47 protein-coding genes (1 of these 47 running past the window's edge) are annotated in these 57671 nt (G+C 67.2%); 15 read left to right on the top strand and 32 right to left on the bottom strand.

Annotated elements, in window-relative coordinates; all coding sequences use genetic code 11:
• The coding region (locus tag CHRYSEO8AT_RS00005; RefSeq protein ID WP_236547368.1) for a TonB family protein at positions 1-430 on the top strand (430 nt) is incomplete at its 5' end.
• 79 nt (positions 431-509) lie between these two features.
• Here the strand turns inward: CHRYSEO8AT_RS00005 and CHRYSEO8AT_RS00010 are convergent.
• A complete protein-coding gene (locus CHRYSEO8AT_RS00010) occupies positions 510-1832 on the bottom strand; it encodes an MFS transporter (protein WP_236547369.1) in 1323 nt (440 codons plus the stop codon).
• A 151-nt stretch (positions 1833-1983) separates the two neighbouring features.
• Positions 1984-14082, bottom strand: a complete 12099-nt coding sequence (locus tag CHRYSEO8AT_RS00015; protein WP_159844509.1) for an autotransporter outer membrane beta-barrel domain-containing protein — start codon at positions 14080-14082, stop codon at positions 1984-1986.
• A 187-nt stretch (positions 14083-14269) separates the two neighbouring features.
• Here CHRYSEO8AT_RS00015 and CHRYSEO8AT_RS00020 point away from each other — a divergent pair, with 187 nt between their 5' ends.
• Entirely contained in the window at positions 14270-14923 is a 654-nt protein-coding gene (locus tag CHRYSEO8AT_RS00020) for a response regulator transcription factor (protein WP_255451331.1), read from the top strand.
• Between the two features lie 89 nt (positions 14924-15012).
• The gene (locus CHRYSEO8AT_RS00025; protein ID WP_159844515.1) at positions 15013-16218 is read left to right on the top strand and encodes a sensor histidine kinase KdpD; all 1206 of its coding nucleotides are present in this window, start codon (positions 15013-15015) and stop codon (positions 16216-16218) included.
• A gap of 92 nt (positions 16219-16310) precedes the next feature.
• On the opposite strand, the gene CHRYSEO8AT_RS00030 is transcribed toward CHRYSEO8AT_RS00025, so the two are convergent.
• The 5 genes from CHRYSEO8AT_RS00030 to CHRYSEO8AT_RS00050 all read right to left on the bottom strand — a co-directional run bounded on the left by CHRYSEO8AT_RS00030 (position 16311) and on the right by CHRYSEO8AT_RS00050 (position 19257).
• Positions 16311-16655 carry a helix-turn-helix domain-containing protein gene (locus CHRYSEO8AT_RS00030; protein WP_159844518.1) on the bottom strand — a complete coding sequence of 115 codons (345 nt, stop codon included), beginning with the start codon at positions 16653-16655 and terminating at the stop codon, positions 16311-16313.
• 8 nt (positions 16656-16663) lie between these two features.
• Positions 16664-16840 carry a hypothetical protein gene (locus CHRYSEO8AT_RS00035; RefSeq protein WP_159844521.1) on the bottom strand — a complete coding sequence of 59 codons (177 nt, stop codon included), beginning with the start codon at positions 16838-16840 and terminating at the stop codon, positions 16664-16666.
• Positions 16837-17196 carry a helix-turn-helix transcriptional regulator gene (locus CHRYSEO8AT_RS00040; RefSeq protein ID WP_159844524.1) on the bottom strand — a complete coding sequence of 120 codons (360 nt, stop codon included), beginning with the start codon at positions 17194-17196 and terminating at the stop codon, positions 16837-16839. Before CHRYSEO8AT_RS00040 ends, CHRYSEO8AT_RS00035 begins: the two co-directional genes overlap by 4 nt.
• Complete coding sequence (locus CHRYSEO8AT_RS00045; RefSeq protein ID WP_159844528.1) at positions 17166-18359, bottom strand: site-specific integrase; 1194 nt, start codon at positions 18357-18359, stop codon at positions 17166-17168. Before CHRYSEO8AT_RS00045 ends, CHRYSEO8AT_RS00040 begins: the two co-directional genes overlap by 31 nt.
• A 268-nt stretch (positions 18360-18627) precedes the next feature.
• Positions 18628-19257, bottom strand: coding sequence for a response regulator transcription factor (locus tag CHRYSEO8AT_RS00050; RefSeq protein WP_159844532.1), 630 nt, complete (start codon positions 19255-19257; stop codon positions 18628-18630).
• 255 nt (positions 19258-19512) lie between these two features.
• On the opposite strand from CHRYSEO8AT_RS00050, the gene CHRYSEO8AT_RS00055 reads away from it, so the two are divergent.
• The 5 genes from CHRYSEO8AT_RS00055 (at position 19513) to CHRYSEO8AT_RS00075 (ending at position 24667) form a co-directional block, all read left to right on the top strand.
• A complete protein-coding gene (locus CHRYSEO8AT_RS00055) occupies positions 19513-20037 on the top strand; it encodes a DUF4402 domain-containing protein (RefSeq protein ID WP_159844535.1) in 525 nt (174 codons plus the stop codon).
• A 112-nt stretch (positions 20038-20149) separates the two neighbouring features.
• A complete protein-coding gene (locus tag CHRYSEO8AT_RS00060; protein WP_159844538.1) occupies positions 20150-20962 on the top strand; it encodes a molecular chaperone in 813 nt (270 codons plus the stop codon).
• Positions 20959-23676: a hypothetical protein gene (locus tag CHRYSEO8AT_RS00065; RefSeq protein ID WP_159844541.1), complete on the top strand. Its 2718-nt coding sequence runs from the start codon at positions 20959-20961 to the stop codon at positions 23674-23676. Before CHRYSEO8AT_RS00060 ends, CHRYSEO8AT_RS00065 begins: the two co-directional genes overlap by 4 nt.
• A complete protein-coding gene (locus CHRYSEO8AT_RS00070; protein ID WP_159844544.1) occupies positions 23673-24215 on the top strand; it encodes a hypothetical protein in 543 nt (180 codons plus the stop codon). Before CHRYSEO8AT_RS00065 ends, CHRYSEO8AT_RS00070 begins: the two co-directional genes overlap by 4 nt.
• Positions 24212-24667: a hypothetical protein gene (locus tag CHRYSEO8AT_RS00075; protein ID WP_159844547.1), complete on the top strand. Its 456-nt coding sequence runs from the start codon at positions 24212-24214 to the stop codon at positions 24665-24667. Before CHRYSEO8AT_RS00070 ends, CHRYSEO8AT_RS00075 begins: the two co-directional genes overlap by 4 nt.
• Before the next feature lies 1 nt (position 24668).
• On the opposite strand, the gene CHRYSEO8AT_RS00080 is transcribed toward CHRYSEO8AT_RS00075, so the two are convergent.
• The 3 genes from CHRYSEO8AT_RS00080 to CHRYSEO8AT_RS00090 are packed head-to-tail and all read right to left on the bottom strand — an operon-like array spanning position 24669 to position 27804.
• Complete coding sequence (locus CHRYSEO8AT_RS00080; protein ID WP_159844550.1) at positions 24669-24944, bottom strand: Hpt domain-containing protein; 276 nt, start codon at positions 24942-24944, stop codon at positions 24669-24671.
• Positions 24941-25324, bottom strand: coding sequence for a response regulator (locus CHRYSEO8AT_RS00085; RefSeq protein ID WP_159844553.1), 384 nt, complete (start codon positions 25322-25324; stop codon positions 24941-24943). The genes CHRYSEO8AT_RS00080 and CHRYSEO8AT_RS00085 overlap by 4 nt, the downstream gene beginning before the upstream one ends.
• A gap of 11 nt (positions 25325-25335) precedes the next feature.
• Positions 25336-27804 (bottom strand): response regulator, encoded by a 2469-nt coding sequence (locus tag CHRYSEO8AT_RS00090; protein ID WP_159844556.1) that lies wholly within the window; start codon positions 27802-27804, stop codon positions 25336-25338.
• Positions 27805-28350: 546 nt separating this feature from the next.
• On the opposite strand from CHRYSEO8AT_RS00090, the gene CHRYSEO8AT_RS00095 reads away from it, so the two are divergent.
• Positions 28351-29670, top strand: coding sequence for an Hsp70 family protein (locus CHRYSEO8AT_RS00095; RefSeq protein WP_159844560.1), 1320 nt, complete (start codon positions 28351-28353; stop codon positions 29668-29670).
• On the opposite strand, the gene CHRYSEO8AT_RS00100 is transcribed toward CHRYSEO8AT_RS00095, so the two are convergent.
• From CHRYSEO8AT_RS00100 to CHRYSEO8AT_RS00140, 9 genes are all read right to left on the bottom strand, one after another.
• Entirely contained in the window at positions 29667-30785 is a 1119-nt protein-coding gene (locus CHRYSEO8AT_RS00100; protein WP_159844563.1) for an acyl-CoA dehydrogenase family protein, read from the bottom strand. The genes CHRYSEO8AT_RS00095 and CHRYSEO8AT_RS00100 overlap by 4 nt on opposite strands.
• A gap of 4 nt (positions 30786-30789) precedes the next feature.
• Entirely contained in the window at positions 30790-31971 is a 1182-nt protein-coding gene (locus CHRYSEO8AT_RS00105; protein WP_159844566.1) for an acyl-CoA dehydrogenase family protein, read from the bottom strand.
• Between the two features lie 131 nt (positions 31972-32102).
• A complete protein-coding gene (rodA, locus tag CHRYSEO8AT_RS00110) occupies positions 32103-33257 on the bottom strand; it encodes a rod shape-determining protein RodA (protein WP_159844569.1) in 1155 nt (384 codons plus the stop codon).
• Positions 33254-35284 carry a penicillin-binding protein 2 gene (gene mrdA, locus CHRYSEO8AT_RS00115; protein ID WP_159844572.1) on the bottom strand — a complete coding sequence of 677 codons (2031 nt, stop codon included), beginning with the start codon at positions 35282-35284 and terminating at the stop codon, positions 33254-33256. Before mrdA ends, rodA begins: the two co-directional genes overlap by 4 nt.
• Entirely contained in the window at positions 35281-35799 is a 519-nt protein-coding gene (locus CHRYSEO8AT_RS00120; protein ID WP_159844575.1) for a hypothetical protein, read from the bottom strand. Before CHRYSEO8AT_RS00120 ends, mrdA begins: the two co-directional genes overlap by 4 nt.
• On the bottom strand, positions 35796-36950 hold the full coding sequence (gene mreC / locus CHRYSEO8AT_RS00125) for a rod shape-determining protein MreC (RefSeq protein ID WP_159844578.1): 1155 nt from the start codon (positions 36948-36950) through the stop codon (positions 35796-35798). The genes CHRYSEO8AT_RS00120 and mreC overlap by 4 nt, the downstream gene beginning before the upstream one ends.
• A 150-nt stretch (positions 36951-37100) precedes the next feature.
• Positions 37101-38141, bottom strand: coding sequence for a rod shape-determining protein (locus CHRYSEO8AT_RS00130; RefSeq protein ID WP_017504801.1), 1041 nt, complete (start codon positions 38139-38141; stop codon positions 37101-37103).
• Positions 38142-38364: 223 nt separating this feature from the next.
• Complete coding sequence (locus tag CHRYSEO8AT_RS00135; RefSeq protein WP_159844581.1) at positions 38365-38820, bottom strand: hemerythrin domain-containing protein; 456 nt, start codon at positions 38818-38820, stop codon at positions 38365-38367.
• A 74-nt stretch (positions 38821-38894) separates the two neighbouring features.
• On the bottom strand, positions 38895-39608 hold the full coding sequence (locus CHRYSEO8AT_RS00140) for a TVP38/TMEM64 family protein (protein WP_159844584.1): 714 nt from the start codon (positions 39606-39608) through the stop codon (positions 38895-38897).
• 125 nt (positions 39609-39733) lie between these two features.
• On the opposite strand from CHRYSEO8AT_RS00140, the gene CHRYSEO8AT_RS00145 reads away from it, so the two are divergent.
• Positions 39734-40939: a pyridoxal phosphate-dependent aminotransferase gene (locus CHRYSEO8AT_RS00145; RefSeq protein WP_159844587.1), complete on the top strand. Its 1206-nt coding sequence runs from the start codon at positions 39734-39736 to the stop codon at positions 40937-40939.
• Positions 40940-40976: 37 nt separating this feature from the next.
• Here CHRYSEO8AT_RS00145 and CHRYSEO8AT_RS00150 read toward each other — a convergent pair whose 3' ends face one another.
• The 10 genes from CHRYSEO8AT_RS00150 to gatB form a co-directional block, all read right to left on the bottom strand.
• Complete coding sequence (locus tag CHRYSEO8AT_RS00150) at positions 40977-41975, bottom strand: hypothetical protein (RefSeq protein WP_159844590.1); 999 nt, start codon at positions 41973-41975, stop codon at positions 40977-40979.
• 71 nt (positions 41976-42046) lie between these two features.
• Positions 42047-42322, bottom strand: a complete 276-nt coding sequence (locus tag CHRYSEO8AT_RS00155; RefSeq protein ID WP_159844593.1) for a hypothetical protein — start codon at positions 42320-42322, stop codon at positions 42047-42049.
• Between the two features lie 87 nt (positions 42323-42409).
• On the bottom strand, positions 42410-43399 hold the full coding sequence (gene secF / locus CHRYSEO8AT_RS00160) for a protein translocase subunit SecF (RefSeq protein WP_159844596.1): 990 nt from the start codon (positions 43397-43399) through the stop codon (positions 42410-42412).
• Positions 43399-44991: a protein translocase subunit SecD gene (gene secD / locus CHRYSEO8AT_RS00165; RefSeq protein ID WP_159844599.1), complete on the bottom strand. Its 1593-nt coding sequence runs from the start codon at positions 44989-44991 to the stop codon at positions 43399-43401. The genes secF and secD overlap by 1 nt, the downstream gene beginning before the upstream one ends.
• A gap of 34 nt (positions 44992-45025) precedes the next feature.
• Positions 45026-45343, bottom strand: a complete 318-nt coding sequence (gene yajC, locus CHRYSEO8AT_RS00170; protein ID WP_159844602.1) for a preprotein translocase subunit YajC — start codon at positions 45341-45343, stop codon at positions 45026-45028.
• Between the two features lie 104 nt (positions 45344-45447).
• A complete protein-coding gene (locus CHRYSEO8AT_RS00175) occupies positions 45448-46542 on the bottom strand; it encodes a M23 family metallopeptidase (protein WP_236547370.1) in 1095 nt (364 codons plus the stop codon).
• A gap of 305 nt (positions 46543-46847) precedes the next feature.
• Positions 46848-47492 carry a protein-L-isoaspartate(D-aspartate) O-methyltransferase gene (locus tag CHRYSEO8AT_RS00180; protein WP_159844605.1) on the bottom strand — a complete coding sequence of 215 codons (645 nt, stop codon included), beginning with the start codon at positions 47490-47492 and terminating at the stop codon, positions 46848-46850.
• Positions 47489-48283, bottom strand: coding sequence for a 5'/3'-nucleotidase SurE (gene surE, locus CHRYSEO8AT_RS00185; RefSeq protein WP_159844608.1), 795 nt, complete (start codon positions 48281-48283; stop codon positions 47489-47491). The genes CHRYSEO8AT_RS00180 and surE overlap by 4 nt, the downstream gene beginning before the upstream one ends.
• 138 nt (positions 48284-48421) lie before the next feature.
• On the bottom strand, positions 48422-49867 hold the full coding sequence (serS, locus tag CHRYSEO8AT_RS00190) for a serine--tRNA ligase (RefSeq protein WP_159844611.1): 1446 nt from the start codon (positions 49865-49867) through the stop codon (positions 48422-48424).
• Between the two features lie 440 nt (positions 49868-50307).
• Positions 50308-51810, bottom strand: coding sequence for an Asp-tRNA(Asn)/Glu-tRNA(Gln) amidotransferase subunit GatB (gene gatB, locus CHRYSEO8AT_RS00195; protein WP_159844614.1), 1503 nt, complete (start codon positions 51808-51810; stop codon positions 50308-50310).
• Between the two features lie 96 nt (positions 51811-51906).
• Here gatB and CHRYSEO8AT_RS00200 point away from each other — a divergent pair, with 96 nt between their 5' ends.
• Positions 51907-52236 (top strand): hypothetical protein, encoded by a 330-nt coding sequence (locus CHRYSEO8AT_RS00200; protein WP_159844617.1) that lies wholly within the window; start codon positions 51907-51909, stop codon positions 52234-52236.
• 59 nt (positions 52237-52295) lie between these two features.
• Here the strand turns inward: CHRYSEO8AT_RS00200 and gatA are convergent, their stop codons facing one another.
• From gatA to CHRYSEO8AT_RS00215, 3 genes are all read right to left on the bottom strand, one after another.
• A complete protein-coding gene (gene gatA / locus CHRYSEO8AT_RS00205) occupies positions 52296-53774 on the bottom strand; it encodes an Asp-tRNA(Asn)/Glu-tRNA(Gln) amidotransferase subunit GatA (protein ID WP_159844620.1) in 1479 nt (492 codons plus the stop codon).
• Between the two features lie 2 nt (positions 53775-53776).
• A complete protein-coding gene (gene gatC, locus CHRYSEO8AT_RS00210; RefSeq protein WP_135195387.1) occupies positions 53777-54064 on the bottom strand; it encodes an Asp-tRNA(Asn)/Glu-tRNA(Gln) amidotransferase subunit GatC in 288 nt (95 codons plus the stop codon).
• A 94-nt stretch (positions 54065-54158) separates the two neighbouring features.
• Positions 54159-54677, bottom strand: a complete 519-nt coding sequence (locus tag CHRYSEO8AT_RS00215) for a hypothetical protein (protein ID WP_159844623.1) — start codon at positions 54675-54677, stop codon at positions 54159-54161.
• A gap of 73 nt (positions 54678-54750) precedes the next feature.
• On the opposite strand from CHRYSEO8AT_RS00215, the gene ruvX reads away from it, so the two are divergent.
• The 4 genes in view from ruvX to pyrC are tightly spaced (at most 52 nt apart) and all read left to right on the top strand, a layout consistent with a single transcriptional unit that may run on beyond the window.
• Positions 54751-55230, top strand: coding sequence for a Holliday junction resolvase RuvX (ruvX, locus tag CHRYSEO8AT_RS00220; RefSeq protein WP_159844626.1), 480 nt, complete (start codon positions 54751-54753; stop codon positions 55228-55230).
• Positions 55227-56150 carry an AEC family transporter gene (locus CHRYSEO8AT_RS00225; protein ID WP_159844629.1) on the top strand — a complete coding sequence of 308 codons (924 nt, stop codon included), beginning with the start codon at positions 55227-55229 and terminating at the stop codon, positions 56148-56150. Before ruvX ends, CHRYSEO8AT_RS00225 begins: the two co-directional genes overlap by 4 nt.
• A 52-nt stretch (positions 56151-56202) precedes the next feature.
• A complete protein-coding gene (locus CHRYSEO8AT_RS00230; RefSeq protein WP_159844632.1) occupies positions 56203-57186 on the top strand; it encodes an aspartate carbamoyltransferase catalytic subunit in 984 nt (327 codons plus the stop codon).
• A protein-coding gene (gene pyrC, locus CHRYSEO8AT_RS00235) for a dihydroorotase (protein WP_159844635.1) crosses the window boundary here: on the top strand, positions 57183-57671 show its 5' portion. Its footprint extends 783 nt past the window's final position; only the first 489 of its 1272 coding nucleotides appear in the window; the start codon lies at positions 57183-57185; its stop codon lies off the right edge, out of view. Before CHRYSEO8AT_RS00230 ends, pyrC begins: the two co-directional genes overlap by 4 nt.

Consider the following 57671-nt stretch of genomic DNA (forward strand, 5'->3'; position numbering starts at 1 on the left):
CCCCCCGACCCCGCGTCCCTCCACCCCGCTGGCTGTGAGCATCGATAACTTGGCCACGAAGGCCGACCCGACTGATCCTTCGCCGCCTTCGACACGACGGTCTGAGCGCGGCGGCGGTCGTGTCGGGCGGCTCAGCCCGGCCTCCGAGCCCGGCCTGACCGCAGGCGGCGGCGCCCCCGTCATCGGGGCGGCGGCGGTCTCCACCGCTGACGCCTATGAGGCCGCCGTCCTCGCCTGGATCGAACGCCACAAGCGACACCCTGGCGGCGGCGCCTGCATTGTCACCGTGCGCTTTACGCTCGATCGTCGCGGCGGCGTCAGAGCCAGCGAAGTCGTGGCGAGCAGCGGCGTCCGGACGATGGACCAAGCCGCCCTGTCACAACTGAAAGAGCCCGCGCCGTTCCCCAGGCCGCCCGCCACCGCGGCCTGACGCACGCACGACTTCACCGTCCGCCTCGGTTTTCGGGCGCTTTGACCAGCGGCCTAGCGGGGAAGTCGGCCTCCGGCGGTTATCGCCTCGCCGCCGATCCTCTGCCGGGCGCGGTCTCGGGCGCCAGCATCAAAATAGGAAGAACACATAGGGCGACCACCGCAATCATGACGCCCGGGGTCATCGCTGATCCTGTCACGTCGATGATGCGCTGAGCCACCCAAGGCGCAAATCCGCCGAACACCGCAGTCGCTCCTGTCGCCCCCAGGGCAAGCCCGGTCAATCGCGCCTCACCCGGAAACTGTTCTGCGGTTGCAACAGCGCCGACAGCACTGACGCCGCCGGCGACGCAAGCCAGGCTCACCGCGCCGAAGAGGGCCTGGAGGGTAGAGCCGTTCGCCATAAGGATGAAGAGCGTCGTCGGCAGAACAGCCGCGAGGATAGCCAGTACGATGAGCACAGGCTTTCGTCCGATCCGATCTGAGAGGATTCCGGTTAACGGCGTCACCAGGATGACCGCGAGCGCTGCAATCGTGGCCAACCAAAGCGACAGCCCTTCGTCCATGGTCCCGGTCGTCGTCAGGAAAGCAGGGACATAGGTTATTCCGACGTAATAGGTGATCGATCCGAGCGCCGAGATCGCGAAACCTCGTATGATGCCCACGCGGTGGTGCGCGAGGGCGTGGCGAAGGGGGCGACGCGGCACGGTGCCCTCCGCCACTTGCCGCTGGAAGTCTGGCGACTCCTGCATCGTGGCGCGCGCGAGCCAGACCACGCCCGCCAAAGCTGCACCGATGAAAAAGGGTATGCGCCATCCCCAACCGTCCAGCGCGACATCGCTCAGCGAGTGGACACAGGCCGCCGAGACACCGACCGCAAGAAGCGCGCCGATCTCGCTCGCTGCAGAGGCTGATGATGCGACCAGACCGCGCCGTTCCGGGCGCGCGCCTTCCAACAGGTAGGCGACGACCCCTGTATATTCGCCGCCGACGGCAAACCCCATCACACAGCGCAGCGCCAGCAGCAGCCATCCGGCAAGGGGTCCGATTTGCGCCTGGGTCGGGAGCACAGCCGTTGCGAACATGGCGGCGGTCATGAGGGCCACTGACAGCAACATCATGCGCCGACGCCCAAACCGATCGCCGATGTGGCCAAAGACGATCGCGCCCAACGGGCGCACGAGATAGGCGACGGCGAACCCACCGAGGACGGCGGCCAGCGCGCCCGAGCCTCCGCCGAAAAACACCCGTGACATCACGGTCGCCAGGTAGAGATAAAGCGTGAAATCGTACCACTCAACGACTGTGGAGAAGGCCGCAATCGCCATCGACCGTTTGGAGATCGGTCGGTGGGGCATCTCGGCTGATGCATCGGGCGTCGCCGCTGGATTAGCCTGGATCATGCCGGTCTCCCTATCAGCCAGCGCGCCGGGTAGGCGGCGCATGCTTCTGCTCGCGCCGCGTGTGATGACTATCCCCTATAAGGCACCGCTCCGATACGCAGTCTACTTCCCAGGCTGCCTAGCCTGCCGGCGACACCGTAAGCTTGGCTCATCAGAACCGAGCCTTCAGCGTGAAGCCCGCGCTGTGAGCTTCAGTTTGGCTGCCGAACTCGCCTTCGTAGGAAAGGCTGAACGCGAGGCCGCGTGTGCTCTCGACGTTCAATCCCAGTCCGACCCTTAAGGCGTTGCGATCGATCGCAACGCCGATCAGGGCGGGATCGGCGTCCGGATTGCCGCCCAACAGCCTGACAGGCGCAGTGATGCGGTCGTCGGAACGGAACACGCCTCCAACGTTCAAACCCACCGAAGCCTTGGTGTCAGGCCTGTCCGTCACCAGAACGCCGAGCCCCAGTTGCGGCGTAACCTCGCCGTAGACCTGGGTCTCCGACAAGGTCTCTGCTCCGAGCCCGCCCAGACCGCTTTCGGCTTGGGCCATCTGGTGCAGTGCGATGGCGGAAACGCCCAGCGAAGGTCGTGCGAACAGGCGGCCTGCCACGAACGATTTCCCGACTTCGGCTCCGAGCTTCACATAGGTGCTCTCGGGCGCCGACCGTCCCACCTGAGGCTCGAACACCGAGACCTTCCGTTCGAGATCGATCGCCTGCCAACCGCCGGTGATATAGACGCCGAGGTCGCCGATCCGGGTGTCCGACCGCCGCAGTCCGAGGCCCAACTGGACCGCGTCGCCTTGGCCGTGAGCCCGGAACGTATCGACGTTGAAGCGATCGATATTGTCGTAGCCGACAGCCACGGCCACGGACCAGTCGCTATCGAGCCGCCTCTCAAACCCGCCGCGGAAGCGAGCGCCTTCGCTGCGGACGGAAAGGGTGTCCGGCCCGCCCGCATGGTTTAGTTCGGCCCTGTCAGCCGTGACCCAAACGCAGCCGTCTTTGTCCGACGATCGGACCGGGCATCCAAACAGCCCGTTCGAGAAGGAACCGGCCGACAGCAGCTGCTGATGAAGCGGCGCCACAAGCGGCTCGGGGTTCAGTGCGTTGAAGATCGTGGAATAGGTTTCTTCCTGGCCGACACGAAGATTTCCGACCAGGGCCGCCAGCCGCCCGATCCCTCCAGACCCTCCGGTGATGAGCGCCGAGTCGATGTGCGCGCCCAGGGCCCGTCCGTTTGCGTTCAGGAAGTCCTGCCCGAAGTCGCTGACGAACGAGAGGTGGATCCCGTCCGTGTCCGCCTTGACGGAATAGTCCAGCGCGATCGTGTCGGTGATGGTCAGGCCTTGATCGAACCCGTCCCCGCCGGTGGCGAACAGGGTCACCGCCTTGGCGTCCTCCAGCCAGGTCAGGGTGATGTCTCCTGTCCCCGCCACCCTGGCATCCCCCGTCACATCGACGCGATCGGAGGCATAGGGGCCGAAGGCGACGTCAAAAGCGAAGTCGCCGGTCGCCGTCTGGACGAAATCGCCGTCCAGCGCGACCTGATTGATGACCCGCGCGCCATACAGCAGGTTGAGCGCCGGATCCCTGTCGCCGTCCTGATCGCTGAAGGCGTCGCCCTTCGCCAAGTCCAGCGGAAGCAGCGAAGCGCTCAAGCCCATCCTGAAATGACCGGCGTTTTCGAACAGGCCATTCGCTGACGTCGAGTCTCGCAAGTCGATGGTGTCGAAGGCGATGAAGGTCCCGTTCGTCAGGTTGCGGAACACGTTCTGGCCGGCTCCGAGGTTGATATCGCCGATCACGACGCCGCTGTTGCGAACTGTGTCGTCACCCGCGCCTGCCTCGATGGCGAGACCCGACACAGCCGAGAGCGAGCCGGACGTGGTTATCGTATTGGCGGCTCCGCCCTCGAAACGAACGCCGGCGCCGGTTCCGGCGCCGCCCCGAACCAGGCCGTTGATCGCCAGGTTCATGGCCGAGCCGCCCTGGCTTCCCAGGCTTTGTGCGAACACGGCGACGCCGTCGTCGCCGATGGCCATCACGGCTCCGCTAAGCGCCAGATCGATGGCGCCGCCCCGGCCCTCCCCGCCCGCCGTTCCGGTGAAGACGCCGTCGATCCAGCCGCCGCCGCCGCCCAGACTCTGGGCCACGACCCCGGTTGAGCCTTGGCCTGCGACCACGACATCGCCCGTTTGAGTGAAGCGGATCGCGCCGCCGTCGCCGCTATTGTCGGCGCTGAGCAAGGGCGTCGCCGTGCTCAGACCGAACACCGCGCCACCCCCGCCACCGATCGACTGAAGCATCGCGCCATGCGAACGCACGCCCGTCGTGGTGATCACGCCTGTGTTGCCGATGTTGATCGCGCCGCCAGCGCCCGAGGCGCCGGAGACGCCGCCCAGACGGACTTCGGCTTCGTCGACCCCGGCCAATCGCACCTCGCCGCCGCCGGCGCCGATCGACTGGGCCAACAGCCCAAGGGCGTGATCGCCATAGGTCCGTGTCGCGCCGGACAGGACGCCTGAGACATCGCCCCCGTCGAGATCGGCTCCGCCGGTCGATCCCAGTCCGATCCGGACAACCGCGTCGGATACGACCTGACGGTTGAGCGCTGATGCGTACATTGTTGTCAGTCTGGAAGGGACCGCGACAGTTGAGGCGACCACGCCGTCCAGAAGGACGCCGGTCGAGCCGCCGCCGCCGCCGATGCTTTGCAGCAATGCTGCCGTCGACAGGGCTCCGACTGTAGTGATCCCGCCCTGCTGCGTCCGGACGATGTCGCCGCCCTTTTCGCCCACGCCATTGTCGCCGCCGAGGGTGACGGTGATCGGGCCCAGCAGGCCGTCGTCAGCGCTGGCGATCTGTAGCAGGCCCAGCCCGCCGCCGCCGCCGACTGACTGGATCAAGGAGCCGGTGCTGTTCAGCCCCGTCGTGAAGACATCGCCCTTGTGAACATTGGCGATGTCGCCACCCAGGTTCGCAACGCCGCTTGCGCCGCCCAGGGTGAAGACGAACGGAATGGCCGCCGTTGAAGTGGGCGTCGTCGGCGAAACGATTTTCGCCCGCAGGATCAGGGATCCGCCCCCGCCGCCCACGGACTGCAGGAACTCACCCACGCCATTGGCGCCGAGCACGCGATAAGTGCCTGTGTCGCTGATCGTCACCTTGCCGGCGTTCATGTGCGAGGCGCCCACACCCCCGGCCCGCGCTTCGATCAGAGGGGTCGGCGTGACGGCCGGTCCGGTCGCCGGCACGAAGGACTGGCCTGTCACACCGGTGATGCCGTCGAAATCGAATGTCAGGGATCCGCCGCCGCCATTGATGCTCTGGGCCACGATCGCCTTGGAGCCCGAGCCCAGGACGGCGATATCCCCGCTGTTGTTGACGGTCACGTTCCCGCCCACACCGCCCGAACCGCCGCCGAGGTTGCCGATTAGGGCCGACACGCCCGTGGACAGGATCATGGTCCCGACGTCGGGGGTCAGGCCAAAGCCCATCTGGGCGTTGCCGCCGCCGCCGCCGATCGACTGCGCCACGACGCCGTGAGCCAGATCGCCCCGCGTGACGAGACTGCCGGTGTTGGTGACGACCACGTCGCCGCCGTCGCCGCCGTCGCCGCCGAAGCCGCCGACCGTCACAAGGGGCGCGCGCGTCAGGACGTTGGTCGAGGCCGCCAGCAGCAGGTTGCCGGCGAAGGCGATGCCGCCATTGCCGCCGCCGCCGCCGATCGACTGGGCCAGAACGCCGTGTGCGCCGGCGCCAGTGGTATCGATGATACCGGCGTTGGCGACGGTGACGGCCCCGCCCGTGTTCCCTGTGCCGCCCCAACCGCCCGTGTTCAGGCTGATCAGAACGCTCTCGCCGGTCGTGGCTAGGCCTGTCAGGGAGATGACTGACGAGCCGTTGCCGCCGCCGCCGCCCAGGCTTTGGGCGAAGATCCCATAGGCGCGCTCGCCCCGGGTTACGATCTCGCCGCTGTGGTCGGCGCTGGTCAGCGTGTTGGTCACCGTAATGTCGCCGCCTCGGCCGCCGTCGCCGCCTGAGCCACCGATATTGGTCACGAAGCGGTGGCTATTCTTGCCGGACGTCGATCCGCCAAGGACGGTGTCGAGCACGAGGCCGGCGTCGCCGCCGCCCCCGCCGATGCTGTTGGCGCTGATGCCCGCCGCATCACGGCCCTCGGTGTAGATCAGACCGCGGTTAGCGACCGTGACTGCGCCGCCGTAGCCGCCGTCCCCACCGAAGCCGCCGATGTTCACATCGACCGAATCGCTGGCGCCGTACTGGATCCGACCGTTCATGGTCAGTCCACCGATGCCGCCGCCGCCGCCGATCGACTGGGCCCGAACACCATAGGCCCCTACGCCATAGGTGGCGATGGTCCCGGTGTTCAGCAGGTCGAGGTCGCCGCCGATGGCGCCTGTGCCGCCGACGCCGCCCACGTTCACCGAGGCCGTCCGACTTGTGCCGCTAGGCGGCGACTTGACCTGGATCGCCGCGCCATAGGCCATGCCGCCCATGCCGCCGCCGCCGCCGACGGCTTGGGCCAGAATGCCGTCAGACCGGACGCCGCGAGTGACGATCACCCCGGTGTTCGTCACCGCGACATCGCCGGAGATCGCGCCGACGCCGCCGGCGCCGCCGACCGCAGAGGTCACGGCCACGGTGGCGTTTATGACCGTGGTGCTGGCGGAACCGCCGCGCCCGCCGCCGCCGCCGATCGACTGCGCAAGCACGCCGCGCGACTCGTCGCCGGTCGTCATGATCTGGCTGGCGGTCTCGACGCGCACGTCTCCCCCCTCGCCGCCGACGCCGCCCTTCAGGCCGATCGACATGGCGGCCGTATAGGAATTGGCCGCCGTTCCTGTCCCAGTCCCCAGGGTTCCGCCGCCGCTTATCGCGCTACTGTCGCCGCCCCCGCCGCCGATGCTCTGGGCGACGATGGCGTCGGACGTCGTCCCCGATGTCCTGATCACCCCCGCGGTCTTGACGGCTACGCCGCCGGCCGAGCCGCCGACGCCGCCAACGCGTCCGATCGTGATGTCGATTGAGCTCTTGGCGAGGGCGCCTATGGCCATGTCGGTGGAGGTGTCGCCCCCTCCGCCGCCGATCGATTGCGCATGTATCCCCGTCGACAGGTCGCCCGTCGTGACAAGGGTTCCGACGTGATCGACGCTGACGTCTCCGCCCGTTCCGGCCGCGCCCGTCGCGCCGCCGACCGCCAAATTCAACGCCTTCGCGTCGTTCAACGCGCCCAGGCCGATGTTGAAATTGGCGTTCCCGCCGCCGCCGCCGATCGATTGGGCGATCAGGCCGTCGCTGTCGCGGCCCGAGGTCCAGATGTCGCCGTTGTGGCGCACCGACACCGCGTCGCCGCTGCCCGCGCCGGCGCCGCCGCCGCCGACCGAGATCAGCGCAGCCACAGGATCATTTGCGCCCGCGCCGACCGTCATGGCGAAGGTCGCATTCACGCCCGCCCGTCCTCCGCCTCCGCCGAGCGACTGGGCGATGAGACCATCCGAATTGTCTCCGAAGGTGCGGATGACGCCCGGCGCGGCCGTCGCACCGTCGTAGCCGCGAACGACGGTGACCGAGCCGCCATCGCCGCCTGATCCGCCCGAGCCGCCGACGCCGATAGCGACGGGCTGCCCAAGAGGCGCCACCACGCCGGTCGCACTGACCCCGCCGACCCCGCCGCCGCCGCCGATCGACTGGACCAGCACCCCGACCGAGTCGCCGCTGAACGTTGCAGCGCTCAGCGTGCCGTCTGGACCAGCCACGGCGTTGACGAAAATATCGCCACGACTGTTCAGCACCACGGCGCCGGCGTCGGCCCCCGTTCCGCCCGTTCCGCCGACGCCCAAGCCGATGGCGACCCCGCGGCTGCGCAGACCTTTGACGGCCGAACCCGCCTGGGCGTTGGCGGTGACATTCAGGCCACCGTCGCCCCCGCCCCCGGCCACCGACTGAACCACGACCGCATGGGCGTTGACGCCGTCCACGACAATCTGGCCGATCTGGCTGGCGGCGACATCGCCCGAGCGGTTGCCCGCGCCGCCTAACCCGCCGACGCCGAAGGACATCGACGGCTCCTCATTGGCCGGACTGGCGCTGACCCCGCCGGTGATGTTTATGCCGCCCGCGCCGCCGCCGCCGCCGACCGACTGGACCAGGAAGGCTCTCGCGCCGTTGCCTGAGGCGAACAGATCGGCGTCGACCGCGGCCGTGACGGCCTTGCCCAGACCGCCTGCGCCGCCGAAACCCCCGATACCCGCTGTCAGCGACCCATCGGTGGCGATGCCGCCCGAGACATTGAGCGCGCCCGCGCCGCCGCCGCCGCCGATGGATTGAACCGCCACGGCGTAACGGTTGTCGCCGACGGACTGGACCTGCACGCGATCCGCTGTCGGCGCCGCGAGCGTCAGATGCGCCTCGCCGGCGTCTCCGCCCGCTCCCCCGAAGCCGCCTATGCCCAGGGTGACCGCACGCCCCTGCTGCAGACTGATCGCCAGCCCGCCCGTCACATTCACCCCGCCTGAGCCGCCTCCGCCGCCGACGGATTGAACCAGGACCCCGTTCGAGCCATCCGCCCGAACACGATAGGCCGGGATCGCATAGGCCTGAGCCGAGCCCGACGGCGCCGTCTCAACCGGCGCTGTGAAGTCGGCGCCAAGGCCGCGCGCCCAGACATTGCCTGTCACCGTCGCGGACACGTTGCCCGCATCCCCGCCGTCGCCGCCGAACCCCCCCAGGCCGAAGCCGAAGCCGTTGCCCTTGCCGCTGACGGTGGCCGACAGACCGCCCGAGATGTTGATTGCGCCGGTCCCACCGCCGCCCGCGACGCTTTGGGCGATGACGCCGTCCGAGTTCGCCCCGCGGGTGGAGGTGTCGCCCGTGCGGACCAGGTTCACCGATCCCGCATTGCCGCCTGACCCGCCGAAACCGCCGATGCCGACCGAGGCCGTACCTGTCGCTCCCGCAGACAATGCGACCGCGCCCGATAGGTTGATGCCGCCATTGCCCCCGCCGCCGCCCAGACTTTGGGCGATGACGCCGTCGGCATTGGAACCTGATGTCTCATATCGTCCGGTGACGACGCCGCGAACCGCGTCAGCCGATCCGCCGCCGCCCGCGAACCCGCCAACCCCCAGGGCGAGCGTGGTCGCGGCGTTATTGCCCGCCGAAAGCGACAAGCCGCCCGTGACGTTCAGTCCGCCATTGCCGCCGGCGCCACCCAGGCTCTGCAGCAGGGCGCCGAACGCCTCATCGCCAGACGTCCTGACCGAGCCATCCAGCGCGCCATAGACGTGACCCGCATCCCCGCCGCCGCCGCCGAAACCGCCCAGGCCGAACCCGAGCGTGCCGGTCCCCGTGCTGGCCAGGGTGATCCCGCCGGTGACATTCAGTCCGCCATTGCCGCCGCCGCCGCCCACACTCTGCAACAGGGCCGCGTACGATCGGTCGCCGTTGGTGGTGATACGGCCTGTGATGACGCCGTCCACGTCCGCCCCGTCGCCGCCGTCGCCGCCGAAACCGCCCACGCCGATCCCGATATTGCCCGCAGGTCCGTCCAGCGACAGGCTGACGCCGCCTGTGATGTTGAAGGCGCCGTTACCGCCGCCGCCGCCAAGGCTTTGAAAGGTCGAGCCGAAAGCGTCGTCGCCCTGGGTTTGTGTGTCGCCCGTCAGTCCCGCCTTGACCGATCCGGCGTTTCCGCCGTCGCCGCCGTAGCCGCCGACCCCGACCAGAATGTTGCCGGAGCCGGTCTTGGCGCCCGCGACGCCGCCGCTGATATTGAAGCCGCCGTTGCCACCGCCTCCGCCGACCGATTGCACCAGCATACCCGATGCGCCGTCACCGGTTGTCGCGATCAGGCCCAGGACATTCGCCTCGACTGCCGCGGCGTCCCCGCCGTCCCCGCCGCCGCCGCCCACCCCGACGCCCAGATTGCCGGCGCCGGCCTTCGACGCCGCGATGCCGCCCGTCAGGTTGAAGCCGCCATTGCCGCCGCCGCCGCCGACGCTCTGGGCCACGATCGCGCGCGCGAGCACGCCTTGGGTGACGGCCGCGACCTGCACGCCATTGGTGTCGAAACCACCGGTCGCGCTTAGGATCACCGCCCCGCCGTCTCCGCCGCCGCCGCCGGAACCGCCGAGACCGACGCCGATCGTCCCCCCCGATCCGCCGGACACGGCGAGGTTGCCGGCGAAGTTGAAGCCGCCGCTTCCGCCGCCGCCGCCGATCGATTGAGCGACCATCCCGTCGCTGCCAGCGCCACCCGTGGCCGCGATGCCGACGACGTCAAGCTTGACCGCGCCCGACCCGCCGCCGTCGCCGCCCGATCCGCCCAGGCCGACGCTGACTGAGGCCGCACCCGATCCACCGCCCGAGACCGCTCCGGCGATGTTGAGTCCGCCCGATCCACCCCCGCCGCCGATCGACTGGGCCACGATGGCGTCGGCGTCCGCCCCTGATGTCATCACATTACCGACCACCGACGCGCCGACCTGCGCGCCCGTTCCGCCGCCGCCGCCAGAGCCGCCCAGGCCGATCGAAATCCCCGCCCCGACCTTGCTCGATGCGCCCAGTGCGCCAGCGATACTGAAGCCACCCGCGCCGCCGCCGCCGCCGACCGACTGGGCCAGGAAGCCGCCGGATTGGTCGCCGACGGTCGTGATCGAAACCGACGAAGCGTCCACCTCGCCGCCCGATCCGCCCAGGCCGCCCGCACCGCCGAGCCCGACCGACAGGCCGACCCCGCCCTGTCCTGCGCCGCCGATGGAGCCGCTGACGTTGAAGGCTCCAGCGCCGCCGCCGCCGCCCACGCTTTGCACGATCATACCGCTGGATTGGTTGCCGGACGTGCGGATGGCGCCGCTGGCCGCGCCCTTCGCTGCGCCGCCGTCCCCGCCAGATCCGCCTGCTCCGCCCAGGCCGACCGCCACTCCAACGCCGACCGTCCCGCCGATTCCGATAGAGCCCGCGACGTTGAAGGCGCCCGCCCCGCCGCCGCCGCCTACGCTCTGGACTAGGAAACCGTCCGACTGATCGCCACGGGTTTCTATCGCGCCGCCGGTCAGACCGGTCGCCGATCCGCCCGCGCCGCCGCCGCCGCCGGCGCCGCCCAGGCCCACGGCTACGCCCCCGCCGAACACGCCGGCCCCGCCGACCGCGCCGCTGACATTGAAGCCGCCCGCGCCGCCCCCGCCGCCCACGCTCTGGACCGTGACCGCTGTGGCCCGATCGCCCTGGGTCAAGACGTCCCCGCCGATCGCGCCGTAAGCCGTCCCGCCTACGCCTCCCAGGCCTCCGGTTCCGCCGACCCCGACCCCGACCCCAGCTGACGCCTTGCCGGACAGAGCCACCGCGCCTGTGACGTTCCATCCGCCGGAGCCGCCGCCTCCGCCGACCGACTGGATCAGCGCCCCGCGCGCATCGTCGGCGTCCGTCTGGATCGCGCCGTCGAAGATCACATCGGTCGCGCCGCCGCTCCCTCCGTTCCCGCCTGACCCTCCCAGTCCCACCGCAAAGGCGGCGGACGCCACGCCCGCAGCCGACCCCGCGACCGAAACGGTATAGCCGCCAACGCCGCCGCCCCCGCCGACCGACTGGGCGAACAGGCCGCGAGACCGGTCGCCGCTGGTCACGATCAGGGGATTGATTTGTTGGTTAACGCCGCCGACTAGGGCGGTGACCTGCGTCAGGTTGATATCGACGTCGCCGCCTGCGCCGCCGGATCCGCCTATTCCGCCTATCGCCGCCCCGACAAAGGCGCCGATGGTGGTCGCCGACCCGGCATTGCCCCCGCCGCCGCCGACCGATTGTGCGAACAGACCACTGGCGTCGTCGCCGGATGTGAACAGGGCTCCGCCATGGTTCACGGTGACCAGGCCAGAGCCTCCGCCTGACGTCCCGCTGCCGCCGATGGCCAGGAAGGCGGCTCCGCTCGTGCCGCCGTCGCCCCCACCACCGCCGATCGACTGGGCCTGTATGGCGTTGGCCTGGGCGCCGGCCGTCGTGATCGCGCCGGTATTGGTGACGGTGACTAGGCCGCCTGTGCTGCCGGGGCCTGCCGATGCGCCAAGCGCGGCCAGGCCGTAGGCCGAGCCGCCCGATCCGCCGCCGCCTCCGACGGATTGAGCAAAGACGCCACGGGCGTTGACGCCCTCGGTCTGAATGGTACCACTATTGGAGACGTTGACCGTAGCGCCGTCGCCGCCGCCGCCGCCGGACCCGCCCATCGCGAACACCCCGCCCGATGTCGAGCCCGAACCGCCTCCGCCGCCCACCGACTGAGCGAACACGCCGTCGCCGCCAATGCCGCGCGTGTGGATCTGGCTTGCGCTGGTCGTCGTGACGGCGACTGCGCCGGCGTCACCACCGACCGATCCGCTCCCGCCCAAAGATACGATACCGCCGGTTCCCGCCGCAGACCCGCCGCCCCCGCCGACAGACTGTGCAAAGACGCCGCGCGCCTCCGCGCCCGTGACGGACACCGACGAACCGGATTTGACCGTCACATCTCCGGCAGAGCCGCCGCTGGCGCCCCTGGCGCCGAAGGTTACGACGCCGATGCCCAATCCGCCGTTTCCGCCGCCGCCGCCGATCGACTGGGCGAACAGGCCATGAGCCGAGACCCCGCTGGTGGTGACGCTAGACCCATCGTCTGCGACGATCTGCGCCTGCCCCCCAACGCCGCCCGTGCCACCGCCCGAGCCGAGGGAAACCAGGGCGACGCTTGTGCCGCCGCTGCCGCCGCCGCCGCCGATCGACTGGGAGAACAGACCGTAGGACGCCGTCCCCTGTGTCGTCACGGAGGAGGTGGAGGCGGCCCGCACCCTCGCCTGCCCTCCGTTGCCGCCGGCAGCCCCGTCGGAGGTGAAGGTGACCAGGCCGACCGCCGTGCCGGCGTCCCCGCCAATGCCGCCAACGCTCTGTGCGCTGACCCCGTATGACGCCGCGCCGAGGGTGGTGACAGCGCCGTGGTTTTCGGCCTCAGCCAAGCCCCCGGATCCGCCACGATTACCGCTGCCGCCGTCGCCGGTCAGGCCATAGCTGCCGCCGCCGGATCCCGCGCCGCCCCCCAGGCTTTGGGCGAACACGCCATGCGCCGCCGTTCCGCGCGTAGTGATGTTGCTGTAGTTGACTGCTGTCGCCGAGCCGGCGTTCGCGCCTGCGCCGCCGCTGCCGCCGCGCGGAGACAGATATCCCGACCCGCCGGCGCCGCCGACGCCCGATCGGCTCTGGGCCACGACGCCGTGCGCCCGGTCGCCCGTCGTCGAAATCTGCGCGAAGCGCGAGATCAGGGTGACGTCCCCGCCGGCGCCGCCTGAACCGCCCGATGCGCCCGATGCGCCGGCATAGCCGTTGCCGCCGGTTCCGCCATCGCCCCCGATGCTCGCCGCAATGACGCCGGGAAGGCCGGCCGTGACCGTGGTTACGTTCGTCGTCGGGTCGCCGACGTCGCTGGTGAACGTCGGCCCCTTGGCCCCGCCGCCGCCGGAACCGGCAGAGACGAACAAGACCCCGGTGCTCCCGCCGGACCCGCCGTTTCCTCGGCGAACGTCCGACCTCGCATTCAGGTCGCTCGCCCCGGCGGGCAGGGTCAGGGCGCCGCCCGCCGGGGCGTCAGGCGCGGCGGCGATGGGGCTGACAACGTCAATGTCCGATGTGACGCCCGCGTCGTTCTCTACGGTCAAACCGATGACCCGCCCGGCGCCGTCCTTGACGACCGCCGTTACGGTGAAGTCGCCGCCCGCCGGATTGGCGAACACGTCGTTGACCGCGTTGGCTATCAGGATGACATTGTTCAGGCTGGTCCGGACAGCGCCGGTCGCCAGCACCTCGACCACCGTTTCATTTGCATTCGTCTCGGGATTGAGCACCGTTGCGCCCACCGCAGGGGTGGTGACCGCCGCTGCGGCCGCCATAGGAACCGCCGCCAGAACCGCACTGGCCGCGATCATCATCGCGATACGCCGGAACGACCGGGTCAGCCGGCCTTCCACCCGCCGCGACGACGGCGTCTGACGCCGACCCTGGGCCGAGGCCAGACATGCCGACAGCCGTCCGAGGGCGCGGGCCAAAAGCAGAGCGTCGCCATCCGAAGGGCGCGCCAGCATCTCGACCATACTGTCGATGTCGACCCGCAGGGCGGCGGCGCGCCTCGCATGGATGGCGCTGAAGTCCGTCGTGGCTACCAGTTGATCCACCAGCCGAGCGATCTGAACGAACTTTGCCGGCTCGATACGCGGGGTGACCATTGTTAGCGCTCCTCGACCTGCGGAGCTCAGCCGATTGATCGGCTCAGCCAACATTTTGAGGTCGTTTGACCTCTCTCAGGTGCAGGCGCAGCTACAGCCAACCGTCGGATTGGATGTAGGTCGATGACCTACATCAGTTATAAAAATCCCCGCTATCAATCCGTTAACCAACTTTAACGAGCCGGACTTGTCCCTTTTTCGATTACTGCTTGCGGATGATCACCCGGTGGTTTTGACCGGGCTGCGCCTGTTCTTCAGGGGCGACGCCTGTTTTGAGGTGGTTGGTGAAGCGACGTCGGCTCAAGCCGCGCGGATCGACGCTGAAACCCTGAGGCCGGACGCTGTCATCACCGACATGGTCATGGGCGATGGCGACGGCATCGCCCTGATCGAAGACCTGAGGACGATCCTGCCGAGCGCGCGCATACTCGTCTATTCCAGCCGTGACGAGGCCGTCTGGGCGCCGCGCGCGATCAGCGCCGGAGCGCAGGGCTATGTCGCCAAATCCGAGCCGCTAGACGCTGTCGCGGCGGCGCTGAACTACGTCATGGGGGGCTCCATCCATGTCAGCGAAGCGGTCCAGCAGAGCCTGATGGGCGATCTGGCCCGGCAGCGGGATCGTCGGACCGAGATTGACGACATGTCGGGGCGCGAACTGCAGGTCCTGCGGCTGATCGGGCGCGGCGAAACTCTCCAATCGCTGGCCAAGCAACTGCAGCTTAGCGTCAAAACTGTCGGCACCTACCGCGAGCGACTGAAGACCAAGCTGGGACTGGACAGCGTGCGGATGCTCGAACGCTATGCGGCCGACTATGTGGCCGGCCGGATCGATCCGTCATGAAATCCTTGCTAGCGCGGTGGGACGTAACCGCCGACGAACAGGCCCGCCTATCGTTCGGTCAGGTCCTCACGACGGTCAATCTTCGCCGCGTGGAGATCGCCTGTATCGTCGGTCTGTTCACCAGACTGATCGAGATGGCTTCGGGCTTTCGGTCCCCCTCGGCAGGGTTCGAAATCCCCTTCCTCATCCTTATGCTGATTGCATCCGAAGGTCTGCGACGGCGCAATGTCAGCCCCTGGTTGGCGCGGGGTTTCGTGGCTGTGTTCCTGGTCGTCGCCTTGTTGGGCACGCAGTGGTCTGTCGCAGCCATGGGCGCCTACGGAAGACTGACCAGCGCCTATCCGCTCATGCTGCTGTCGCTGGCCCTGCTGTTCGTCCTGCCGCCCCGGATCGTCGCGGTCGCCTTGGGTCTTCTCTACGGCGTCTACTGCCTGATCGTGCTGAGTACGCCGACCCAAGCCAACGAGCAGACGGTCGCCATGGTCAACACCGCGATCGTCTCGGTGATCGCTGTCGTCGCCGCAGCCTTGATCTATGCGGGCCGTCGCAGCGATCATCAGCAAAAGCTGGAGATCCGAAAACAGAACGACGCGCTGCTGGATCGAAGCATCGAACTCGACTCCCTTATGGCGATCACGGTCCATGATCTGCGCAGCCCCCTCCACGGCATGCGCAACCTGTTCGACCTGGCCGTCCAGCGCGCGCCACAGGAGCCGGACTTGCCGCTCGTCGCCGTGCAGGCCGCGATCCCCAGCATCGACGCCATGCTGGCTCTTGCCACGCGTTTGATGGACGCTCACGCCGCTGAACATCGCGTCCTGGCGGACATCGGCGAACATGACGTCCGTGGCCATGTATTGGCTGCGGTCGACCGCGCTGGGCCACTGGCGCAGTCGGGAGGGATAGACATCGTTGTCGATCTTCCCAACCATCCCTTGATCGCCTTCCTGGATGTCAACGCGCTGGGCCAGATTCTCGACAACCTGTTGAGCAATGGGGTTCGGTTCAGCCCGGCTGGCGGCGCGGTCACGATTTCGGCGGGATCCGAAGCTGCCGGGGTCGCCATACGAATTCTGGATCAGGGGCCAGGCGTGGCCCCCGCTCGACTGAGCGCCCTGTTTAAAAAATTCCAAGTAGAAGGACATACGGGCATCGGGTCGGGGCCTGGGATGGGAATGGGATTGTTCATCGTGAGCACCCTTGCCCAGCGAATAGCCGCCAACGTCCGCCACGAACGGCCCAACGACGGTGGGGCGTGTTTCATTGTCACGCTGGCGACGCGGGACAGGTCCTGAGAGAACGGACTTGGGCTGGGGCTTGGCCCGAGAGGACACAAACTAACGACAGGATTCGGAGAATGGCGCTTAGGCGCACGGCGCACTGCCTTTCAGCACGAGCCAGCTTCTGTGCGACGAAACGCTTCCACTAGTGCTGTCACGGCCTCTCGCTGTTCAGGTCCCAGCGCGCTCCAGGCGCGGACAAGTCGCGCCGTTCCCGGCGTCTCTTCAGGCTTTTGCCCAAGCAGGTCTCCGACTTCGCATTTGAGGAACTCAGCGGCCATCAGCAGCTTGGCGACCCGAACGCTGTTTCGCCCTTGCTCATACTTCTGCACCTGTTGGAAGGTGACGGCCATGGCCTTGCCGAGCTGCGCCTGCGTGAAGCCAAGGGCTTCTCGACGCAAACGCAAGGCCTCGCCGATCTGAGCATCTTGTCGCTTTTCGTAGGTATTCATGGCGGAAGTCATGATCCCATCAGATCAGCGGTCAAGCGGCAAAACCCCCGGTCGTTCAACTCTGGGAAGACATCCGCCCGCGCCTTGCCGATGAGCCCTCGGTCGCCGAAGGCCTCGCGATGCGCGGCATTGACTAACTCGAAGATGTGGTCCGGACCGCGAAGCACCGCGATGAAACTTTTCATGCTCGCCGCCGCTCCGCAATTTCTGCGTCGCACAAAGCTCGCCTCGACTTTGGGGACCAGTCGCGACAGTTCGATCGCGGACCGGGTCGTCTTGGTCGTGTGCTCGAATGCGGCAGCCTGATCCTCGGTACACCCCCTGCATCTTGCGCGAAATCCTCGAAGAAGTGACTGATATCGACGGCCAGAAATCGGGAGATGTCCCAGAGTTTGGACGCGGATATTCGGTTCGTCCCCTTCTCGTACTTCTGCACCTGCTGGAAGGTCAGCCCTATGGCGCGACCGAGGTCTGACTGGCTGAAGCCGCGGTGCAGGCGCAGCGCCCGGCCTAGCCACCCAGACCGCAAAACGCAGCCCAATCATTCATCAACGCGACCCGCCGCTTGAACAGGTCGCCCCGGCGATAGGCGGCTTCGACCTTGCTTCCCACCGCGTGAGCGAGCGCCATCTCCGCTAACTCATTGGCATGCTCGGTTCGTTCTGCGGCCCAATCGCGAAACGTGGACCGAAATCCGTGAGGCACCGCGTCCACCTTCATGTCGCGCAGCACCTTCGTCAGCGTCATATCCGAAAGGGTCCCGCCGTTTGCGGCGGGAAAGACGATGTCATCGGGCTTGCCGGGAACGCTGAGAAGATTCAGCGCGGCGTTGGAGAGCGCGACGCGATGGATCCGTCCCCCTTTCATCCGCTCCGCAGGCAAGGTCCAGATCCCCCGAGACCGATCTATCTCGCCCCATGTGGCGCCTCTTGTCTCGCCGGAGCGGGCAGCGGTGAGAATTCCAAACATCAGGGCGCGACCGCCCATTCCGCCCACTTTCGACAGCCGAGCGATGAACTCCGGCATGTCGTCAATGGGCAAGGCTCGGTGGTGTCGCACTCTCGACACCCTTCCTGGATCGGCCAGCAGCTTGTCCAGATGACCTTTCCACCGCGCAGGATTTGGGCCGGAGCGAAGCTCCCGGGTCGTAGCCCAGTCCAGAACCGCTTCCAGCCGTCCTCGAACGCGCTTGGCCGTCTCCGTTTTGGTGGTCCAGATCGGGGTAAGAATTTCCAGGATCTGAGGGACGCCAATCCGGTCGATGCTTAGGTCGCCGATGACAGGGTAGGCATAGGTTCCGAGGCTCGATGACCATTGCGCTCTATGCTTGGCGTTCTTCCACGCCGCCTCATGCGTGGCGACATAGGTTTCACTCGCCTGCCGGAACGTCCAGCCGGAATTAACGGCTGTTACGAGCAACGATGCCTTAGCTTCCCTGGATTTGATGATCGGGTCAACGCCTGCCCGGATCAAATCGCGTGCCGCTCGCGCCGCTTCCCTCGCGCCCGCAAGCGTCACGCTGGGGTAGCCGCCCAAGCCCATTTCCCGACGTCGCCCCCCGATCGCAGCCCGCAGGATCCATGTTCGCCCCCCCGCAGGAAGGACCTGAAGGTAAAGCCCCGTCACCCCACCCACGGCGTGATAGCCGGGAGCGGCAAGTCGACTGACGGCAAGAGCGCCCAACTCAGCGGCTTGGCGTGGCATGAAACCTTCACCCCTGCGACAACGCTACAATCGCGTTTCCCGTCCGCCATACTAATACACCCGCCGACACACCCGCCATAAAATTTGCGATTGGGCGGTGTCGGGTGAAAAGCGTTGAAAAAGCTGACGTCGGCGGATGTTGGAATACTCTTCCGCCGTGAACAGGCTGCATCGTCGTGAAACGCGATGAATCGGACACCGCTTCCGCCATCGCTTGGGCTGGCTTCGTCACTTGGTATTCCGATCTGAGTAGCTAGTGAATTGCCGACTATCCGTTCCTCAGGAAGGGCGCTGACGCCAGAACCGCCTGGCTGCGGTTGTTGACCTCCAACTTCTTCAGGATGGCCGAGACGTGCTGTTTCACCGTCCCCTCCGTCAGATTCATGTCGCCCGCGATTTCCTTGTTCAGCTTGCCCTCGGCCAGCGCCCGAAGAACGCGTAGCTGGGCGGCGGACAGGCGGGCGACGCGGCGATGGAAATCGATCGCGATCGGATCGGCGGCCGTTTCGGCGGGGAACAGTCGCTCGCCCCGCATGATCGCTCCCACGCAGTTGACCAGGGTCTCGACCGGCGCCGCCTTGGACAAATAGCCCTTCACGCCGAACGCTCGCGCCATCGCCACCGAATGGGCGTCGATGCGCGCCGACACCATGGCGAAGTCCGCGTCGGGTAACAGCAGCTGCAGGCGCAGCAGGGCGTCGAACCCCGTGGCGTCGGGCAAAAGCAGATCCAGCATCACCAGCTTGATTCGACCGCCCAGCTGTTTGGCGCAGGACTCGGCCTCCTTGGCGGACAGCACTCGCGCCACATCCAAGTGAGGATAGGCGGCGCGGATCGACAGCTCCAGCGCCTGGCCGATCAGGGGATGGTCGTCGACGATCAGAACGGTCCAGCGCATCGTTTCCGCGCCTCCAAGCTAAGCCTTAAGTTGCTGCCTCACAGGTCAAGATTGCAGACAAAACATTAACGCGGCGTTTTCCCTACAACCCTGGCCAGTAAGTGCAGCATGCTACCGAATTCGTCGCCCAACTATAACTTTGGTTAGATTTGGGGCGTTTTGCACGTTCGGCTTGTGGACTCCCCTGCGTTTCGGGATGATTTGGCTCTCCAACAACGACGCCCAGTCGGCGCCGTCCTTCAGTTGGAGCTGATGATGAACACGTCGCTGATCGCCGCCGCCGCCCTCGTCCTGACCGCCATCGCCGCTCCGGCCATGGCGCAATCCGCCTCGACTACGGGGTCGGGCTCGATCACCGTGATCCGCCCCCTGACCATCACCAAGACAGCCGATCTGAAGTTCGGCACCGTGGTTCGCCCGGGCACAGGCGCAGGCACGGTCGTCGTCAGCGCGGCCGGCGCACGTTCGGTCACCGGCGGCGTGGCGGGCCTGACTTCAGGCGATACGCCTGCCGCTGCGGCCTTTTCTGTCGCCGGTGAAGGGGGCCAGTCGGTCTCTGTCACCATCCCCGCCAGCTTCACGATGGCGAACGGCACGGACAGCCTGACGGTGACGACGTCGAACAGCCTGACCGGCTCCGCCGCCAGCCAGACCCTGTCCAACGCCCTGGGCTCGGCCGGTTCGCTGGCCTTCAGCGTCGGCGGCTCCGTCCCCGTCGCCTCGACCACCACGACGGGCGCCTATACGGGCACCTTCACCGTCTCGGCCGCCTACAACTAAGACCATGTATCCGCTCCAGGTCGATTTGCCCGAGCGGACCGCGCTTAACGAAGCGGAAGGCTTGAAGGATCATCGTCGGTTCGCGCCACCGTTGCGTTGGCTTGGAGTGAAGATGTTTCGTTACCTGCTGCCCGCCGTCGCCTTCCTCGCGATCGCCAATCCGGTGTTCGCGCAGGTGGGGGCCGACCTGAATATCTCGCCCAAGCGGGTGGTGTTCGGCCCCGGCGAACGCAGCGCCACGGTCTATGTCTTCAATCAGGGCGACCAGCCCGCAACCTATTCCGTCGAACTGATCGACCGGGTGATGACGGCGGACGGCCAGATCGTGGCCGCCGCCGATAATCCCGAAACGACGCTCGATTCGGCGCGCGACCTTGTTCAATACACGCCACGCCGCATCACCCTTCAGCCGCGCGAGAGCCAGGCCATCCGCGTGCGTGCTCGCCCCGGCGGCGACGGCGAGCACCGCAGTCACCTGACCGTGACCGCCCTTCCGCCCGAGAACGCCGGCTTCACCGTCGATCAGGCTGCGGCCGGCGGTGACGATGTGACGCTTCAGGTCGTGGCCCTGTTCAGCGTCAGCATTCCGGTCATCGTCCGCGACGGCGCTGTGGACGCGCGCGCCGACATCGACCGCGTCTCCTTGACCCAGGACGGCGCCCAGACCCTGCTGTCGCTGGATCTGGTGCGCAACGGAACCAGTTCGGTCTATGGCGACGTCGAAGTCTTCATCGAGGATGCCGCCGGGCGCCGCCCCCTGACCGCCGTGCGCGGCGTCGCCGTCTATCCCGAGGTCGCACGCCGCACGGTGATCGCCGCCCTGCCGCAAGGCGTGGCGTCCGGCCAAACCCTGACCATCATTTATCGCGACGACGACGCGGAAAAGGGCCAGGTGCTGGCGACCACGACCCTGATCGCGCCGTGACCGTGGCGCGCTCCACCGGCGCGGCTCTCATGGCGCTGGCCACATCGGGCATCGCCTGGAGCGCGACGGCCCAGGACAGCCTGGTGCGCAATCTGGTCATCGCCGCCGATCCCCAGCCTTTCAGCGCCGACGACCTGTTGTGGATGGAGGTGGACGCCGGCGGAGTCGCCCTCACCGATTCCATGAACGTATACGCCTCGCGGGCCGGCGTCTTCGTGCCGCTGGGCGAGTTCTCACGCGTGCTGGACCTCGCCGTCGGCGTCTTTCCAGCCCAGCGCCGCGCCGAGGGCTGGGTGCTGGATACGTCCAATCGCATCACCGTCGATCTGACGACGCGCGAGGCCAAGGTCGCCGGTCGCACGATCCGGTTCGGGGCGGACCAGGCGGCCATCTATGACGAGGACCTCTATCTTCGCACCGACCTGATCGAACAGTTGCTGCCGGTGAAGCTGAAGGCGGACACCAGCGCCCAGATGCTGACCGTGACCACCACGCGCGCCCTGCCGTTCGAGCAGAGGGCCGAACGGGCCCGTCGCCAGGCGGCCGCCGGTGTCATAGACGCCGAGGACGATGTGGTCCGCCAATCCACCCCCTATCGTCTGGCCAGCCCGCCTGCCTTCGACGTCAATATCGGCGGCCAGGTCGCGCGCGACGGCGTCGACAACGCCCGGCGCTACGACGTGCGCGCGGCCGGTGACCTGCTCCATGCGGGCTTCGAGGCCTATGTCGGTTCCGATGACGAGGGCACGATCAACGCCGTCCGCGTCGCTCTGACCCGCAAGGATCCCTATGGCCACGCGCTAGGACCGCTGGGCGGCACGCGCGCCAGCATCGGCGACGTCTTCTCGCCGTCCATGCCCATCGGCGTCTCCGGCGTCGCCGGACGCGGGGTCTATTATTCGTCGGCGCCGCTGGAAAACCTCGACCTCGCCACCCCGCTCAATCTTCGCGGCGAACTGGCCCTGGGAGAGGAGGTGGAGCTGTACGTCAACGAGGTGCTGCAACGCGCCCAGACTTCACCGGTCCAGGGGCGCTACGAGTTTCTGGACGTGCCCCTGGCCTTTGGCCTGAACACGATCCGCCTGGTCTTCTACGGCTCGCAGGGCCAGATCCGCGAGGTCGTGCGCCGCATCAACTTCGGCTCGGGCCAGTTGGAGCCGGGCCGCTTCGTCGTGCGGCTCAGCGCCGTCGAACAGGGGCTGACCGTCTTCGACGTGGGCGATCCCATTGGCGGTCAGGATGTCGGGGCGTTGCGCCTGGTCGCCACCGTCGATTACGGCCTCTCGTCCGGCCTGACCCTCAGCGCCGGCGCCGCGCGCTATGAACCACAGGGTCGCGACAGCCGCACCCTGGGCACAGCCGGGGTCCGCAGCTCGCTGGGCCCCGTCGCCGCTCAGATCGACGCCGCCCTGGACGACCAGGGCGGACGCGGCGTCTCCGTCGGTCTGGCCACCCGCGCCTATGGCGTCTCCCTGATCGGCCGGCACTCCGAATATGGCGCGGGTTTCATCGACGAGACGCGTCAGCTCGGCGCCCTCTATCAGGCGCCCCTGTCGCGCGCCACCGACATTCGCGCCGACGGCCAGTGGACGGCGCCCGGCGGACTGGTCGTGCCGATCTCGCTGAACGCGCGCCGCCTGGTCCGCACAGACGGCGTCAACCTGACCACCGCCGAACTGCGCGCCTCCGCCCCCCTCGGCCGCTACTACGCCTCCAGCAACATCGCCTATGAGGCCGAAACCGACGGAGGCGCCGATCGCCGCCGGTGGCTGGGCGGATTCGATATCAACACCCTGATTTCAGCGCGGCTTCAGACCCGCGCCGGCCTGACCTATGAGATATCGCCGGACCCCAGCCTCGACACGGCCTATGTCACCGCCGACTGGCAGCTCAGCCCCATCGCCGCCTTGCGCTTTGGCGCCATCCGCGCCTTGGGGCCGCAGGCTTCAACGGCTGTGCAAGCCTCGCACCTGTGGCGCGCGCCGCGTTTCGACCTCGCCCTGAACGTCGCTTATGAAACCCGCCGACAGGACTGGCGGATCGGCCTGCAGCTAGGCTTCGGCTTCGGCTATGATCCCGGCCGGCATGGCTACCGGATCACCCGCCCCGGCGTGGCCGGCGGCGGCTCGGTCGCGATCAACGCCTGGGTGGACGAGAACGGCGACGGCCTGCGCCAGGCCGACGAGCCGGGCGTGCCGGGCATCGTGGCCGACACCAACGCGGGAGGCGTCACCACCGACGCCGACGGCCGCGTCTACACCACCGGCTTGGGCGACGTGCCGACCGCTCGTATTCGCCTGACGACCGAAGGCGTCGACGACCCCTTCCTTGTCGGCGGCCCCACTGACATCCAGATCGTGCCGCGTCCCGGTCAGGCGGCGCAGATCGACTATCCGATGCAGCGCAGCGCCGAGGTGCAGCTTCTGGCCCTGCTCGTTCGCGGTTCCGGCGAGCCCCGCCCCCTCGCCGCCTTGGCCATCGAACTGGTCCCGAAAGGCGCCGGCGCACCCATCGCCGGCCGCAGCGACCACGCCGGCGTGCTGTTCTTCGAACGGGTGCGGCCGGGCGTATATGATGTCCGGCTGGACGGAGATCAGGCCCACGCCCTGGGCGTTTCCCTGATCGAGGGCGCCCGCGTCGTGGTCCCCGCCACGGGCGGCTTCGTGGACGCAGGCCGCTTCCTGGTCCGCATCGAAGGCGAGGTCCGGCAATGAACCGCACAGCCCTTATGCTCGCCCTGACCGCCGCTCTTGCGTTAAACGCCCCGCGTGACGCGCTTGCCGACGCTTCGGTGACACGATCGCCCGCGACGGCGCCCACTTTGGGCACGACCATCCGCGGCACGTCGGCGACAACCTTCAGCATCTCCACCGCCGGCTCCGTGACCCGCACCAGCGGCGATGCCATTCGGCTGACATCCGGTTCGGTGACGACGCCGACCCTGTCGATCAACTGCGGCCTGTTGAACCTGTCGGGCCTGTGCGCCCTGCGCTATATTCGCGTCACCATCACCCCCGTCACCGGCAGCGGCCCCGCGACCATATCCCGGCTGAGGGTCGGCGGATTGAGCGGCGCCACCTATCGCACCGGCTCGGCGCCGACCGAAGCGGCCAGCCTGACCTTCGACCTCAATCCCATCGGCCTGCTCAGCACCGCCACAATTCAGCTCGGCATGGACGTGGTGCTGGCCGCCAACGCCGCCAGCGGAGCCTACAGCTTCGACTACATCGTCACGGTTCAACTGGTGACATGACACCCCTTCGCGCCCTTATCCTCGCCATGCTGCTCATCGCCCTCGCCGTCCCCGCGCTGGCGCAGGAACCGGCGCGCGCCACGATCAGCATCGAACGCAGCCTCAGCATCGTCTCCGTCCGCCCGATCCAGCTCTCGCCCGAACAACGCGTCGCCACCCTGTCGCTCAGCGCCGACATTCAGCCCAATGCGCCTGCGGTGATCCGCGTCACCGGCGATCCCGGCCGGGTCTATCGCATCCGCGTGCCCCGCACCCTGACCTCCAGCGAAGGCGTCGCCCTGGTCGAGGATCTGCAGATCTGGAGCGAGAACACCGGCGACGTGTCGGTGATCCGCACCTCTCACATGGACTTGGACGGCCGCGACATGCTGCGGGTTTCCGGCCGCCTGCGCCCCGCCAATGGCGCGTCCGATACCGTCGCCGCCCTGCCCCTCAGCATCGACTACGAATAGATCAGGGCAAGGCGTCCAGCGACGCGATCAACCGATCCATCGCCGCCGCATCCAGCCCCCGCCCCGACGCGAACCCGTCGTCCACCGCCAGCGCCGCCGCGCCAATATCGGTGAATCCGAACATGCCCGCCGACCCCGCCAACCCGTGCGCGACCCGCTCCACCCGATCGAGATCACCGACCGCCAGAGCCTGCGCCAACGCGGCCCGATCCTCCGTCGCCCGGACGCAGAACTCGGCCCTCAGCGCCGTCAGCGCCGTCAGCGGATCGTCGCTCATGCGTCCGCCGCGGCCAGAATGTCCCGCAACTGGCGCGCCAGGGTCATCGGATCGAACGGCTTGACCACCACGCCAATGGCCCCCAGGGCCTTCAGCCGCTCGATCTCCTCGCTCTGAGCACGCGCCGTCATGAAGACGACCGGCGTCTTCTCCAGCCCCGAAATTTCGCGCAGACGCGCCAGCACGCTGGGCCCATCCATCGACGGCATCATCACATCCAGCAGGACGATGTCCGGCGCCGGCCCCGCCTCTAGCTGCGCCAGCGCGTCCGCCCCAGACCCCACGCTGGTCAGCACCAGGTCTGGATCCAGCTCCAGCGCGAACGCCGCCACCTCGCGGATGTCCGGCTCGTCATCGACGTGCATCACGGTCAGGGGCATGAAATCTCCTCTCAACGGTCACGCGGGGTGAAGGTCAATCGCCGCACCGTCCGCGCCAGATCGGCCAGCGACGCCGACGACTTGACCAGCACCGCCTCGACGCGCTCGCCCAGCGCGGCATCCATGTCCTGCGCGGAATAGACCACGACCGGGATCCCCTTGGCGCCTTCGCCCAGATCGGGCAGCAGCTCCAGCCCCGACCCGTCCGGCAGCCCGAGATCCAGGATCACCAGATCCGGCCTGGCCCGCGCCAGCACCTTGCGCGCCTGCGACAGGCTGGTCGCATGCGTGATCTCGGCGATCCCGGCCAGGGTTTCGGCGGTGACCTGCAGAATATCGGGGTCGTCGTCCACATGCAGGATGACCGGCGCCTGACGCCCCAGCCGCTCCAGCACGGCGGCGATGGCGCTACGCAATCGCTCTTGATCGAACGGTTTCTCAAGCCAGTCAATCACCTCCAGCGATCGCCCCCGCGCCCGCCCCCGCGCCACGTCGGCCGAGACGACCACGACCGGCGTGTCCACCGTACCGGGCCGTTCGCGCAGGGCCCGGATCAGGCCGATCCCATCCGCATCCGGCAGTTGCAGATCCACCAGAATGGCGGCGAACCCCTCGCCCTCCACGGCGTCCAGCGCGGCGGCGGCGCTGCCGGCGACCAAGGCGTCGAACCCGTCTTGCGCCAGCATGATCCGCAGCACCTCCGCCGCATCGGGATCGTCCTCGACGATCAACAGGCGCGGCCCGTGCGTCGTCTGCGGCGCGGCGTCGCCGACCGTCATCGGCAGGTCCAGATGGAAGGTCGCCCCCTCGCCCGGCGCCGATTCGAACCACAGCCGCCCGCCGTGCCGCTCGGCGATTTCCTTGGCGATCGCCAGCCCCAGGCCGGTGCCGCCGCGCTGGCGGGTGTCCGATCCGTCGGCCTGGGCGAACTTGGTGAAGATGCGCGCCCGGAACGCATCGGGCACGCCCGGCCCGTGATCGCGCACGCTCAGCCGCACGATGCGCGCCTCGGGCATGACCGCCACCTCGACCGTGCCGCTCTCCGGCGAAAACTTGGCTGCATTGGACAACAGGTTGACGACCACCTGCACCAGGCGATCCACATCCCCCATCACGGGCGCCGCCGGCCCCTCGGCTAGCTCCAGCCTGACCCCCAGCCCGTCGGCGTATCCCCGCACATTATCAAGCGACCGGATCGCGACCTCGCGCAGATCGATGGGCTGAAGCTCCAGATTGATCTGGCCGGACTCCAGCTTCTCCACATCCAGAATGTCGTTGATCAGCCGCACCAGCCGCAGGCTGTTGGAATGGGCGATGCCGATCAGGCGCCCCGCGCGCTCCGACAGACTGCCCGCCGCGCCCCCCGCCAACAGGCCCAACGACCCGGCGATGGAGGTCAGCGGCGTCCTCAGCTCATGACTGACGGTCGAGACGAACTGCTTCTTCAGCTCCTCGACCCGGCGCCGGTCCGTGATGTCGCGCACCACCGCCACCAGATGCACGCCGGTCGGCAGTTCCAGCGGACTGAAGGCGACATCGACCGGAAACGCCTCGCCGCTTCGCCGCCGTCCCGTCAACTCCTGCACCAGGCCCCCCGTCGCATCGGCCCCGCCCGCACGGATCCGCGCCATCAATCCCTTGTCCCCCTGATCGCTCGCCTCCAGCAGCACAGCCACGTCGCGCCGCCCCAGCTCCTGCACCGACCAGCCGAACATCCTTGTGGCGGCGGCGTTCATCGTCTCGATGGTGCCGCTGGGGTTCAGCGTCAGTATGGCGTCGATCGCGCTGTCGAAAATGGCTTCCTGCCGCGCCGCCGTCGCCCGAACCTCGGCCAGCAGCCTGCGCCGCGTCGTGACATATCGCACGAGCAGAGCCGCGCCCCCCGCCACCAGGGCGATCAGCGCCACGAACATCGCCGTCACCATCGCCTCAGTCGAACGCGACCGCGCCTCGACCCGCTGGGTCAACGCCATTAGCGCGCGCGCATCGACATCCGTCATCCTGTTGATGGTTGCACGAATACGATCCATCGCCGCCTTGCCCCCGCCGGTGGCGACGGCCGTCAGCCCTGCCTCGCGGCCGCGCCGGTCATGGGCCTCCAACGCCTCGCGCATCGCCGTCTGTTTGACCGCGATCCGTCGCTCTAGCTCGGCGATGTTGGCGCGCTGAACCGGATCACCCGCATAGGCGGCCCTCAGCTGCGGCAACTCCCGGCCCAAGCGCTCGGTCGCGGTCGTATAGGGAACCAGAAAATCGGGATCGCCGCTGATGATATAGCCGCGCTGCCCCGTCTCTGCGTCCTGCATCAGCGAGAAGACGGTCTGCAACTCCTCGCGCGCCTTGTGCGACTGCGCCGTCTCCTGCCGCAGCGCCCGAACCCGCTCGAAATCGCGCCGCATCTCCAGCCCGACCAGCACCAGACCGACCACCAGGGCAACAACCGCAAGGGCCAATCCCCACTGTCGACGTGATCTGCGCACCAACCCGCCCCCTCGACCTCAGCCGACGCCGCCAACTCCGACGTGCATCGATCGTTCATTCCGATCGTCCGACATCCGGGTGCGATAGGCAACATCGTTCCCGACCTGGATCTATCACGCGTGATCAAAGGATGCTTGGCACGTTAATCGTTGCAGCGGCCACGCCCGTTTTGCGTCGATACGGCAACTAGACGTAGCGTTTCACAGCCACAAAAGAATGGTTGCTTCTATCATAACGGTGCGACGCTCGGTTGGAGCCTAATGTGACCGGAGCAGGAGCCGTATCGCTGATGAGTGCTAGTCAAGCGACGCTGCCTTACCTCGAACCGATGGCGTGACCACTCGTGCACACGCGTTGGACGGTATCGCATCCGGCCCCGCCGGAAGGAGCGCCACTCCAAATTTTTTCAGTTGTGCCAAGCGCTGAGACTATCACAGCGACGAGTCAGATTTAGTCGAAGTCTGGAAGACCGTAGAACCATCATTAACGCTTGCTATTGCCTCGCCTGACGTTAGGAACCCGGCTCCCCTCCTTGGAGCCCTGCCATGACGGCGACGAAACCGATGACGATCGGGATCGATTTCGGCACGACCAATACGGTCGTCGCCCTGACCGATGAGCACGGCCTGGCTCAGCTCGTGACCTTCGATGCGGTCGAGGGCCAGACCACCACCTTCCGCTCGGCGCTCAGCTTCCAGATCCATCAGGGCGTGGACGGCCAGCCGCCCGAGCGCGTGGTCGAGGCCGGGCCCTGGGCCATCGCCGCCTATGTCGAGGATCCGCTGGAGACCCGCTTCATCCAGTCGTTCAAGACCTTCGCCGCCAGCGCCGCCTTCACCGAGACCCGCATCGACAACCGTCGCTATGCGTTTGAGGATCTGCTGGCCGCCTTCCTGCTGCGCCTGCGCTACCATGCGGGCGACGAGCTGGCGAACACCCCGCCCGCCGTCATCGTCGGCCGCCCCGTCACCTTTGCAGGCGGCAATCCCGACGAGACCTTGGCCCTGTCGCGCTATCAGACGGCGTTCGAGCGGCTGGGCTTCACCGACATCCGCTATGCGCACGAGCCGGTCGGAGCCGCCTTCTATTTCGCGCGCCAGCTGAAGGAGGACGCCACGGTTCTGGTCGCCGATTTCGGCGGCGGCACCAGCGACTTCTCCATCATCCGGTTCGAGCGGACGGACGACGGCCTGCGGTCGACGCCGTTGGCCCGCTCGGGCGTGGGCGTGGCGGGCGACGCCTTCGACTATCGGATCATCGACCAGCTGGTCTCGCCCGAACTGGGCAAGGGCGGGCTCTACAGCTCGGTCGGCAAGCAACTGCCGATCCCGCAGCGGTATTATTCCGCCTTCGCCCGCTGGGATCAGTTGGCCCTGCTGCGCGCATCACGGGACATGCGCGACATCCGATCCCTGGCCCGTACGGCGCTGGAGCCGGAGAAGATCGAGCGCCTGATCGAAGTGCTGGACGACAACCACGGCCATGACCTGTACCGCGCCGTGTCCACGCTGAAGATGGCCCTGTCGGTCGAGGAGACCGCAACCTTCCTGTTCCAGGCCGGCGGCGTCCATATCGAAAAGCCGGTCGCCCGCAGCGATTTCGAACGCTGGATCGCGCCGGAACTGGCCGCCATCGAGGGCGCGGTGGACGAGGCCATGGCCCGCAGCGGCCTGGGCCCCGAAACCATCGACCGCGTCTTCCTGACCGGCGGCACCTCCTTCGTGCCAGCCGTGCGCGCCATCTTCCAGAGCCGTTTCGGCGCCGAGCGGATCGAGACTGGCGGCGAGTTCGAATCCATCGCCGCCGGCCTGGCCCTGATCGGACGCGAAAAGGATATGGACCTGTGGAGCGAGAAGGTCGCCTAGAACCCCTGCGCCCTCGCCACCCGTTCGGCGTGGAAACCGGCGTCGCCCAGCAGCTCGTTCAGCACCCGCACTCGCTTCATGAACAGGCCGACGTCGAACTCGTCGGTCATGCCGACGCCGCCGTGCATCTGGACCGCCTCCTGCACCGCCAGTTCGGCGACGCGCCCCGCCTTGGCCTTGGCGATGGAGGCCGCCAGCGACGCCCCCTCGCGCCCCTCGTCGATGGCGATCTGGGCGCCGATCGTCGCCGCCCGCGCCAGCTCCAGCTCTGAAAAAAGGTGCGCCGCCCGGTGCTGCAACGCCTGGAACTCGCCGATCAGCTTGCCGAACTGTTTGCGGGTCCGCAGGTAATCCAGCGTCGTCTTGAACGCCTGATCGCCCGCGCCGGTCAGGCTGGAGGCCGCACAGGCCCGCCCCAGGCTCAGCGCGTCGTCCAGCAACGCCTCCCCGCCCCCGACCGCGCCGATCACCGCGTCCGCATCGACCGCAACATCGGTCAGCATGACCCTCGCGGCGTTATGCGCATCCACCATCATGGTGCGCTCGACCGCGACCCCCGCCGTCGCCGGATCGATCAAGAACAGCGTCGTTCCCTCTTCAGCCGTCGCCACCACGATCAGGGCGTCCGCCACATGGCCGTCCAGCACGAAGGCCTTGGCCCCGTTCAGCTTGAAACCGTTGCCCGCGCGTTCGGCCCGCGTGGCGATCCGCGACGGCGCATGCTTGGCGCCCTCGTCAACCGCCAGCGCCAGGATCGCCTCGCCCGCAGCGATCCTGGGCAGCCATTCTTGCTGCGCCTGCGACCCGCCCTCGATCAGCACCTTGGCCGACAGGATCGACGATCCCAGATAGGGCGACGGCGTCAGGGTGCGCCCCAGGCTCTCGGCGATCACACCCGCCTCGACGGCCCCCAGCCCCATGCCGCCCAGCGCCTCGGGGATGATGACGCCGGCGAAACCCATTTCGCCGAACGCCCGCCACAGGTCGCGCGACACGCCGTCGGCGTCGCGCTCGTTCCGCAGCTTTCGCATGTGGGCGATCGGCGCCCGTTCGTTCAGGAATCCGTCGGCGGCGTCCTGCAACATCGTCTGTTCTTCGGTCAGGATCAGCGGCATCGTCTCACGCCCCCGGTAGTTGCAGCAGGTGTTTGGCGATGATGTTTAGCTGAACCTCGCTGGTGCCGCCCTCAATGGAGTTGGCCTTGGTCCGCAGCCAGTCGCGCGCCGTCTTGCCGTCGTGCGACCGCTCGCCCTCCCATTCCAGCGCATCGGCGCCGCCCGCCGCCATCAGCAGTTCGTGGCGCCGCTTGTTCAGCTCGGACCCATAGTATTTCAGCATCGATGCGATGGCCGGATGCGCCTGTTTCGCCTTCACCTGATCCCCCACCCGCTCCATCGCCAGGCGGAAGGCCGCGGCGTCGATCTCCATATCCGCGATCCGCGCCCGGAGCATCGGCTCGTCCAGCCGGCCGGCCTCGTCCGCGCCGATGGCGTCCAGCGCAACCTGTCCCACAGGCCGCCCGCCGCCGACCTCGCCCATGGCGCCGATCATCGTCCGCTCGTGCGCCAACAGATATTTGGCCACGTCCCAGCCTCGGTTCAGCGTCCCGACCAGGTTTTCCTTCTCCACCCGCACATCGTCGAAGAAGGTCTCGCAGAAGGGTGACTTGCCGCTGATCAGGGTGATCGGCCGCGTCGTCACGCCCGGCGTCTTCATGTCGAACAGCACGAAACTGATGCCCAGATGTTTTGGCGCATCGGCATCCGTCCGCACCAGGCAGAAGATCCAGTCGGCCTTGTCCGCATAGGAGGTCCAGATCTTCTGGCCGTTGACGATCCAATGGTCGCCCTTGTCTTCAGCTTTCGTCTGGATAGCGGCCAGATCGGAACCGGCGCCGGGTTCGGAATAGCCCTGGCACCATCGGATCTCGCCGCGCACGATCTCGGGCAGGAAACGCTTCTTCTGCTCCTCGGTCCCGAAAGCCAGCAGCGCCGGGCCCAGCATCCAGACACCGAAACTGGCTAGGGCCGGCTGCGCCTTGATGCGCCGCAGTTCGGACGCCAGCACCTTGGCCTCCTCGCGGCTCAGCCCGCCCCCGCTGTATTCCGCCGGCCATTCCGGCGCCGTCCAGCCCCGCGCACCCATCCGCTCCAGCCACAGTTTGTGCGCCGGCGTCTTGAACGTGGCGTCACGGCCGCCCCAGATCATCTCGTCATCGGCCATCGGCCCGCGACATTCGGCGGGGCAGTGCGCCTCCAGCCAAGCGCGCGTCTCGGCGCGGAATCGCTCCAGATCGGTCATCCATCGTCTCCCATGGCGTGCGTCGCTGATCGGCCGGAGCCGATGCGAGACATCGTTGGACACGACCTTATCCAGGAAATCCTCGCCTTAGAAAGCGAAACCTGAATGCCGATCATATAGCTGACGTAACGTCAGATCAGTCCATGGCCCTTGGGCAGTTCGGCGTAGCGGTGCACCCGCGTCGCCATCACCAGGCCGAAACCGATCATGACGGTCAGCATCACGGTGCCGCCATAGGACAACAACGGCATGGGCACGCCCACCACGGGTGCCAGCCCCATCACCATCGCCCCGTTGATCAGCACATAGAGGGCGAAGGTCGCCGTAACCCCCGACGCGGCCAACCGCCCGAAGTGACTGTGCGACAGCGAGGCGATCCTCAGCGAGATCAGGATGATGGCGGCATAGCAGGCCAGCAAGGTGAAGGTGCCCACAAAGCCGAATTCCTCGGCGAAGGCTGCGAAGATGAAGTCGGTCTGACGTTCGGGCAGGAACTCCAGCTGGCTCTGGCTGCCCAGGCCGAACCCTCGCCCCAGCGGCCCGCCGGATCCCATGGCGATCTTGGACTGCACGATCTGATAGCCCTTGTCCGCCATATCGGCCTCGGGGCTCAGGAAGGTCAGCACGCGGTGACGCTGATAGTCGTGCATCCCGAACATGACATAGGGCGGCACCAGCACCGCCGCCGCCACGATCAAGGGCACAATGATCCGCCAGCTCAGGCCCGCCACGAACATGATCGCGGCGCCCGTCATGCCGATCAGCATGGCTGACCCCAGGTCCGGCTGGTGCGCGACCAGCAGGAACGGCAGGCCGATGATCCCGACCGGGAAGATCAGCTTCCAGTGGAAACTCGCCTCCTTGGCCGAGGCCCCGTGATACCAGCGCGCCAGGGCCAGAACGACGCCGATCTTCATGATCTCGGACGGCTGGATGCGCGTGAAGCCCAGGTCCAGCCAGCGCGTCGCCCCCAGGGCGTGATACCCTAGCGGCGTCTCGACCAAGGCCAGCAGGAATAGCGCCATGCCATAGATGGGATAGGCCAGGGCGAACCAGTAGCGGATATTGATCATCGACAGCGCCAGCATCAGCGCCAGACACATGCCGAACCGGATCAGGTGCTTCGCCGCCCACGGCGACCACGACCCGCCCGCCACCGAATACAGCATCAGGGCGCCGGTGCCGGACACCACGCACAGCAACGCCGTCAGCCGCCAGTCGATCTGACCCAGTTTGGTCGAGACACGTTCGCGCTCGCCGGGTCGTGAAAGCGCAGAGGCGGTCAACGGCCGGGCTCGGACAGATAGGGGCGTGGCCCGCTGGTCGCGGAGGGCGCAGGACGCGCGGCCTGAGGCGTCACGACCACGTCCGGCTCGGGCGCTGCGCCGACGACGCCATCCTCGACGATGGCGGCCCCGGTCGGTTCGGGCGGCAACGGCCGTTCGATCCGCGCGCGCATGTCGGGATCCTTCAACAGGACCGTGCGCATCACCTCGCGGGCGCGCGGCGCGCCGGCCGTGGCCCCGCCCTTGCCGCCGTGCTCGACGATGACGGCGACGGCGTAGCGCGGCGCATCCACCGGGGCGAAGGCGACGAACAGGTTGTGGTCCTTCAGCGCCCAGATCTCGCTCTTGCGCGACCCGGTGCCATAGTTGCGGACCTGAGCCGTGCCGGTCTTGCCCGCCATCTGGATGTCGCCCAGCCCCAGCTGGCTCTGGCGATAGGCCGTGCCGGAACGGTCGTTGGCCACGGCGATCATGCCCTGACGCACATATTCGACGTGGGCGGGATCGAACGGCAGATCCGGCGCCTCGGCGCCGCTGGGTTGCTCGACGCCGCCGATCGACTTGATCAGCCGCGGTTGCAGCTGTTTCTTGCCGTTCGCAAGGCGCGAGGTCATGACCGCCAGTTGCAGGGCGTTGACCGTGATCGCCCCCTGCCCGATCGCGACCGACGTCGTCTCGCCCGGATGCCAGACGGGATCGCGCGGGAAGGTCCGGGCCTTCCATTCCGTGGACGGCAGCAGGCCCTTGCGCTGATTGCCGACACCGATGTCGAACTCGTGCTCGAAGCCGAGGGCTAGGCCGGCCTTGCGGATATTGTCGACGCCCGCGCGGTTGCACATGGCGTAGAAATAGACGTCGCAGGAGTTCTTGATCGCGTTGTGCATGTTCTGCACCCCGTGACGGCCCCAGCAGCGCTGCGTCCTGTTCCCGGTCCGATACGACCCTGTACAGACGACGGTGTTGTTCGGATCGACGCCCGCCTCCAGCAAGGCCAGCGCCGTCGTCGGCTTGAAGGTCGATCCCGGCGGGAAGGTGCCGTTCAGCGTCTTGTCCAGCAGCGGCTTGCGCTCATAGTCCGCCAGCGCGCGATAGGTCTTGGTCGGCACGCCGCCGACGAACAGGTTCGGATCGAACGACGGCGCCGACACCATGCACAGGATGTCGCCGTTACGCACATCCATGACGACACAGGCGCCCGACTCATCGCCGAACACCTCCAGCGCCCGGTTCTGCACGTCGGCGTCCAGCGTCAGTATGACTTCCTTGCCGGCGACCGCCGGCCGCGACCCGCCGATGTCCTCGGCGACTACGCGCCCGCGCGCATCGACCTCGACCCGGTTGCCGCCCGGCTCGCCGCGCAGCGACAGGTCCAGCGCCTTTTCGACGCCCTGCCTGCCGATGCGGAAACTGGGGTTGAACAACAGGGCCGGCGGTTGCTCGCCCTTGTCGCGGATCGCCTTGACGTCCCGGTCCGAGACTTTGGCCACATAGCCGATGACGTGAGCGAACGACCCGCCGAACGGATAGTATCGCGCCTCGTTCATATCGACCATCACGCCCGGCAGCTCGTTGGCGTACTGATTGACCTTGGCGAACTCTTCCCAGGTCAGGTCGCTCTTGACTGGCACCGGGTTGAACTTGGACGCCGCATTGACGTCGCGGATGATCGCTCGTCGCCGCTCGAGCGTGTCGGGCAGCACCCGTCCCAACAGGTCCAGCGTCTGATCCAGATCCTTGGTCTCGTCGCGCACGACCAGCACCCGGAAACTGGGGCGGTTGCCGGCGATGACGACGCCGTTACGATCCTTGATCAGGCCGCGCGGCGGCGGGACCATGCGGAAGTTGAACTGGTTTTGCGACGACAGGGTCGCATACTCCTGGGCCTGCACGACCTGAAGCTGGCCCAGACGCCCGATCAGCGCCGTGATGCCCAGCGCCGTCGCCCCGCCCAGCACGAAGGTGCGCCGCAGGAACGACCCCTGCCGCTCGTTCACGTCCGCAAAGAAAATGGAGGGTTCGCCGCTCATCTGAACCGAATATCCCCGTCGTCGAACCGCTCAAGCATCCAGTTGGCGATCGGAAACAGCAGAAGCGTCGGCACGATCTGTGCGATCAGCGGCAGGATCGCCGGCGCATTGGCCACCCGAACCATGACGATCAGATAGGCCATGGCGAAGGCGCCCAGGGTGCAGGCGGCATAGGCGAAAAACCGGATCAAGCCTTCGTGGCCCGCCAGCAGATTGCGCGACAGCAGAACCGCCCCATAGACCGCCATCAGGCACAGCGCCCACAAACCCAAAGGACCGTTCCAGAACAGGTCGAGGAACAGACCGACCAGAAACAGCACCGCCGGCGCCGTCATCGACGGCCGGATCAACGGCCAAGCGAAGGCCAGCACCACGGGAATGACCGGCTCGGGCAGATGCAGGCCGAACAGATGAAACGGCGTCCCCAGCACGACGGTGGCGGCCAGGGTGATCAGCGCCGGATAGACGATCCATTGCAGAGGTCCGACGACGCGGACCGCGACCGGCCGTCTCACGCCGCGCCTCCCGGAGCCGCAGTCGGGGCCGGGGCCGGGGCTGTTGCGACCGGCGCAGGCGCCGGGGTCACGGCCGCCGGTCTCGGCGTGTTCGCCGCCGGTCGCGCCGCAGTCGGCGGCGTTACGGCAGGCGTCGAAGCGGCTGCGGCCGCAGCGTTTGTAGCACGCACGCGCTCGGCCTGGGCCTGCTGAGCCGTCAGTCGACGCGCAGCGGCATCGCGTATGGCCCCGACCTCGGCCGCATTCGGCTCGGGCGCCGTCGTCAGGCCGGCCAGAGGCGGCGCATTCAGGGCGTCGGGGCTGACCAGTTGGCCAAAGGACTGGAACAACAGCACACGGACATAATCGACCGCGCCGTGATCGCTGAACAGTTTGACGCGCCAAGCGCCGTCGATGCCCTTCGCCGCCACCCCGACCGGCAGGCCGCGCGGCAGGCCTCCGCCGTCACCCGAACTCAGGATCCGGTCGCCCGCCTGGATCGAACCGACGCCGCGAATGAACTCCAGACGGGGGCTATCGCCGCCGTCGCCGGTCAGCATGGCCCGTGCATCCGTGCGTTCGATCATGACCGGCGTGCGCGACGCCACGTCCGTCAGCAGAACCATCCGGCTGACGCCGCTGGTCACGCCCGAGATGCGCCCGACCAAACCATGCTCGCTGATGACCGGGTTGCCGATGCGCACGCCCTTGGCCGAGCCGACGTCTAGCAGCTTGGCGCGATTGAACGGCCCGCGTGCGTCGGAAATCGCTCGCCCCGTCGCCATGGCGACCGCCGGCTCGGTGCGCAGACCCAGCAGGGCCTCATACCGACCGTTGATGTTCTTTTGCGCGATGGCCTCGTCGCGCCAGCCGCGCAGTTCCACGATCTCGGCCTTCAGGCGGCGGTTCTCGCCGATCGCAAAAAAATAGCCGCCGACATAGTCTCTGGCGGCGCCGGCCCATCGCACCGGCGCGGCGAACACGCCGCCCACCGGCCCGGCCGCCGCTTCGAACCCGCCCCGTGCGGCGCCCATGCTTGAGCCGCCCTCGGGCGTCGTCCGGTCGCCCAGCAACAGGACGACCGCCCCGATGACAGCCACGACGACGACTACCGCAGCGGTCCACGCCAGCGGCACCTTGATGTTTTCAAAAGGGCCGTCGCGAAACGCCACGGGCGACCTTCCACTCAAAGGGTTGGAATCGGCAGGACGCCCCCTGCCGCTCAGCCTGCCTATCGCAGGATCAAGGCCGGAATGGAACCGTGATCACGCAGGCCTGAAAAGGATTTGCGGCCAAGCTTTCGCCTGGCCGCAACGAACGGATCAGAGCGCGGAGTCGAGCACGCCCTTCATCCAGCGCGGGTGTTCCAGCACACGGCCGCAACCGATGGCGACGCACGACAGCGGATCGTCCGCCACCGAGACCGGCAGGCCGGTGTGGTCGCGAATCTCGACGTCCAGGCCGCGCAGCAGAGCGCCGCCGCCCGTCAGCATGATGCCCTTGTCGGCGATGTCGGCGGCCAGTTCCGGCGGGGTGGCTTCCAGCGCGACCTTCACGGCCTCGATGATCTGCGTGACCGGCTCGGCCAGGGCTTCGGCGGCCTGACGTTCCGAGATACGGACTTCGCGCGGCACGCCCTGCATCAGGTCGCGACCCTTGACCTCGATCGACAGGCCTTCGCCGTCGGCCGGGATACGGGCGGTGCCGATGTCCTTCTTGATGCGTTCGGCCGTGGTCTCGCCGATCAGCAGGTTATGGTTGCGGCGCATGTAGCTGATGATGCTGTCATCCATCTTGTCGCCGCCGACGCGGACCGAACGCGAATAGACGATGCCCGACAGCGACAGAACGGCGACTTCCGTCGTGCCGCCGCCGATGTCGACGACCATCGAGCCGGTCGGCTCGTGAATCGGCAGACCGGCGCCGATAGCGGCCGCCATCGGCTCGTCGATCAGACCCACGCGGCGGGCCGAGGCGTTCAGGCAGCTGTCGTTGATCGCGCGACGCTCGACCGCCGTGGCGCCCGAGGGCACGCAGACGATGATCTTGGGGTTCACGAAACCCTTGCGGTTATGAACCTTGCGGATGAAGTGCTTGATCATCTCTTCGGCGACTTCGAAGTCGGCGATGACGCCGTCGCGCATGGGGCGGATGGCCTCCATGTGACCGGGGGTGCGGCCCAGCATCTGCTTGGCCTCTATGCCCACGGCGTGAACGACCTTGCGTCCCCCGACGTTGCGCAGCGCCACGACCGACGGCTCGTTCAGGACGATGCCCTTACCCTTCATGTAGATCAGGGTGTTGGCGGTGCCCAGGTCCATCGCGATGTCATTGGAGATCGCGCCGAAAAGGGAAAAACTCATGGGAATCGATACCGTTCTTAGCTGGCAGGGCGTCTTCTGATTTCACAGTCGACCTGGCGACGCCCCAACTGTCTCGACATCCCCACGCCGGACAGTTCCTGATCGTCTTCGCCACGCCTACTAGCGGCGGGTGTGCCTGTATGAAACCGGGATTACAAGCCCTGATGACGGTCTCGTCATATAGGGTTCGTATCGGGCGACCGACCGCCTGTGGATGCAGGGCTCAGGACGATGCTACGCCCTTGCTCCGTGCGGCGCCGGAACGGGCGTCGGCCGCCTCCATCGCCGGATAAAGCGTGTCGTCCTCTCGCGCGACACGGTGCGCCAGGGCGCCGATCAGGCCCTTGGTCGCCGTCGCGAACCGGTTCCGATCCGAAAGGATCTTGGCCTGCGACCACTCTCCGAAGTAATGCGCCCAGGCTCCACTGACCGCCCCCATGTCATCGACATAGTCCTGCGCCAACTGACGGACCGCAGGGTCGTGCGACGTCATCAGCACGGGGTACAGTTCCCCATCCTCAATCGCGAGATGTTCGATCAGGGCTGTGTTCAGCGCGCCCATCAGTTCGCGGGCGCGTACGGCGTCTTCTTTCGTCTTCAGGACTTCAGCCAGCCCACCCAGCGCGCTGGCCAGGCGGATGATGCGACGATGCTGCGCCTTCAGTATCTCGACATCCATCGCGACACCTCCAAGACAGTGATATCACAACCTTTGAATGAATCACACCTGAAGAGAGGACTACGTGTCGTTCCTCAGTCGCCCCGCGCGGTCTCGCGCCGCTTCACCATTTCGCGCACCACCAGCATCAGCACCAACCATGCCAGCGCGACGCCCGCCAGGATGGCGGAGGTCCAAATCCCGTCCCCGCTGACCGCCGTCATGAACGACCCGCCGAAGAAGGCCACAAGCGCGGTCTTGGGCAACACACCCAGGGCGCACCCCGCCAGGAACCCCGGAAACGAAGCCCGCGCCGCGCCGAACGCCATATTGACGATGATGAAGGGCGCCGACGGCACGTTGCGGATCATGAAGCTGGCGTAGAAGGCGTTCTTGCCCACGAACCGCGTCAGCCGCCCCACCGTCCGCCCGCCGTGCCGCTCCAGCAGCCTCGCCGTCGGCCCGCGCCCCAGCCAATAGGTCACGCCCGCCGACACCACGGTTGCGATCCAGCTGTAGAGAAACCCGAACCAAGGTCCGAACGCCACGACGCAGGCCGCGATCAGGATGAACTGCGGCGCGCCGAAGAAAGCCGAGACCGTAAACACTACGATGGCCGCCACCAGCCCCCACGGCCCCTGACGGAACCCGGCAAGCCAGTCCTCCAGACGCCCTTCGGCCTCCAGCCCAAGCTGACTCTTGCCCACGGCGAACAGGGCGATCATCGCGCCCAGCAACAGGGCCGTCGCCAGCACGGCGCGCCAGCGACGCGCCTCCATATTCGACAGGAAATCGATGATCCAGCGCATCACAGGCGCCGCTTATCACCCCCTCTGCGCATTGGCGAGCGTCAGCGCATTGTCCCGCGCCGCGACCGCGCGTAAACAACCCCGCCCTCCCCAGGCAAGAATCTTCCAAAACTCATGGGATAGTCATGTCCAGCCTGCAATCTTCCGCCCTCGCCCGCGTCAAGCCTTCGGCCACCATCGCCGTGACCGCCCAGGCGCGAAAGCTGAAAGCCGAAGGCCGCGACGTGATCGGCCTGGGCGCCGGAGAGCCCGACTTCGACACCCCTGAGAATATCAAACAGGCCGCCATCGACGCGATCCACCGCGGCGAGACCAAATACACCGACGCCGACGGCATGCCCGAGTTGAAGGCCGCCATCGTCGCCAAGTTCAAGCGCGAGAACGGCCTCGACTATACGGCGGCGAACATCCACGTCGCACCGGGCGGCAAGCCCGTCATCTTCAACGCCTTGGTCGCCACCCTGAACCCCGGCGACGAGGTCATCGTGCCCGCCCCCTATTGGGTCTCCTATCCGGACATGGTCCTGCTGGCCGGCGGCGAGCCCGTCACCGTGATCGGCGAGGAAAAGGACGGCTTCAAACTGCTGCCCGCCGTGCTGGAGGCCGCGATCACGCCCCGCACCAAGTGGCTGATCCTGAACAGCCCCTCCAACCCCACCGGCGCCGCCTACACGCGCGCCGAGCTGGAAGCTCTGGCCGAGGTTCTGCGTCGCCACCCCCACGTCTGGGTGCTGACCGACGACATGTACGAACACCTCGTCTATGGCGACTTCGAATACACCACCATCGCCCAGGTCGCCCCCGACCTGATCGACCGTACACTGACGGTCAACGGCGTCTCCAAGGCCTATGCCATGACCGGCTGGCGCATCGGCTACGCTGGCGGCCCCAAGCCGCTGATCGACCTGATGCGCAAGGTGGCCAGCCAGACGACGTCAAACCCCGCCAGCATCAGCCAGTGGGCGGCCGTCGAGGCCCTGAACGGCCCGCAGGACTTCATCCCCGAGCGCAAGGCCGCCTTCGAGCAACGCCGCGACCTGGTCGTCTCGATGCTGAACCAGGCCACGGGCATCACCTGCGCCACGCCCGAGGGCGCCTTCTACGTCTATCCGTCCATCGCCGGCCTGATCGGCAAGACGACGGAGAGCGGCGTCGTCATCGACGGCGACTCCACCTTCGCCGCGGAACTGCTGAACGCCGAGGGTGTGGCCGTGGTCCAGGGCGAGGCCTTTGGCCTGTCGCCCTATTTCCGCATCAGCTACGCCACCTCGGACGCCGTGCTGGAAGAAGCCTGCACCCGCATCCAGCGCTTCACCGCCTCGCTGCGCTGAGAACGGGAAGAGGAGGCCTCGGCCTCCCCTTCTGCGTTCAGTCCGCCAGTTGATCGATCAGCGGCCGCAGTGTCGCATCGGTCGTCGGCGCGATCTCCTGCAGGAAGGCGATCAGGGCCCGTTCGTTATCGTCGAAATCGCCATCACGACCGATCCGGTCGATCAGCCAGCGCGCTTCGTCCTGATCGACGGGCGCGCTGGTCTCGGCGGCGCCTACGGTCTGCGCCAGCCGATCAGAAAAGACGTCGTCGGCACGGGATTGGTCTAACGCCCAGCGCATGAACCGCCCGACATAACCGGCGCGTTCCAGATCGCGAGACTGTCCAGGCGCCTCGCCAAACCGTTTCTCCATGCCGCGGAAAATGCCGTCGTCCAGGTCGGCCAGCCACCGTTCACGACGTAAAGCCTCCTCTCGCTCAGGGGCTATCCAGCCGGCGGAGGCCGTCACCGCATTGGCGACTGCGCGCATAAAGAAGTCCGTCCATGTCGGATCGTTCGCCGCGCCTCTCGTGGCGTCGTTAAGGTCGAACAGGGCCTCGGCCTCCTCGCGCGAGACCGCCAGTCGCCCAGGGCCCGACGGCGCAAATACCAGCCGCCGCAACCGCGCCACTTCGCTGGCGCTGATGATTCCGTCGTTATCGACAACCGACCGCGTCACCAGCGAGAGCCCGAAGGCGGCCAGGAAGGATGGCGCCGCGTCAGCCAATTCCAGCACCCGGACGACAATCTCGACCTCGGTGCCGTCCCGCAACCGGCCGTCGGCCTTTATCCGTGCAACCAACCATTCCGCCTGGGCGTCGGTGACATAGCCTGCCGGTTCCTGCTGTCTCACCAGCCAGTCGGTCAGCGCCTCTATGAAGAACTCCCGCCATTCCTTGGACTGACGCTCGGTCCCCTCATCGACGACGAACAAAGCCTCGACTTCGTCCTTGGTGACCGTGATCGCGCCGAACACCTCACGGCGAAGGGCGAGTACGTCGTCGGGACCAACCTCCCCGCTCGCGACGATCGCCGCACAAAGAGCCGTCAAGGCCATGTCATCCTCCGCCGATTTGGCGAAGACTTAGCAACCTGATGATTACATCGGACCTAACGGAAACGCCGATCTCAGGTGCTGGGCTGCGTATAGACGACGCGACAGTCGCCATCGATGGTCGTGTAGCGATTGTTCGCCGCGTCCACGAACGAGATCCGGCCACCGTCGTCATACTCGACCTTGCCGGTCGACCGGCCCTTGAAGTTCTCGACCCCATAGGTCCAGCAGGTGATGTCAGCCGGCTTGTCGCCCCATGTGGCGTCGTTGCGGGCGCGCTTGCTGTCGGTGCAGGCGGACAGGGCGCTTGTCAGGGCGATTGCGGCAACGGCGTAGGCGAGAGCTTTCATAAGCCTAGCCTTGCATGGACGACGCCCAAGGAAAAGGCCGCCCAAGCGATGCAAGGGCGGCCTGATTTTTCGACGATGATGCCCGACCTACGGCCGGCTGGCCATGCCCAGCTTCACCGGCTTGGCGTCGTCGGCCAGGGCGCCGCGCTTGACGCCCCACAGCAGGATAATCGGCGCGCCGACATAGATCGACGAATAGGTGCCGATGATGATGCCGAACATCAGGGCGATCGAGAAGCCGAACAGGGCCTCGCCGCCGAAGATGGCCAGGGCCGCCAGCACCATGACGGCGGTCACGCCGGTGATGATGGTCCGCGACAGGGTCTCGTTCAGCGACAGGTCGATCACGTCGCGCAGCGGCATGGTCTTGTACTTGCGCAGATTCTCGCGAAGACGGTCGAACACCACCACGGTATCGTTCATCGAATAGCCGATGACGGTCAGGACGGCGGCGACCATGTTCAGGCTGAACTCCAGCTTGAACAGCACGATCAGGCCGAACGTCAGGATCACGTCGTGCAGCAGGCCGACCACGGCGCCGAAACCGAACTGCGGCTCGAACCGGAACCAGATGTAGAGGAACATCAGCCCGATCGCGACGCCCAGCGCCAAGAGGCCCGAGGTGAACAACTCGCCCGACACCTTGGAGCCGACGACGCTGACGCCCGAATAGGTGACCTGGCCGACTGCGCCGCTGATGGCGCCCTCGACCTGGTTGACGACCTGGGTCTGATCGCGGCCTTCCGGCACCTGGAAGCGCAGGATGGCGGTCGAGCCGTCATTCGCATTGTTGTCACGCCGCGCGATGCCCTGCACCTGAACATCGCCCAGGTTCAGGCCGTTCACGGCCTCGCGCACACGATCCAGCTCGATCACCTGACCGGCCGGCTTGGACACCTCCATCGAGGCCCCGCCCCGGAAGTCGATGCCCATGTTCAGGCCGGGATAGAAGCACGACACGATCGCCGCGATGCAAAGGACCACAGACAGAACGCCGGCGAACCGGGCGTATTTGACGAAATGGAAGTTCGTCTTCTGCGGAAGCAGTTTGATGAGGGGCCATCCACGCATCGCCATCACTCCGCGATCGGCAGTTTTTTGGGCTTGGCCGTCTTGAGCCAGTAGCCGAGCAGGACCTGGGCGACCAGGACCGAAGAGAAGACCGAGGTGAAGACACCGATGGTCAGGGTCCAGGCGAACCCGCGCACCGGCCCTTCGCCGAAGATGAACATGATGCCCGCCGCGACCAGGGTCGTCAGGTTGGCGTCGATGATGGTGCCCATGGCCTTGTTGAAGCCGGCGTCCATTGAGGCGATCACGCTGCGGCCCGACCGGGCCTCGTCACGCATCCGCTCGTAGATCAGCACGTTGGCGTCCACCGCGACGGCGAATGTCAGGATCAGACCCGCGATGCCCGGCAGGGTCAGCGTCGCCTGGGTCAGCGACATGGCCGCCACGATCAAGATGCCGTTCAGCACCAGGCCGACAACGGACACGCCGCCGAACAGCAGCCCATAGGCCAGGATCATGAACAGCACGATGATGGCGAACCCGACCGCGGTCGACAGAGCGCCGGCCGACACGGCGTCTGCGCCCAGTTCGGCCGTCACGGTCCGGCGTTCCTCCACGTTCAGCGGCGCCGGCAGGGCCCCGCCGTTCAAGAGGTTCACTAGGGTCGAGGCTTCCTGAATGGAGAAGTTGCCGGTGATCTGGCCCGACCCGCTGGTGATCGCGCTCTGGATCGTCGGGGCCGAGATGACCTTGCCGTCCAGGATGATGGCGAAGGGCTTCTGCAGATTGGCGGCGGTCGCCTCGCCGAACCGGCGTGCGCCGGCGCCGTCGAAGCGGAAGTCGATGGCCGGGCGGCCGCTCTGGTCCGAACCGACGCCTGCGCGGGTCAGGTTCTCGCCCGACACCAGCACGCGCTTCTTGACCAGATAGGGGGTGCCGTCTTCGCCGACCAGCAGTTCGGAATCCGGCGGGACGCGGCCCGCCTGGGCCTCGGTGACCGAGTTCTCGACGTCCACCATCTGGAACGTCAGCTGGGCCGTCTGGCCGATGACCTCCTCCAGCTTGGTCGGATCGCTCTCGCCCGGCGCCTGGACGACGATCCGGTCCGTGCCCTGGCGGGTGATGGAGGGTTCGCGCGTGCCTAGGCTGTCGATCCGGCGGCGTACCACCTCGATCGACTGATCCACGGCCGTCGCGCCCATGCCGTTCAGCGCGACGTCGGTATAGGCGAAGCGGACGCGGTTATCACCGATGCGGCTTGCCGTGCGCTCGACCTGACCGCCCGGTCCGGCCTGACCGCCCAGTTGCTGCAACGCCTTGAACGCCGCATCGCTCTGCGCCGGATTGGCCAGGGTCACGATGACGCCGCCGGCTTCGCGTTGGAAGCCGTTGGTGGCGATGCCCGCGCCGCTCAGCGTGACCCGGACGTCTTCGATCAGGTTGGTGACGCGCTTCTCGCGCATCGCCGGCACATCGACTTCCAGCAGCAGATACGAACCGCCCTGAAGGTCCAGCCCCAGGTTCAGCTTGTTCTTGGGCACGAAGCCCGGAAGCGCCGCGCGTTGGGCATCCGACAGCACGTTCGGGAATGCGAACAGGCAGCCGAAGACGGCCGCAGCGACGACGAGTATGACTTTCCAGCGCGACAGCTGAATCATGAGGGCGGTCTCGGTTCAGCGATACGCGAGCGTATCAGGCCTTGGAATCGTTGGCGGCGATGGCGGTGCGGTTGCGCACCTCGGCGATCATGGACTTGACCACGCGCACGTTGACGCTCGGCGCGATCTCGACATTGACCTCGGCTTCTTCGACGCGGGTGACCTTGCCGATCATGCCGCTGCCCAAGACGACGGTGTCGCCACGCTTGACCGCGCCGATGGCCGTCGCATGTTCCTTGGCGCGCTTCTGCTGCGGACGGATCAGCAGGAAGTAGAACAGGATGAAGATGCCGATGATGGGCGCGAAGCCGATCAGTTGCGCCACCAAGCCGCCGTCAGCCGCTCCGCCCATGGGTAGTCTCCGAACACAGAAGGGGCAGCCCTCGTCGGCGCCCCATTAAAACGAGGCGCGGAACCTAGGGCCGCGCCTCGCGGATTGCAACGCGACTAAATCGATCAGCGCGGCAATACCGTCAGAGGATCGATCGCGACGGGGTCGTCGCCGCGCATCTGGCGGGTCTCGAAGTGGATCGAGGGGCGCCCATCGCCGGCCGTCAGACCCACGGTGCCGATCTGCTGACCGGCCCGCACGTCCTCGCCGTCGCGCACCGTCGCCGAACCCAGATGGCCATAGACCGTGCGCCAGCCGTTGGCGTGGACCACCAGAACCGTCAGCCCCTGCCCGACCAGATCGTCGCCGACATAGGCCACGCGCCCGGCGGCCGAGGCGCTGACAGCCGCGCCCGCAGATGCGCCGATGTTCACGCCATTGTTGCGCTCGCCCATGCCGACCGGGCCGAACCGGCGCACGATGTCGCCGCGCACGGGCCACAGCAGATTCGGCTGGCCGGTTGCGACCGGGCCTTGCGCGGTCGGCGCCTGGGCCGGCCCCGACGTGAAGGGTTGCGTCACGGGCCGCGTCTGCACCGGCAGGGCCGCATTGCCCGAGGGCGGCGGAGGCGGCGGCGGGATCACGCCATTGTTCGGCACCAACACCCCGACGGGCGAGGCGCCGGTCGCATAGGGATCATTGCCGGTATCCACCGCCGCTTCCGGCAGGATGATTCGCTGACCCGTCGTGATCGCCCCGCGCGGCCCCAGACCGTTCAGGTCGATCAGCGTCTGCACCGGCGTCTGGAACCGCCGCCCGACGCCCGAGATCGTATCGCCCGGCTGGATCACATAGGCCGCGCCCGGTCGAACCGGTCCCGACGACGGCGGCGGCTGATAGGCCGGGGGCTGATATGCGGGCGGCTGATAGGCCGGCTGGCCGGGATTCATGCTGACGGTCGGCGGCAGCGCCCCGCCCTCGACCTGACCGATCGGCGCCGTCGCAGGCGGCGGCGATTCATACGGCGCAGGCTGATACGGCTGGTTCTGCTGACCATTCGGATAGGCCGGCTGCTGCGGATAGGCGCCCTGGCCCTGAGCCGGCGCCGGGTTCGCATGCGTCGAATAGCGTGGCTCGGACGGATAGCTGATGCAGGCCGCCGTGCTCAGCGACGCCCCCGCCACCAGAACCGCTCTCATCCAGCCCGAAATCACCGCCACCGGCTGCTCCTCACATGGTTAAACTCGCCCGCCCGGTGTGCCCGCTCGCGCCCCATAAGCCAACCCCGCAATCATCGCGGAATTGGGGCGCGAAGGTTAACGGGGAAGCCGAATATGTCTCCTCCCCACATCGTGGGGAGGTGGCGCGACGCCTCTTCGCGTCGTGACGGAGGGGCTCTTCACCGCATCACAGGCGCACGTGGGACTTCAAGAACCCCTCCACCGCGCAGCCTGTCCTCGGGCTCGCCTTTGGCGAGACCCGGGGGCGGTCCCCCTCCCCACGATGTGGGGAGGAAACGATAGCGTCACCCCTCCTTCGCCATCCCCTCGACCAAGGGCACAAACCGCACCTCCGTCAGGCTCTCGCGGTGGAACGAGCCATCGCCCTGCCCCACATAGCGGTGCAGCATCTGCACCGACGTGCGTCCGACCGGCGCGACCAGCACCCCGTTCGGCTTCAGCTGCTTCAGCAGTTCGGTCGGCTCCGTCGGCGACGCGGCCGTGACCATGATCCGGTCGAACGGCGCCTGCTCGGCCCAGCCCAGGCCGCCGTCGCCGTGCTTGGTGATGACATTGTCGATCTGAAGCGTGCGCAGCTTGGCCTCGGCCTCGACCAGCAGGCTGCGATACCGCTCCACCGAATAGACATAGCGCGCCAGCCGGCTCAACACCGCGCACTGGTATCCACTGCCTGTGCCGATCTCCAGCACACGATGCCGCGCCTGCACCTCCAGCGCCTGGGTCATCAGACCGACGATATAGGGCTGGCTGATCGTCTGGGCGCAGTCGATCGGCAGGGCCTGATCCTCCCACGCCTGATCCAAAAACTTCTCGTGAACGAAGACCGCGCGGTCGATGCTCTCCATCGCCTTCAGCACGCGCGGATCCGTGACCCCCTGCTGCCTCAGCGACAGGATCAAGCGCCCGGCCCGGTCGTCGTGGAGGTTCATGCAGCCGTCACCAAAGTTTTAGGCGGCGCCCCGCCCAGCACCTTCTTCAGGTCATGCACGCTGGTCATATGCGTCAGGTCGATATGCAGCGGCGTGACCGAAATCCGCCCTTCCTCGATGGCCCTCAGGTCCGTGCCCTCGGCATGTTCCTGCTTCTCGCCGCGGAAGCTCATCCAATAATAGTCGCGCCCGCGCAGGTCGACGCGCCGCACCGCATGCATCTCGCCCACATTGCGGAATCCCTGCGTCGTCACCTCGACCTGCTCCACCGCTTCCGGTGGGCGGTTGGGGAAGTTCAGGTTCATCACCACGCCCGGCGCCCATTTCTGGTCCAACAGGCGGCTGATGATGGCCGGCGCGAACGCCTCCGCCGTCTCCCAATGCGCCACGACCTCGTCGTGGAACCGCTCCAGGCTCTGACTCAGGGCGATGGAGCGGATGCCGAACGCCATCCCCTGCAACGCGCCCGCCACCGTGCCGGAATAGCTGACGTCCTCGCCGATATTGTGCCCCCGGTTCACCCCCGACAGCACCAGATCCGGCTTGTCCGGCATCAGGTCGTTGACCGCCAGCACGACGCAGTCCGTCGGCGTTCCCGTCACCGCAAACCGCTTCTCGCCCAGGTTCATCACCCGCAGCGGCTCGGTCAGGGTGATCCCCCGCCCCTTGCCCGACTGCTCGACCGCAGGCGCGCACACCCACACGTCGTCGCTCAAGGTGCGCGCGATCCGCTCAAGACATTCAAGGCCTTCCGCCTCGATCCCGTCGTCGTTGGTCAGGAGAATACGCACTTTAAACTCCGCTCATCCCGGCGAAAGCCGGGACCCAGTTCTGTCGCTCGGCAGTGCGTTGGATCGAAGGCGCTAGAATATTACGCGGTTTTCGCCCAAAGCACTGGGTCCCGGCTTTCGCCGGGATGAGCGGAAAAATCATTGGCTGCCGCCGACGAATTCCAACCCGCCCATATAGGGCTGCAGGACCGCCGGCACCGCGATCCGCCCGTCTTCCTGCTGATAGTTCTCCATGATCGCCACCAGCGTGCGACCGACCGCCAGGCCCGACCCGTTCAGCGTATAGACGAACTCGGTCTTCTTCTCGCCGGCGCGCTTGAACCGCGCATCCATGCGCCGCGCCTGGAAGTCCCCGCAGTTCGAGCAGCTGCTGATCTCGCGATATGTCCCCTGGCTGGGCAGCCAGACCTCCAGGTCGAAGGTCTTCTGCGCCGAAAAGCCCATGTCGCCCTTGCACAGCAGCATCCGCCGGAACGGCAGCTCCAGCGCCTTCAGCACCGCCTCGGCGCAGGCCGTCATCCGCTCATGCTCGGCGTCGCTGTCCTCCGGCCGCGCGATCGACACCATCTCGACCTTGGAAAATTGGTGCTGGCGGATCAGCCCGCGCGTATCGCGCCCCGCCGACCCCGCCTCTGCCCGGAAGCACGGCGTCAACGCCGTCATCCGCATCGGCGTCGCCAGCTCGTCCTCGGACAGAATGCTCTCGCGCACGAGATTGGTCAGGGAGACTTCGGCGGTGGGGATGAGGTAGCGCAAATCGCTCGAAGTATTGAGACGATTATGCCAGTCAAAGTACTTGTCGCTGAAACTCCCACCACCTCCACCAGGGGGGCGTTCAAAGAACGACAACATGCTTTCACGCCCAACCGAGCTAATGAAATCGTGCAGATCATTCTCGCTAGGAACGATGCGAGTGGAAAACAAATCTTCTTCAAACTTCGGAAGTTGGCCAGTTCCAAACATCGTGTGATCCCGCACCAGCAGCGGCGGGTTCACTTCCAGATACCCGTGCTGGTCGGTCTGCAGGTCCAGCATGAACTGCCCCACGGCCCGTTCCAACCGCGCCAGCTGGCCCTTCAGCACTGCGAACCGCGCGCCCGACATCTTGGCCGCCGCCTCGAAGTCCAGCATCCCCAGGGCCTCGCCCAGGTCGGCATGATCCTTGGCCGGGCCGGTGCGGCGCGGCTCGCCCCAGGTCGAGACCTCGACATTGCCCGCCTCGTCCTCGCCGTCCGGCACATCCTCGGCCGCTAGGTTCTTCTGCGCCGCCAGCAGGTCGCGCAGTTCCTTGCCGACGCGCGCCTCGACCTCGGCCGCCGCCGCGATGTCGCCTTTCAGCGCCTCGACCTCGGCCTTCAGCCGGTCGGCCTCGGCCATGTCCTTGCGCCCCATGGCGGCGCCGATCAGCTTGGACGCCGCATTGCGCTTGGCCAGGGCGTCCTGCCCCGTCGTCTGGGCATGACGCAGTTCGGCGTCCAGCCGCAGGATGTCCGCCACCAGCCCGTCCGGCTCGTCCACCCCGCGCGACGACCAGCCCGCCACGTAAACCTGGGGGTTCTCGCGAATGGCTCTGATGTCGTGCATGGTCTGAAACTTCGGCTGGGCGGGAGAAGCCGAACGCTCTACCCGCCCACGCCGTCACGGGCAACGCGCGAAGGCGGATGCATCGTCTCCTCCCCATTTCATGGGGAAGAAACGCGGCGCGCCTTCGCGCCGTGACGGAGGGGTTCTTCACCGCATCGCAGGCGCCTGTGGGACTTCGAGAGCCCCTCCACCGCTTAACCTACGCCGCCGCCGCCCCCCGAGCCCACGGAGCCCACCGATCCGGTTGCGCCGGTCCCGCCGGCTCCCCCCGAACCGCCGACCCCGCCCACGCCGCCGTCGGCCTGAGCTCAGAACTGAAAAGGCCCCGCGGAGCGATCGGCGGGGCCTTTGTTTAGTTGAACGCGTCGCTCAAGCAGCGAGCGACCGCGTCGCGAGCGTTAGCGACCAGCTGGGGGTTTGGGGGCCGCAGCCCCCAAGTATCAAAGACCCAGTTTTGCCTTCAGGATGTCGTTGACCGCCGCCGGATTGGCCTTGCCGCCCGTGGCCTTCATCACCTGACCGACGAACCAGCCGATGGCTTGGGGCTTGTCGGCCACGGCCGCCGCCTTGTCCGGGTTGGCGGCGATGATCTCGTCCACGGCCTTCTCGATGGCGCCGGTGTCGGTCACCTGTTTCAGCCCGTGCTTCTCGACCACTTCGGCCGGCGAGCCCTCGCCGTTCCAGACGTGATCGAACACTTCCTTGGCGATCTTGGACGAGATGACGTTCGTCTCGATCAGCTCCACCAACTGCGCCACATGCGCCGCCGGCAACGTGTTCTCGCTGAAGTCCTTGTTGTCGGCCGCCAGGCGCGCCGAGACCTCGTTCGTCACCCAGTTCGACACCAGCTTGGGGTCGCGGCCTTTTGCGGCTGCTTCGAAATAGTCCGCCTTGGCCTGTTCCGAGATCAGCACGATGGCGTCGTATTGCGACAGGCCATAGTCGGCCATCAGACGCTTGCGCTTGTCGTCCGGCAGCTCAGGCAGGGACGCCTTGATCTCGGCGATCCAGGCCTCTTCCAGGTCCAGCGGCAGCAAGTCGGGATCGGGGAAGTAGCGATAGTCCTGCGCCTCTTCCTTGGACCGCATCGAGCGCGTTTCGCCGGCCGTCGCATCATACAGGCGCGTCTCCTGAGTGATCGAACCGCCGTCCTCCAGGATCTCTATCTGGCGGCGCGCCTCATACTGGATTGCTTGAGAAATGAACCGGAAGCTGTTGACGTTCTTGATCTCGCAGCGCGTGCCCAGATAGCCGAAGTCGCCCGTCCCCTTGAACTTTTCATAGTTCCCGGCCCGGCAAACCGACACGTTCACATCGGCCCGCAGATTGCCCTTCTCCATGTCCCCGTCGCAGGTGCCCAGATAGATCAGGATGGTCCTGATCTTCTTCACATAGGCGACCGCCTCGTCCGGCGTGCGCAGGTCGGGGCGCGAGACGATCTCCATCAGCGCCGTGCCGGCCCGGTTCAGATCGACATAGCTCTCGGTCGGCGACAAGTCGTGGATCAGCTTACCCGCATCCTGCTCCAGGTGCAGCCGCTCGATGCCGACGTTGAAGAAGCTGCCGTCCTCGGCCTCAACCTCGACCACGCCCTCGCCCACGATGGGGTAGTAGAGCTGGCTGATCTGATAGCCGGTCGGCAGGTCGGGATAGAAGTAGTTCTTGCGGTCGAACTGGCTGCGCTTGTTGATCTGCGCGCGCAGGCCCAAGCCGGTCTTCACCGCCTGTTCGACGCAGTGTTTGTTCAGCGTCGGCAGCATGCCGGGGAAGCCCGCGTCCACCAGCGACACCTGCTCGTTCGGCCCCGCGCCGAAGCCGACGGCGGCGCCGGAGAACAGCTTGGCTTTCGACGCCACCTGGGCGTGGATTTCCAGCCCCATGACGATTTCCCAATCGCCCGTGCGGCCCTTGATGGTTTTCGAGTTCGTAGCGGTGTCGGTCATCCGTCCGTCCTAGCGCCCTCGTCGGCGGCGAGAAAGGGGGCTGTCTTGATGATGTCGCGAAAGGCGATCAACTTCCGCCTCTCAACGGAGATTTCGATGACCAAGACCCTGTTCGCCGCCGCTGCGGCCTCCCTGCTGCTGACCGGCGCCGCCTCGGCCCAGACCGCGCCTGTCACAGCTCCGGCGCCAGAGCACGAGAATCACGCCGCCCATCCCACCATCGACAGCTCCATCGAGGCCCTGATCGCCGATCCCGCGACCAAGGCGGTCCTCGACAAGCACCTGCCCGGCATCGCCCAACACCCAGCCTATGGCCAGTTCAAGAGCATGACCCTGCGCCAGGTCGCCCCCTATTCGGGCGGCAACATCACCGACGCCAAGATCGCCGCCATCGACACCGACCTGAAGGCGCTCCCGGCGGAGTAATTAAAGAAGGGGCTGGCGATCCGCCGGCCCCTTCGCTTCTCCGACAAGGAGAAGTTATCTCACCACCACTTGCCCGGCTTGGCCGTGAAGCCCGCCGCCTGTTCCAGCACGGCGCCGACCTGGAACACCGTCGCCTCGTCCAGCGCCTTGCCGATGACCTGAAGACCCAGCGGCAATCCGCCCGCGTCGACGCCCGCCGGCACCGAAATCCCCGGCAGGCCGGCCAAGTTGGTCGTCACGGTGAAGACGTCGTTCAGATACATCGTCAGCGGGTCGATCTGCTTGTCGCCCAGGGCGAAGGCGGCCGACGGCGTGGACGGCGTCAGGATGGCGTCCACCTGGCCCCAGACGTTGTCGAAGTCCTCGGCGATGCGGCGACGCACCTTCAGCGCCTTGACGTAATAGGCGTCGTAGAAGCCGGCCGACAGCACATAGGCGCCGATGGTCAGGCGACGCTGGACCTCCTTGCCGAAGCCTTCGGCGCGCGAGGTGGCGTACAGGTCGTCCAGCGACTTGAACTCCTCCGCCCGGTGCCCGAACCGCATCCCGTCATAGCGGGCCAGGTTGGACGAGGCCTCGGCCGGCGCCACGATATAATAGGTCGGCAGGGCGTATTTGGTGTGCGGCAGGCTGATCTCGACGATCTCACAGCCGGCGTCCTTCAACCAGGCCACGCCCTGGTCCCACAGGGCCTGGATTTCGGCCGGCATCCCGTCCACGACGTATTCGCGCGGCACGCCGATGCGCAGGCCCTTGACCGACTTGCCGACCGAGGCGGTCCAGTCGGGCGTCGGGATGTCCAGGCTGGTCGAATCCTTGGCGTCGAACGAGCACATGGATTGCAGCAGCAGGGCCGCGTCCTCGACCGTCTTGGTAATCGGGCCGGCCTGATCCAGCGACGAGGCGAAGGCCACCATACCGAAGCGGCTGGCACGGCCATAGGTGGGCTTGATCCCGACCGTGCCGGTGAAGGCGGCGGGCTGGCGGATCGATCCGCCAGTATCCGACGCGGTGGCGGCCAGGCACAGGTCGGCGGCGACGGCCGAGGCCGAACCGCCAGACGATCCGCCCGGCGTCAGATCGGCGTTGGAGTTCGCCGACTTCCACGGATTCTTGACCGGACCGAAGGCCGAGGTCTCGTTGGACGAGCCCATGGCGAACTCGTCCATGTTCAGCTTGCCCAGCATGACCGCCCCGTCGCGCCACAGATTGGCGGTGACGGTCGATTCATAAGGCGGGATAAAGCCGCGCAGCATGTTGGACCCGGCCGTGGTCTGCACGCCCTCGGTGCAAAACAGGTCCTTGATCCCCAGCGGCGCGCCTTCCAGCGCCCCGCCCTCGCCGGCGGCGATGCGGGCGTCGGACGCGCGGGCCATACCCATGGCCTTGTCCGCCGTCACCTCGACATAGGCGTTTAGCGTCGGATTGGCCGCCTCGATATTGGTAAGGAAAGCCTGGGTGATCTCGGCGGACGAAAAATCCTTGGCCTTCAGGCCGTCGACGGCGCCCTTCAGGGTCAGTTTGGTCAGGTCGCTCATGACTATTCGACCACCTTGGGCACGACGAAGAAGCCGTCGGCCGACTTCGGGGCGTTGGACAGGACCGCGTCGATCTTGTCGCCGTCGGTGACCACGTCCTCGCGCAGGCGCAGGGGCTGGGCGACGTTCGAGGTCATCGGCTCCACGCCTTCGACATCCACCTGGTCCAACTGCTCGATCCAGGCCAGGATGCCGTTCAGCTCCTGCGCCAGCGGCTCCAGCCGGTCCTCGGGGGTCTTGATGCGGGCGAGATGCGCAACCTTGCGCACCGTCGCAGCGTCGATGGCCATGCGGCCCTCCAACACACAGAATGAAACGAAGCGGTCGGATTAGCCGCCCGCACTAGGATTCACAAGGATCAGACGCCGGGCGTTCGACGCCGCGTCACTGCGTCGTGCTGACATCGACCGCATTCGGCGGCGTCTCGCCGTTCCAGGCGAAGTCGATCTGCACCGTCCGATCCGCTTTCAGAATATTCCCGTCCGGCCCCGCCGTGTCCTGACGCACCGCCAGCACCACCCGTCCGGCCTTCGCCTCGACCACCCGCCATTCGGCGTAGTCGCCCAGCGGATAGACGCTCCAACCCTCGGCCGGGCCGCTCAACAGGGCGAAATAGGTCACCAGGCCGTTCACCGCCGGATCGCCGCCCGACAGGCTGAACACCTTGGCGCTCAACTCCGGCAGGGCGTGGAACTGAGAGATATCGGCCGCCGTGCCTATTTCCTCGTTGGGAATGGCGGGATGACGCGCGGAAGGACCGACGGGCCGGGTCGGCGCCTTGGTCACGGAAATCGGCGTGGGCGCGGGCTGGGCGCCCGCCGTCTTGCGCGGCGTCTCGGCCGGCCCGCAGCCGCATAGCCCCAGAGCCAGAACCGCCGCCCCCATCATGGAAACCCTGCGCATTTCGCCGTCCTCCATCTCCACTGCACCCACCATCGCCTTTGACTTAAGGCCGCGCCAGTCCTAACCGCAGGCCGTGCCCGTTCTCGACCTCCTCGACCTGCCCGCCGCCTGCCCGCCCGACACGCCGTGGATGGGGCTGGATCTGGGCGAGAAGACCATCGGCGTCGCCGTGTCGGACTCCACCCGCCTGATCGCCTCGCCGCTGGAGCTGATCCGCAAGTCCAAGTTCACGTTGGAGGCCGAACAGCTGTTCAAGCTGATGGCCCATCGCAAGGTCTCGGCCCTGGTCATCGGCCTGCCCGCCAATATGGACGGGAGCGAAGGCCCCCGCGCCCAGTCGTGCCGCGCCTTCGCCCGCAATCTGGAACGACTGCACCCGATCAACATCGCCTTCTGGGACGAGCGCCTGTCCACCAGTGCGGTCGAACGTTTCCTGATCGAGGACCTGGACCTGAACCGCAAGCGCCGCGCTCAGGTCGTGGACCGCACCGCCGCCGCCTGGATTCTTCAGGGGGCGCTGGATCGGGTGCGGGATCAGGCGACCTGGGTTTGACGGCCCTGATCGCCGGCGTCCTGCCGGTCTTTCTGATGATCGCTCTGGGCTATGGGCTGCGCAAATCCGGCTTCCTGCCCGACGAGGCCTGGCGACCGATCGAGAAGCTGTCGATCAACATCTTCTATCCCAGCTTCCTGATCCCCGCGATCTGGCACGCGGACCTCGCCGGCGGCGGGGCGACCGTGGCGGGCGCGGCGGCGGTCGGGGCGACCCTGATCGTGGCGGCGGCGACCCTGGCGGCCAAGCCCCTGATCACCTTGGACGGCCCCGCCTACACCAGCGTCTTCCAGGGCGTGATCCGCTGGAACAGCTTCGTCTTCGTGCCGGTGATCCAGTCGGTCTATGGTTCCGAAGGGACCGCGCTTGCCGCCGTCGCCATCGCCTTCATCATCCCTGTCACCAACATCGCCTGCGTCGCCGTCCTGGCGAAGTGGGGTTCGTTGCGGCGAGAGCCTTCGGTGCTGGGCCTGATCAAGTCGATGCTCGCCAACCCCATCCTGCTGGCCTGTCTGATCGGCCTGGCGCTGAACCTGCTGCGCGTGCCCTTGATCCCCGGCCTGTCCGACGCCCTGGACCTTCTAGGCGCCGCCGCATTGCCGCTGGGCCTGATCGTCGCCGGGGCGGGTCTGTCCTTCGCCGAGGTCCGACGCCGCCGCACCACCATCGCCGCCGTCACCCTGGTCAAGCTGGGCGTCATGCCGCCGCTGATGTGGTTCATCGCCTGGGCTCTCGGCGGCGACAGCCTGGCCCAGGGGATCGCCCTGATCTGTGGCGCCGCGCCCGGCTCGGCCGCCTCCTATATCCTGGCGCGTCAGATGGGCGGCGACGCGCCCCTGATCGCCGGCGTCATCGCCCTGACCACCGTCGGCAGCGCCGTGGTCATCCCCATCCTTCTGGCGCTGTTCCATTTCGTCTGACTGACGCCCGACACTGGCGTTCAGACCGAGTCACGCCTATAGCCGCGTCTCGATGACCCAGCCCTCAGACGTCACCGACCAGACCATCCGCGACCGGCTGGTCCCGTTCCCGAAACCCCACTTCCTCGCCGCCTCGGACCTCAATCCGTTCGTGACGCCGCAGCTGCTGGATCTCGGCGACGCCTTCGTCGACTTCAATCGCCAGTCATCCAAGGCGCTGGACCTGCTGCACGGCCGCACGGTCGTGAACCTGTTCTTCGAGAACTCGACCCGCACCTCCTCCTCGTTCGAGATCGCCGCCAAGCGGCTGGGCGCCGATGTCGTGACCATGCCGATCGGATCGTCCTCGGTGAAGAAGGGCGAGACCCTGATCGACACGGCCGTCACCCTGAACGCCATGAAGCCCGACATCCTGGTCATCCGCCACTCGGCCTCGGGCGCGGCCGAACTGCTCAGCCAGAAGGTCGGCTGCGCCGTCGTCAACGCCGGGGACGGTCGCCACGAACACCCGACTCAGGCCCTGCTGGACCTCTTGTCCATGCGCCGCGCCTTTGGCGATGTGACCAGCCTGACCGTCGCCATCTGCGGCGACATCACCCACAGCCGCGTGGCCCGCTCCAACGTCGCCCTGCTTCAGATGATGGGCGCGCGGGTGCGCCTGATCGGCCCGCCGACCTTGGTGCCCGGCGATGCCGACCGCTGGGGCTGCGAGGTCTTCCACGACATGCGCGAGGGGTTGCAAGGCTGCGACGTGGTCATGATGCTGCGCCTTCAGCTTGAGCGGATGGCTGGCGCCCTGGTGCCCTCGACCCGCGAGTATTTCCGCTTCTGGGGCCTGGACCGCGAGAAGTTGGCCTGGGCCAAGCCGGGCGCCATGGTCATGCACCCCGGCCCGATGAACCGCGGCGTCGAGATCGATTCCGATGTCGCCGACGACCTGGACGTCTCCTTGATCCAGGATCAGGTCGAGATGGGCGTCGCCGCCCGCATGGCCGTCCTGGCCTCCCTCTCCGCCCGTTGGGGGGACGCCCGATGACCACCGTCGCCATCATCAACGCCCGCCTGCTGGACCCCGCCACCGACTATGACGGTCCCGGCGGCCTGCTGATCGAGGACGGCCGCATCGTCCGCGTCATCCACGGCCCATCGCCCATCGACGCCGATCAGGTCATCGACGCGGACGGCCTGTGCCTCGCGCCCGGCCTGATCGATATCCGCGTCAAGACCGGCGAACCGGGCGCCGAGCCCAAGGAGACGCTGAAGTCGGCCAGCCTGGCCGCCGCCGCCGGGGGCGTGACCACCATCGTCGTCCAGCCCGACACCGACCCCGCCGTCGACGATCCGGCGATGATCGACTTCATCCAGCGGCGCGGCGCGGCCCTGAACCTGGTCAATGTCCGCGCCGCCGGCGCCGCGACCAAGGCCCTGGACGGCCAGCGCATGGCCGAGATCGGCCTGATGGACGAGGCTGGCGCCCTGTATTTCACCGATGGCGACAAGGTCATCGTCAACAGCCGCACC

This window comes from Brevundimonas sp. G8 (assembly GCF_902506205.1).
Lineage (GTDB): Bacteria > Pseudomonadota > Alphaproteobacteria > Caulobacterales > Caulobacteraceae > Brevundimonas.

Coding starts and splice junctions, on each gene's coding strand:
- CHRYSEO8AT_RS00010 (WP_236547369.1), bottom strand. CDS start 1,832: ATGATCCAGGCTAATCCAGCGGCGACGCCCGATGCATCAGCCGAGATG.
- CHRYSEO8AT_RS00015 (WP_159844509.1), bottom strand. CDS start 14,082: ATGGTCACCCCGCGTATCGAGCCGGCAAAGTTCGTTCAGATCGCTCGG.
- CHRYSEO8AT_RS00030 (WP_159844518.1), bottom strand. CDS start 16,655: ATGAATACCTACGAAAAGCGACAAGATGCTCAGATCGGCGAGGCCTTG.
- CHRYSEO8AT_RS00035 (WP_159844521.1), bottom strand. CDS start 16,840: ATGAAAAGTTTCATCGCGGTGCTTCGCGGTCCGGACCACATCTTCGAG.
- CHRYSEO8AT_RS00045 (WP_159844528.1), bottom strand. CDS start 18,359: ATGCCACGCCAAGCCGCTGAGTTGGGCGCTCTTGCCGTCAGTCGACTT.
- CHRYSEO8AT_RS00050 (WP_159844532.1), bottom strand. CDS start 19,257: ATGCGCTGGACCGTTCTGATCGTCGACGACCATCCCCTGATCGGCCAG.
- CHRYSEO8AT_RS00055 (WP_159844535.1), top strand. CDS start 19,513: ATGAACACGTCGCTGATCGCCGCCGCCGCCCTCGTCCTGACCGCCATC.
- CHRYSEO8AT_RS00060 (WP_159844538.1), top strand. CDS start 20,150: ATGTTTCGTTACCTGCTGCCCGCCGTCGCCTTCCTCGCGATCGCCAAT.
- CHRYSEO8AT_RS00070 (WP_159844544.1), top strand. CDS start 23,673: ATGAACCGCACAGCCCTTATGCTCGCCCTGACCGCCGCTCTTGCGTTA.
- CHRYSEO8AT_RS00075 (WP_159844547.1), top strand. CDS start 24,212: ATGACACCCCTTCGCGCCCTTATCCTCGCCATGCTGCTCATCGCCCTC.
- CHRYSEO8AT_RS00080 (WP_159844550.1), bottom strand. CDS start 24,944: ATGAGCGACGATCCGCTGACGGCGCTGACGGCGCTGAGGGCCGAGTTC.
- CHRYSEO8AT_RS00085 (WP_159844553.1), bottom strand. CDS start 25,324: ATGCCCCTGACCGTGATGCACGTCGATGACGAGCCGGACATCCGCGAG.
- CHRYSEO8AT_RS00095 (WP_159844560.1), top strand. CDS start 28,351: ATGACGGCGACGAAACCGATGACGATCGGGATCGATTTCGGCACGACC.
- CHRYSEO8AT_RS00100 (WP_159844563.1), bottom strand. CDS start 30,785: ATGCCGCTGATCCTGACCGAAGAACAGACGATGTTGCAGGACGCCGCC.
- CHRYSEO8AT_RS00105 (WP_159844566.1), bottom strand. CDS start 31,971: ATGACCGATCTGGAGCGATTCCGCGCCGAGACGCGCGCTTGGCTGGAG.
- mrdA (WP_159844572.1), bottom strand. CDS start 35,284: ATGAGCGGCGAACCCTCCATTTTCTTTGCGGACGTGAACGAGCGGCAG.
- CHRYSEO8AT_RS00130 (WP_017504801.1), bottom strand. CDS start 38,141: ATGAGTTTTTCCCTTTTCGGCGCGATCTCCAATGACATCGCGATGGAC.
- CHRYSEO8AT_RS00135 (WP_159844581.1), bottom strand. CDS start 38,820: ATGGATGTCGAGATACTGAAGGCGCAGCATCGTCGCATCATCCGCCTG.
- CHRYSEO8AT_RS00140 (WP_159844584.1), bottom strand. CDS start 39,608: ATGCGCTGGATCATCGATTTCCTGTCGAATATGGAGGCGCGTCGCTGG.
- CHRYSEO8AT_RS00145 (WP_159844587.1), top strand. CDS start 39,734: ATGTCCAGCCTGCAATCTTCCGCCCTCGCCCGCGTCAAGCCTTCGGCC.
- CHRYSEO8AT_RS00150 (WP_159844590.1), bottom strand. CDS start 41,975: ATGGCCTTGACGGCTCTTTGTGCGGCGATCGTCGCGAGCGGGGAGGTT.
- CHRYSEO8AT_RS00155 (WP_159844593.1), bottom strand. CDS start 42,322: ATGAAAGCTCTCGCCTACGCCGTTGCCGCAATCGCCCTGACAAGCGCC.
- secF (WP_159844596.1), bottom strand. CDS start 43,399: ATGGCGATGCGTGGATGGCCCCTCATCAAACTGCTTCCGCAGAAGACG.
- secD (WP_159844599.1), bottom strand. CDS start 44,991: ATGATTCAGCTGTCGCGCTGGAAAGTCATACTCGTCGTCGCTGCGGCC.
- yajC (WP_159844602.1), bottom strand. CDS start 45,343: ATGGGCGGAGCGGCTGACGGCGGCTTGGTGGCGCAACTGATCGGCTTC.
- CHRYSEO8AT_RS00180 (WP_159844605.1), bottom strand. CDS start 47,492: ATGAACCTCCACGACGACCGGGCCGGGCGCTTGATCCTGTCGCTGAGG.
- serS (WP_159844611.1), bottom strand. CDS start 49,867: ATGCACGACATCAGAGCCATTCGCGAGAACCCCCAGGTTTACGTGGCG.
- gatB (WP_159844614.1), bottom strand. CDS start 51,810: ATGACCGACACCGCTACGAACTCGAAAACCATCAAGGGCCGCACGGGC.
- CHRYSEO8AT_RS00200 (WP_159844617.1), top strand. CDS start 51,907: ATGACCAAGACCCTGTTCGCCGCCGCTGCGGCCTCCCTGCTGCTGACC.
- gatA (WP_159844620.1), bottom strand. CDS start 53,774: ATGAGCGACCTGACCAAACTGACCCTGAAGGGCGCCGTCGACGGCCTG.
- gatC (WP_135195387.1), bottom strand. CDS start 54,064: ATGGCCATCGACGCTGCGACGGTGCGCAAGGTTGCGCATCTCGCCCGC.
- CHRYSEO8AT_RS00215 (WP_159844623.1), bottom strand. CDS start 54,677: ATGCGCAGGGTTTCCATGATGGGGGCGGCGGTTCTGGCTCTGGGGCTA.
- CHRYSEO8AT_RS00230 (WP_159844632.1), top strand. CDS start 56,203: ATGACCCAGCCCTCAGACGTCACCGACCAGACCATCCGCGACCGGCTG.